General features: G+C 43.4%; 43 protein-coding genes (2 of these 43 cut by a window edge). 24 read left to right on the top strand and 19 right to left on the bottom strand.

Annotated features, from left to right (window positions below; genetic code table 11):
* Window positions 1-114: the 5' portion of an NADP-dependent malic enzyme gene (locus tag JMX13_RS05650; RefSeq protein WP_201610679.1), read on the bottom strand. 2,208 nt of this gene lie to the left of the window's left edge; the window shows 114 of its 2,322 coding nt (coding positions 1-114); the start codon lies at window positions 112-114; the stop codon falls past the left edge of the window.
* Between the two features lie 341 nt (window positions 115-455).
* Complete coding sequence (locus tag JMX13_RS05645; protein ID WP_201610677.1) at window positions 456-1,922, bottom strand: protein adenylyltransferase SelO; 1,467 nt, start codon at window positions 1,920-1,922, stop codon at window positions 456-458.
* A 252-nt stretch (window positions 1,923-2,174) separates the two neighbouring features.
* Here JMX13_RS05645 and JMX13_RS05640 point away from each other — a divergent pair, with 252 nt between their 5' ends.
* Entirely contained in the window at window positions 2,175-3,482 is a 1,308-nt protein-coding gene (locus JMX13_RS05640) for an RNA-guided endonuclease InsQ/TnpB family protein (RefSeq protein ID WP_201610669.1), read from the top strand.
* Window positions 3,483-3,718: 236 nt separating this feature from the next.
* Here JMX13_RS05640 and JMX13_RS05635 read toward each other — a convergent pair whose 3' ends face one another.
* Window positions 3,719-4,894: an acyl-CoA desaturase gene (locus tag JMX13_RS05635; RefSeq protein WP_406947528.1), complete on the bottom strand. Its 1,176-nt coding sequence runs from the start codon at window positions 4,892-4,894 to the stop codon at window positions 3,719-3,721.
* 529 nt (window positions 4,895-5,423) lie between these two features.
* The gene (locus JMX13_RS05630) at window positions 5,424-6,164 is read right to left on the bottom strand and encodes a glycerophosphodiester phosphodiesterase (RefSeq protein ID WP_201610667.1); all 741 of its coding nucleotides are present in this window, start codon (window positions 6,162-6,164) and stop codon (window positions 5,424-5,426) included.
* A 395-nt stretch (window positions 6,165-6,559) separates the two neighbouring features.
* On the opposite strand from JMX13_RS05630, the gene JMX13_RS05625 reads away from it, so the two are divergent.
* Window positions 6,560-7,537 (top strand): hypothetical protein, encoded by a 978-nt coding sequence (locus JMX13_RS05625; protein WP_201610665.1) that lies wholly within the window; start codon window positions 6,560-6,562, stop codon window positions 7,535-7,537.
* A 126-nt stretch (window positions 7,538-7,663) separates the two neighbouring features.
* Here the strand turns inward: JMX13_RS05625 and JMX13_RS05620 are convergent, their stop codons facing one another.
* A complete protein-coding gene (locus JMX13_RS05620; RefSeq protein WP_201610663.1) occupies window positions 7,664-8,263 on the bottom strand; it encodes a cob(I)yrinic acid a,c-diamide adenosyltransferase in 600 nt (199 codons plus the stop codon).
* 232 nt (window positions 8,264-8,495) lie between these two features.
* Here JMX13_RS05620 and cysS point away from each other — a divergent pair, with 232 nt between their 5' ends.
* The 5 genes from cysS (at window position 8,496) to pdxH (ending at window position 16,386) form a co-directional block, all read left to right on the top strand.
* Window positions 8,496-9,956 (top strand): cysteine--tRNA ligase, encoded by a 1,461-nt coding sequence (gene cysS / locus JMX13_RS05615; RefSeq protein ID WP_201610661.1) that lies wholly within the window; start codon window positions 8,496-8,498, stop codon window positions 9,954-9,956.
* A gap of 128 nt (window positions 9,957-10,084) precedes the next feature.
* A complete protein-coding gene (locus JMX13_RS05610) occupies window positions 10,085-12,115 on the top strand; it encodes a mechanosensitive ion channel family protein (RefSeq protein WP_227686226.1) in 2,031 nt (676 codons plus the stop codon).
* A gap of 469 nt (window positions 12,116-12,584) precedes the next feature.
* Window positions 12,585-14,057, top strand: coding sequence for an IMP dehydrogenase (gene guaB, locus JMX13_RS05605; protein WP_201565811.1), 1,473 nt, complete (start codon window positions 12,585-12,587; stop codon window positions 14,055-14,057).
* A 238-nt stretch (window positions 14,058-14,295) separates the two neighbouring features.
* Window positions 14,296-15,663: a phosphoglucosamine mutase gene (gene glmM / locus JMX13_RS05600; protein WP_201610659.1), complete on the top strand. Its 1,368-nt coding sequence runs from the start codon at window positions 14,296-14,298 to the stop codon at window positions 15,661-15,663.
* 63 nt (window positions 15,664-15,726) lie between these two features.
* Window positions 15,727-16,386: a pyridoxamine 5'-phosphate oxidase gene (pdxH, locus tag JMX13_RS05595; protein ID WP_201610852.1), complete on the top strand. Its 660-nt coding sequence runs from the start codon at window positions 15,727-15,729 to the stop codon at window positions 16,384-16,386.
* Window positions 16,387-16,515: 129 nt separating this feature from the next.
* Here the strand turns inward: pdxH and JMX13_RS05590 are convergent, their stop codons facing one another.
* Both JMX13_RS05590 and JMX13_RS05585 read right to left on the bottom strand, forming a co-directional pair.
* On the bottom strand, window positions 16,516-17,820 hold the full coding sequence (locus JMX13_RS05590) for an HlyD family secretion protein (protein ID WP_201610656.1): 1,305 nt from the start codon (window positions 17,818-17,820) through the stop codon (window positions 16,516-16,518).
* Window positions 17,821-17,919: 99 nt separating this feature from the next.
* Window positions 17,920-19,608, bottom strand: coding sequence for an MFS transporter (locus tag JMX13_RS05585; protein ID WP_201610654.1), 1,689 nt, complete (start codon window positions 19,606-19,608; stop codon window positions 17,920-17,922).
* A 466-nt stretch (window positions 19,609-20,074) separates the two neighbouring features.
* On the opposite strand from JMX13_RS05585, the gene JMX13_RS05580 reads away from it, so the two are divergent.
* Window positions 20,075-21,331, top strand: coding sequence for an alanine racemase (locus JMX13_RS05580; protein WP_201610652.1), 1,257 nt, complete (start codon window positions 20,075-20,077; stop codon window positions 21,329-21,331).
* Window positions 21,319-22,650 carry a D-arabinono-1,4-lactone oxidase gene (locus JMX13_RS05575; RefSeq protein WP_201610650.1) on the top strand — a complete coding sequence of 444 codons (1,332 nt, stop codon included), beginning with the start codon at window positions 21,319-21,321 and terminating at the stop codon, window positions 22,648-22,650. Before JMX13_RS05580 ends, JMX13_RS05575 begins: the two co-directional genes overlap by 13 nt.
* A 92-nt stretch (window positions 22,651-22,742) precedes the next feature.
* On the opposite strand, the gene JMX13_RS05570 is transcribed toward JMX13_RS05575, so the two are convergent.
* From JMX13_RS05570 to JMX13_RS05550, 5 genes are all read right to left on the bottom strand, one after another.
* The gene (locus JMX13_RS05570; protein ID WP_201610641.1) at window positions 22,743-23,378 is read right to left on the bottom strand and encodes a glutathione S-transferase family protein; all 636 of its coding nucleotides are present in this window, start codon (window positions 23,376-23,378) and stop codon (window positions 22,743-22,745) included.
* Between the two features lie 29 nt (window positions 23,379-23,407).
* On the bottom strand, window positions 23,408-24,085 hold the full coding sequence (locus JMX13_RS05565; RefSeq protein ID WP_201565821.1) for a type 1 glutamine amidotransferase domain-containing protein: 678 nt from the start codon (window positions 24,083-24,085) through the stop codon (window positions 23,408-23,410).
* A 263-nt stretch (window positions 24,086-24,348) separates the two neighbouring features.
* Window positions 24,349-25,410, bottom strand: a complete 1,062-nt coding sequence (locus JMX13_RS05560) for an NADP-dependent oxidoreductase (protein WP_201610639.1) — start codon at window positions 25,408-25,410, stop codon at window positions 24,349-24,351.
* Between the two features lie 123 nt (window positions 25,411-25,533).
* Complete coding sequence (locus JMX13_RS05555) at window positions 25,534-26,763, bottom strand: iron-containing alcohol dehydrogenase (protein ID WP_201610637.1); 1,230 nt, start codon at window positions 26,761-26,763, stop codon at window positions 25,534-25,536.
* A gap of 435 nt (window positions 26,764-27,198) precedes the next feature.
* The gene (locus JMX13_RS05550) at window positions 27,199-27,801 is read right to left on the bottom strand and encodes a TetR/AcrR family transcriptional regulator (RefSeq protein ID WP_201610635.1); all 603 of its coding nucleotides are present in this window, start codon (window positions 27,799-27,801) and stop codon (window positions 27,199-27,201) included.
* A 414-nt stretch (window positions 27,802-28,215) separates the two neighbouring features.
* Here JMX13_RS05550 and JMX13_RS05545 point away from each other — a divergent pair, with 414 nt between their 5' ends.
* Window positions 28,216-29,706, top strand: coding sequence for an aldehyde dehydrogenase family protein (locus tag JMX13_RS05545; protein WP_201610633.1), 1,491 nt, complete (start codon window positions 28,216-28,218; stop codon window positions 29,704-29,706).
* 143 nt (window positions 29,707-29,849) lie between these two features.
* On the opposite strand, the gene JMX13_RS05540 is transcribed toward JMX13_RS05545, so the two are convergent.
* Window positions 29,850-30,080 carry a hypothetical protein gene (locus JMX13_RS05540; protein ID WP_201565831.1) on the bottom strand — a complete coding sequence of 77 codons (231 nt, stop codon included), beginning with the start codon at window positions 30,078-30,080 and terminating at the stop codon, window positions 29,850-29,852.
* A gap of 409 nt (window positions 30,081-30,489) precedes the next feature.
* Here JMX13_RS05540 and JMX13_RS05535 point away from each other — a divergent pair, with 409 nt between their 5' ends.
* Entirely contained in the window at window positions 30,490-31,743 is a 1,254-nt protein-coding gene (locus tag JMX13_RS05535; protein WP_201610631.1) for an NnrS family protein, read from the top strand.
* 151 nt (window positions 31,744-31,894) lie between these two features.
* Window positions 31,895-32,482: an Rrf2 family transcriptional regulator gene (locus tag JMX13_RS05530; protein ID WP_201565238.1), complete on the top strand. Its 588-nt coding sequence runs from the start codon at window positions 31,895-31,897 to the stop codon at window positions 32,480-32,482.
* Between the two features lie 248 nt (window positions 32,483-32,730).
* Here the strand turns inward: JMX13_RS05530 and JMX13_RS05525 are convergent, their stop codons facing one another.
* Window positions 32,731-33,477, bottom strand: coding sequence for a hypothetical protein (locus JMX13_RS05525; protein WP_201610629.1), 747 nt, complete (start codon window positions 33,475-33,477; stop codon window positions 32,731-32,733).
* A 160-nt stretch (window positions 33,478-33,637) separates the two neighbouring features.
* Between JMX13_RS05525 and tnpB the strand changes: the two genes are divergently transcribed.
* Window positions 33,638-34,792, top strand: a complete 1,155-nt coding sequence (gene tnpB, locus JMX13_RS05520; protein ID WP_201610627.1) for an IS200/IS605 family element RNA-guided endonuclease TnpB — start codon at window positions 33,638-33,640, stop codon at window positions 34,790-34,792.
* 308 nt (window positions 34,793-35,100) lie between these two features.
* Here tnpB and JMX13_RS05515 read toward each other — a convergent pair whose 3' ends face one another.
* Window positions 35,101-36,105 carry a dienelactone hydrolase family protein gene (locus tag JMX13_RS05515; protein WP_201610620.1) on the bottom strand — a complete coding sequence of 335 codons (1,005 nt, stop codon included), beginning with the start codon at window positions 36,103-36,105 and terminating at the stop codon, window positions 35,101-35,103.
* A gap of 552 nt (window positions 36,106-36,657) precedes the next feature.
* On the opposite strand from JMX13_RS05515, the gene JMX13_RS05510 reads away from it, so the two are divergent.
* From JMX13_RS05510 to mmsB, 8 genes are all read left to right on the top strand, one after another.
* Window positions 36,658-37,863 (top strand): MFS transporter, encoded by a 1,206-nt coding sequence (locus tag JMX13_RS05510; RefSeq protein ID WP_265088397.1) that lies wholly within the window; start codon window positions 36,658-36,660, stop codon window positions 37,861-37,863.
* 414 nt (window positions 37,864-38,277) lie between these two features.
* Window positions 38,278-39,948 carry a fatty acid--CoA ligase gene (locus JMX13_RS05505; protein ID WP_201610618.1) on the top strand — a complete coding sequence of 557 codons (1,671 nt, stop codon included), beginning with the start codon at window positions 38,278-38,280 and terminating at the stop codon, window positions 39,946-39,948.
* A gap of 220 nt (window positions 39,949-40,168) precedes the next feature.
* The gene (locus JMX13_RS05500) at window positions 40,169-42,214 is read left to right on the top strand and encodes a propionate--CoA ligase (protein WP_201610616.1); all 2,046 of its coding nucleotides are present in this window, start codon (window positions 40,169-40,171) and stop codon (window positions 42,212-42,214) included.
* A 305-nt stretch (window positions 42,215-42,519) separates the two neighbouring features.
* A complete protein-coding gene (locus tag JMX13_RS05495; protein WP_201610608.1) occupies window positions 42,520-44,004 on the top strand; it encodes a CoA-acylating methylmalonate-semialdehyde dehydrogenase in 1,485 nt (494 codons plus the stop codon).
* Window positions 44,005-44,191: 187 nt separating this feature from the next.
* Window positions 44,192-45,352, top strand: coding sequence for an acyl-CoA dehydrogenase family protein (locus JMX13_RS05490; RefSeq protein ID WP_201610605.1), 1,161 nt, complete (start codon window positions 44,192-44,194; stop codon window positions 45,350-45,352).
* Window positions 45,353-45,457: 105 nt separating this feature from the next.
* Complete coding sequence (locus JMX13_RS05485) at window positions 45,458-46,240, top strand: enoyl-CoA hydratase (protein ID WP_201610603.1); 783 nt, start codon at window positions 45,458-45,460, stop codon at window positions 46,238-46,240.
* Between the two features lie 57 nt (window positions 46,241-46,297).
* Window positions 46,298-47,530 carry an enoyl-CoA hydratase/isomerase family protein gene (locus JMX13_RS05480; protein ID WP_201610601.1) on the top strand — a complete coding sequence of 411 codons (1,233 nt, stop codon included), beginning with the start codon at window positions 46,298-46,300 and terminating at the stop codon, window positions 47,528-47,530.
* A 122-nt stretch (window positions 47,531-47,652) separates the two neighbouring features.
* Window positions 47,653-48,591, top strand: coding sequence for a 3-hydroxyisobutyrate dehydrogenase (mmsB, locus tag JMX13_RS05475; RefSeq protein WP_201610599.1), 939 nt, complete (start codon window positions 47,653-47,655; stop codon window positions 48,589-48,591).
* Between the two features lie 140 nt (window positions 48,592-48,731).
* Here the strand turns inward: mmsB and JMX13_RS05470 are convergent, their stop codons facing one another.
* A complete protein-coding gene (locus JMX13_RS05470) occupies window positions 48,732-49,490 on the bottom strand; it encodes an IclR family transcriptional regulator (protein WP_201610591.1) in 759 nt (252 codons plus the stop codon).
* A gap of 629 nt (window positions 49,491-50,119) precedes the next feature.
* Here JMX13_RS05470 and JMX13_RS05465 point away from each other — a divergent pair.
* Window positions 50,120-50,992 carry a hypothetical protein gene (locus tag JMX13_RS05465; protein WP_201544126.1) on the top strand — a complete coding sequence of 291 codons (873 nt, stop codon included), beginning with the start codon at window positions 50,120-50,122 and terminating at the stop codon, window positions 50,990-50,992.
* Window positions 50,993-51,113: 121 nt separating this feature from the next.
* On the opposite strand, the gene JMX13_RS05460 is transcribed toward JMX13_RS05465, so the two are convergent.
* Entirely contained in the window at window positions 51,114-51,779 is a 666-nt protein-coding gene (locus JMX13_RS05460; RefSeq protein ID WP_227686225.1) for a 4'-phosphopantetheinyl transferase superfamily protein, read from the bottom strand.
* A gap of 253 nt (window positions 51,780-52,032) precedes the next feature.
* Window positions 52,033-52,551, bottom strand: a complete 519-nt coding sequence (gene pal / locus JMX13_RS05455; protein ID WP_201610589.1) for a peptidoglycan-associated lipoprotein Pal — start codon at window positions 52,549-52,551, stop codon at window positions 52,033-52,035.
* Window positions 52,552-52,993: 442 nt separating this feature from the next.
* Between pal and pepN the strand changes: the two genes are divergently transcribed.
* On the top strand, window positions 52,994-55,609 hold the full coding sequence (gene pepN, locus JMX13_RS05450; RefSeq protein WP_227686230.1) for an aminopeptidase N: 2,616 nt from the start codon (window positions 52,994-52,996) through the stop codon (window positions 55,607-55,609).
* 137 nt (window positions 55,610-55,746) lie between these two features.
* Here the strand turns inward: pepN and JMX13_RS05445 are convergent, their stop codons facing one another.
* Window positions 55,747-56,829 carry a 3-deoxy-7-phosphoheptulonate synthase gene (locus tag JMX13_RS05445; protein WP_201610579.1) on the bottom strand — a complete coding sequence of 361 codons (1,083 nt, stop codon included), beginning with the start codon at window positions 56,827-56,829 and terminating at the stop codon, window positions 55,747-55,749.
* Between the two features lie 508 nt (window positions 56,830-57,337).
* Between JMX13_RS05445 and lpxB the strand changes: the two genes are divergently transcribed.
* On the top strand, window positions 57,338-57,671 hold the start of the coding sequence (gene lpxB, locus JMX13_RS05440) for a lipid-A-disaccharide synthase (protein WP_265088396.1). It continues 917 nt past the right edge of the window; only the first 334 of its 1,251 coding nucleotides appear in the window; its start codon is at window positions 57,338-57,340; the stop codon falls past the right edge of the window.

Below are 57,671 nucleotides of genomic sequence, written 5' to 3'. Positions count from 1 at the left end.
TGTTACTGAGATTTTACCCGGGCGTGGGAACTCATGGTAATGTAGGGCAGCTTGTTCAAACTGCTCTTTTTCCGTGGTAGGAGCATCCGTATTCAAAGTGATATCGTCATTCATAATAATTGCCATGGTTGGGATAATTGGAATAAAGTAAATGGGATAAAAAACTAACGTCTAAACCTCAAAACCATGAAAGATGACAATGAGGGTGCTTTTATACTAAAAAGGTCATGATTGGCGACTAGACATCAGGGTAAAAACAACAATCGTACAAAAACAGCTATTCTAGCATTATTGGCATTTAACTGCCTAGTCAGCTCGACTGAATAGTGCAAGCAATATAATAAAATGATATTCATTATTTCGCTGGTTGATGATGACAAATAATAGGGCGAAATATCAACCATAATTGCATCATGTTTCAAAATATTACAGAATAGTCGCTTACTCGTATTTTATTAAGAAGAGCAACTAATCGGTATCTGCGGCGCATGCGGAGCAGGTGGTAAGGTATCAAGTTCGGTGGCGATGTCTTGTACGCTATAAGGAGTAGCAAGCAATTCAAAGACTCGACTTAACTCATCAAACTGTCCCTGTTCCGCCGCCGTGATAACGCGCTGCGCCATACTATTACGTAACACATAAACCGGATTATTGCTGCGCATCTCCTCAATAGATGCCTCGCTAGATAACGGCTGCAGCGCTGCCAAATACCGTGTTGACCAATCTTGCCAGACTTGCTGCGCCTCATTATTAAACTCAGCAGTCATTATTGTGAGCAGCTGCTGTTCATGAGGATGCTCGTTTGGTGCGACCAAACCCAATAGCGCGCGGAAACTATTGCTATAGTCGAGTAAGTTATCTTCTAGCAATGTCAGCCATTCAAAGGCAAGGGTCAAGCTCTCTTTGGCGTGTGGTAATCCCAGCTTACGGCACAGCCCTTGCTGATAATGCTGCATAAAAGTCGCTTCATACGGCGCTAGGCAATCAGCCAAGGTATCGCGTGTGACACCCTCTAGACGCATAAAGTGCGGTAGCCAAATATTTAAGTTCCAATGCCCAATGGCAGGTTGATTTTGATAAGCATAGCGTCCGGTATGGTCGGAGTGATTGTTAATCCAAGCAGGATTAAAACGCTCCATAAAACCAAATGGACCAAAGTCTAAGGTGCTGCCAGTAATCGATAAGTTATCGGTATTCATCACCCCATGGGCAAAGCCAATCAGCTGCCAGTCCGCAATCATACGCGCCGTACGCTCAACTACGGCTTGTAAAAATGCCAAGACCGGCGTTTCACTATCACGGCATTCTGGATAGTAAGTATCAATCATATAGTCGGTAAACTCGCCAAGCAGGTCAGGTGCAAAGCTGGCAATCCACTCAACATGACCGAAGCGAATGTGACTGTCAGCAACGCGCATCAAGGCTGCTCCAGCTTCCATACGCTCGCGGCGCACTTTGGTATCTGATACCACAAAGCCCAAGGCATTAGACGAGGGGATGCCAAGTTGGGTCAGCGCATGGCCACATAAATATTCGCGGATGGTACTACGCAGTACCGCGCGACCATCGCCCATCCGTGAATAAGGGGTTAGACCAGCGCCCTTTAGATGTAAGTCCTGCAATTGGCCGTTATTATCGAGTACTTGTGCCATGAGTAAACCACGGCCATCGCCCAATTGTCCCGCCCATTGTCCAAACTGATGACCAGCATAGGCCATCGATAGCGGCTGAAACTGAGCTGGCACGTATTGACCACCCAATATCTCGACCCAACGCGCCATCAGCTCATCGTCATCAAGCCAGCCCAATTGCTCGGCAACTTGGGTATTAAAATGACCGGCGCGAGGATTGTCGAGCGGTGTCGGTGGCTGCTCATGATAAAGGCGAGTGTCTAATTTGACGTAAGTATTTTGATAACGCATAGGTGCCGTTCCGATTTAAGGGTGAAGTAGTTGTAGAAGGAAAGTTCAAAAATAAAGATATAAAATCAAATGCTAAATACAATAACTCACTATCAAAACCGCGAAAGAGGACTCCACCCGACATTAGGGTAGAGGTGAATTTCGCCTAGTATTTATTATATTTTTATACAAACTATCCGTTGAAGTAAATTATTATAAACTTTAGAGTTGATATTATATCAAGAAAAACATAAAGCAAAATGAATGGGTGTTATGAAAATCAACAAAGCGTATCAATTTAGGCTTGAGCCTACTGTAGAGCAAGCCGTTGTTTTGAACAATCTTGTCGGCTCTGCACGCTTTGTTTGGAATCAAATTTTGGCCGCCTCGTTTGAGATGTTTGCTAAAAATGAGTATATTAATGCCACCAGTTTGGTCAATAAAATCATTGATCTAAAGAACAATCCTGATTTTTCTTTTTTGAAATCTCAATCAAATGCGGTGTCCTTGCAGCAAAAGATTCGTGACTTGGCATCGGCTTGGTCAAGATTTTTCGACCCTAAAGTCCATGCCCGATATAAAGAAAATAAGAAGAAACCTAAAAAGCCCAAATCCTTTAAGTTGCTTGATGGCACAGAGATTCAATTACGACCCCTGATGCCGCAGTGGAAACGTAAAATTGACCGCCGCGACTCCATGCGCTTGGTTCAGTTTGATAAATATTGCCGTGTTGAGGGTAATCGCGTCAAACTACCTAATGGCGTGGGATTTGTGAAATTTAGAAAATCACAAGACATCATCGGCACCATCAAAAACGTCACCATTAGCAAGAAATCAGGGCACTGGTACGTGTCTTTTGGGTGTGAGCGAGAACTGGATCAAAACCCAATTCACCCCTCTACAAGCGCCATAGGGATTGATTTGGGTGTCACTAAACTGATTACCACCTCAGAAGGTCAGTACATCCAACCCAAAAACAGCTTTAAAGCCAATCAAATTAAACTGGCCGCATTACAGCGCCAATTAAGTAGAAAAGTCTTATTCAGTCAAAACTGGAAACAGCAGAACCGTAAGATTCAAAAATTACACCATCACATCGCCAATATTCGCCATGATTACTTGCACAAAATCACCACCGCGATCAGCAAAAACCACGCCATGATTGCTTGTGAGGACTTAAAAGTAGCCAATATGTCGAAATCTGCAAGCGGTACGCTAGAAAACAAAGGGCGTAATGTCAAAGCCAAATCAGGATTAAACAAATCCATCTTAGATCAAGGCTGGGGCATGATGGTTGATATGCTTGAGTATAAGCAGCACTGGACAGGCGGATTACTTGTCAAAGTCAATCCGCAATACACCAGTCAGACCTGCTCCCAATGTCAGCATATTACCAAAGAGAATAGACAAACTCAGGCTAAATTTGAGTGCGTCAAATGCGGGCATAAAGCAAATGCTGATGTGAATGCAGCTAAAAATATTCTTGCGGCAGGACATGCCGTGTTGTCTGTGGAGGGAGGATGCGGTAAAGGTCGCCCTTTGAAACAGAAAACTTGTGACCTTCGTGAGAAAGTCGCCTAAGAGCGTTTGCTCTTAGAATCCCCTACTTGAGCTTGTCGAAAGTGGTGGGAGTATGTCAAAACATAGCCTTAATAATGCCGCGTTTCACTCTGTCCATCTCTTGTAATTAGTCCATAAGTAATTAGCACGCAAATCATTACCATAAAAAAACCCCCTATCTTTACAGATAGAGGGCAGGAGAGACTGACAATAAAGGCTGATAATAAAGGAGTTAAATCAGTAATCTTTATAAATACTTAAGCGGCTTTTGGGCTTTGACCGATAGAGCGAAACGCATTTTTTAGATTGCTGTTATGCGCCAGTATTTTTTGTTCAACCTTGGCATAATCCTGTTTTAGCGTTTCTTCAACTTCATGCAAGCGATCAGCAAATTCAGTCTTTTTCAGCTCAATGGTTTTGGCTTTTAGCGCTTGCCATTCTTCGACCGTCTGCGTAAAGGCATCGTATTCAAACTTAATACGATCTTGGAAACTCTTCATCGCATGAGGAATATCAAGTCCGTTTGCGGTGGCATTATCAATCTGCTGTTGGGCTTTTTTGAACTGCATTTGCACTTCAGCATGCTTGATAGTGGTGTCGTCAACCGTACGCAATTCACTAGTTAAACCAAGTTTAGATAGGCCAACAATCAACCATTTAGTTGGGTCATATTGCCACCATTTCACACCATTACGATAGTCGTATTGGAAGAAGTGATGATAGTTATGATAACCCTCACCCCACGTAAAGATAGCAAGGAAGAAGTTATCACGCGCACTATTGGTGTCGGTATAAGGACGCGTACCAAACATATGGCATAGCGAGTTAATAAAGAAGGTAAAGTGATGGGTCAGCACCAAGCGCAGTAAACCTGCCAAGATTAACGTACCCCAAACATCACCGATTAACCAACCAACCGCAGCGACCATCGCAACGTTGGTTGCCAATACCCATAAACCATAATATTTGTGCTGAATCTGCAGCACTTTATCTTTGGTTAAGTCAGGAATGTTTTTATAGTCAAAGCGCCCGCTAGGGTAATTACGTAGCATCCAGCCAATGTGGCTAAAGAAAAACCCACGCTGTGCCGAATAAGGGTCATCCATGCGATCATCAACATGACGGTGATGGGTACGGTGACCTGACACCCAGTCAAAGGCTGAGCCTTGAACCGCAAGGGTTGAGCCTAGCAATAGGAAGTTTTTTACCAAAGGATGGGCTTTATACGCACGGTGCGACAGTAGGCGGTGATAGCCTGCGGTAATACTAATACCTGTCCAGACCATAAAGGCACCAAACACACCCCAAACAGGCGCACTAACCTGATGGGTCAGTAAGTACCATGGCGTAATGACTGCCGCAGCAATAGGCGTTGTAATAAGGAAAATCGCTGGTACCAAGTTTATCGGCGATTTTTGGAATTCAAGCTCCAGAGGATTGATGCCTTCATCGTTGCTCGCTGCATTGGCATTTTTATAGCCGCTGGTGGTCGCAAACTGCGTATCGGCAGCGTCGTCAGTTTTGCTTTTGCTAGTATCAAGCCACGTCTTTACGCGTAGTGCTTGAGTGCCAGCGTGCTGTATAAGCGTATCACCCGACTTCATGGCCAAACGTAAGCCCTTAAGTGGTAAGCCTATTACTTTTTTAGCAATCATGTAATATTCCTAACGGTATTAATTTTAGACCCCATGTTACCTGAAAAGAAAGACAAAGTGAACAGTTATACACTAGAAAAATATTGCTAAATAACAATAACTTGTATGATTTATGGAATGTATTATCGTAAATAACCCAAGACTTATCAGCAATTTAGTAAAAGTGTAAGTACGACGGTAGATATGTAGGGTAGTAAACTATGGTAGTCATTAAAAGAGGCGTGGGTTATATATAGGTAGCAAAAGGTTGCATGAGCATAAATAACCCCTTCTATCTATGAATAGATAGGTGATGTGAGCAAATAGGTTATGTAAGTAAATAGGTTGGATAGTCAGTGATAATGACATCGACTTGCCACGCGATCAATTGTTCAATCGTGTTGCTATCATTGACCGTCCACGCACTGATAGGCAAGTTATAACGATGACAGCGGGCAATGACTGCTTGATTCAGCAGCGGATAGTGAATACCGAGTTGCACACAGCCAAGTTGCAGCGCAGTATTAGATGCCGTGATCAAGGTTTCAGGCGTCCGAATCAATAAACCACGCGGTATATGCTGCAACAGCTTATTGCGTTGCAGTCCGGCGTGCAGCTCGACATCAAAGCTGGTCAACACGATAGGCAAGCTGGCAAGCGGACTATCGATTAAATCCGTCATCAAAGCCTTAATTAGCTTGCGATAATCCGTGCGCTCATGAGTCTTAATCTCAAGCTCAATATAACTAAAGCCTTCTAATGCAGCTGCTATATGCGCTAATGGCGTAATCTTATGGCCAGATTGCTTATCATCCAATTGCGAGTAGCGCTCAATTTCAGCCAGGCTTAACTGATCGATACGTGATTGCTGCGCGCACATACGTTGTAAGTTGTCATCGTGAAAGACCATTAAGTGACCATCCGCAGTCAACTGCACATCGAATTCCACACCGGCCAAGCCCGATGTTTGCAGATTTTGCGCAAGCTTAAAACCTGCTACAGTATTTTCTACTGCTTCACCGCGCGCGCCGCGATGGCCTAATAAAAGCGTGTTTTTAAAATTTATCATTATCAATAACTATAAAGTATTTTACCGCCATCATATCGCCTCTAGAAAACTGGGTCTAATAAAATATTTGCCGGATAGCAGATTCATCGCTTATATTGAACGGGCCAATAACTTACGCCATTATTTCCCTAGGTATTTGTTGCGTTTTTGCAACCAAACCTCGATTTTAGCCCTAATGTTAGGCGTTATTTGTATATCGATAGGCTACACTGATGACCATTTAATTCAAACACCGTATAATAATGTGGTTTTCGAAACTTGCACGATGACTGTTAATTGTTACGATTGCTAATTGTTAGTTACGATTTTAGCGTGATGGTTGCAGTGTGAGTCTTTGAATGTTAAACAATGTCCATCATTGGCGGTACGAATCAGTAAATTGGAGCAAAGTAAAGATGAGCGTAGCAAATAAGAGTTTGAGCAAATGGTATAAGGTTGCTGGTATTGGCATCGCATGCAGTTTGGCGCTGGCTGGCTGTGACCGCTCAGAAAAAGAAGAAACGACGGAGACAGCAGAGCTAACCGAAGACACCACTGCTAGCGAAAACGCTGCTGCTACTGCGGTTAGCTGTGATGACCCGATGGTACAAGATCGCCTTAAATCCGCTTTAAAAAATACGCTCAATCAACAAGGACAAACGCTGGCTGCAAGCTACGCCAACGATGCTGAGATTGGTCTAAATGGTGGCGCTGTCACTGAGAAAACCAATGGTATCGTCATCGACGTCCAAAATGCCGCAGTTTTACAAGCAGCCAATGCCAATGGCATGACCACGTGTCAAGCGAGCGTCAGCATGACCTTGCCAAGTGAAGATTTATATCAAGCGAGCCAACTGCAAGCTGCCAACAATCAGCCAAGCTTGCAGTCTCGTTTAGCCAATGACAATATCCGTATCAATAACAATATGCTAGTTGATGATGCCTTTACTTATGTCGTTGGTACGCAAGGTGGTCAAGTACGTACGCGTATCGCAGGGCAGCCGGCGTTGATTACAGTCGTATCAGAAGTGGTGGCAGGCTCAGTCTTTCAGTCGGCGCTAGAAGAGCAGCGTGCCCAGCAAGCTGAACGTCGCCGTCAAACTGCGCAAAATAACAACGACAGCCAACCGCGTCAGCCAAGACAAGTCACGCCAGTAACTCCTGTGCGCCCAACTCAACCTGCTACGCCACCGACTGTGAAGCAAAGTAATCAAGATAGCAGCAGTCAAAGCTCTAGTAGTCAGAGTAGCAATAGTCAGAACAGTCAAAGCAGTAACCAAGCTGCCGCAACGCCTAGTACGTCAGCGCCTGTGACTCCAGACACACCTAAGTCAGTACCTAAAGATGAAAGTATCGACATGGTGATTATTGAAGATAAAAACGCCACTTATTAATAAAATGTCAGTAGTTACTGTTTAAGCCTAGAGTTTGAAATAAAAACGCCCGCAACCATCGTAAGTTGCGGGCGTTTTGCTTGCTAGATTAAGCCTTTGGCTAATAATGTAATGGTTAAACTTACGCTATTTATTATCAGCGAATTTTTGTAGTACTTGACTGTCCCATAATACTTCAGAAACTTGCTCAGGGTCCGTACAGAAGCGGGCGGCAACAAACAGCCAATCAGATAAGCGATTGATAAAGCTGACCGCTGTTGGACGAATCGCTTGTGGGCGCTGCTGTTGCAATAATACTGCTTGACGCTCAGCGCGGCGACAGACGGTACGTGCCACATGCAGTTGACTGACAAGCACTGAGCCTGTGGGTAAGATAAAATCTTTCAACGCTGGCAAGGTGCTATTCATCGCATCAATTTGCTGCTCTAACCAGTCGATATGGACGGCGCTCACGCCTTCATATTCTGGCATGGCAAGCTCGCCACCGATATTAAATAGCAAATGCTGAATAATCACTAATGCCTGCGCAAAATCGGCTTGTTTATTTACGTCAGTTGAAGTTTGCGTCAATTGCGCGCGGATTAAACCTATGTGTGAATTGAGCTCATCAACATCACCCATGACGCTAAATAGATTGTCTGCTTTACTCACGCGGCTGCCATCTGCCATGCCGGTGGTGCCGTCATCTCCGGTACGTGTATATATTTTGCTTAAACGATTGCCCATGTTTGCATCCTTAGCGGTCGGTGTTTTTTATCATTGCGAGTCTTAGTTGTGCGCTCATTGTAGTATTTTACGAGCATTTTCGCTAAGATAATGGGTTAAGTTTTATATTGCTGTGCTCCTTAGGGTAATAATCACGTTAAAATCTTTTATAGATAGACATTTTATGACCACGGAATGCAGTATGGATATGCTCGTTTATTTCTTATACTTTTAATCAAAAGGCTTTTCTACTATGACCACACCTCTTGCAGACGCTATGTCTCAGCTTGCCATCTACGACTCACTCACTGGGCGCAAGCAGTCATTCAAACCGCTTGTTGCGGGCAAAGTCGGCATGTATGTGTGCGGGATGACGGTCTATGATTATTGTCATATCGGTCATGCGCGGATGATGGTTGCCTTTGATATGGCGGTACGCTGGCTCAAACAATTGGGTTATGACGTTAATTATGTGCGTAATATCACCGATATTGATGACAAAATCATCACCCGTGCTGCCGAAAACGGCGAAGAGATTGGCGCATTAACCCAGCGTTTTATTGCAGCGATGCACGAAGACTTTGCGGCGCTTGGTTGCTTATCGCCTGATGCCGAGCCGCGCGCGACCGACCATATCGATGAGATGCAGCAGATGATTGGCAATTTGGTCAGTAATGATTACGCTTACGCTGGCGATAATGGCGATGTTTATTATGCGGTCGATAGCTTTCCTGATTATGGCAAATTATCCAAGCGCAATTTGGACGATATGCAAGCGGGCTCGCGTGTTGATGTCGAAAATGACAAGCGCAATCCGTTTGACTTTGTCCTATGGAAAGCGGCAAAACCTGGTGAGCCACAATGGGCATCGCCATGGGGTCAAGGACGTCCTGGCTGGCATATTGAGTGTTCAGCGATGTCGACCAAATGCCTTGGCAATACCTTTGATATTCATGGTGGCGGTCATGATTTACAGTTTCCACATCATGAAAATGAGATAGCACAATCGGAAGCGGCGACGGGCTGCGAGTACGCGCGTAATTGGATGCACGTTGGCTTTATCAATGTCGATGGCGAAAAAATGTCCAAATCTTTGGGTAACTTTGCGACCATTCGTGACGTCATCAAGCATTTCCATCCTGAAACGCTGCGTTTTTTCTTATTATCGAGCCATTACCGCAGCCAAGTAAACTTCTCCGATAGCGCTTTAAATGAAGCACATAATAGCCTAAGCAGGCTATATCAAGCGTTAAAAGCTGCTGAACAACAAAAAGGGCAAGCGCTTATTATCAATGATGCGCTGATAACAGCTGCTTATGACAGTGCGGCGGGCCAAGACTTTATTAAAGCCATGAACGATGATTTTAATAGCTCAACGGCTATTAGTGTATTGTTTGGGTTGGCACGTGATATCAATAAAGCACTTAAGGCGGAAGACGTAGAGGGTGCATGGCAATTGGCGCAGCAGCTTAAAGCCTTGGCGCAGACGCTAAATATATTGCAGCTGCCAGTACAGCAGTTTCTACAAGCGGTCATCGGTGAGGCGCAAGCTGACGGTTTAAGCGATGCGGCTATTGATGGATTAATCATCGAGCGCGCAGATGCCAAAACCAATAAAAACTTCGCCCGTGCTGACGAGATACGCGAGCAGTTAAAGAATGCTGGTATTGAGCTTGAAGACAGCCGCGCGGGTACGACTTGGCGCCGTGCTTAAATCATATTATCTATTAACCAATTGTATTGATTAACAGTTTGCCCATAAATTAAGTCAGCTTAGCGCTGGCTTTTTTTTGCCCAGTGCATTAGCTTAATCCTATACTTAATGCAGCAGAGCCTTATCGTATGAAACACTCTCATTGGTCTTTGATTGTTAAAAACCTCCAAATTCTAAATACTGGCAATATTCGTGATGCTGATATTGTTGGTTTTGATAATTGGGAAAAATTTGAGACTTTCAAAAAACTTGAGAGTGTGAATATTATTATGGCTAATGGAAAAAGATTTAATAAGCATTTAAGTATCCGTCACTTTATTCTCAGCATGGCCGTTATTATCCTAAGCATTGTTTATATGCCCGCTAATGCTGCCGATACTGATAATACTGCGCCAGAAAACATCGTTGATTATGCCGAGCAACAGCTTGATAAGCTAAAAAGAGAAGGCGTGAGCGCCTCTGCTATTGCCGAAGAGATGATTAGTCCGCTTGAGAAAAAAACCGTGCAGCAAGCGGGCGTGCTACAAGGCGATTCTGGTCTGACGGGCGATTATAACGAAGGCTATTATGCATTAAGTACTCTCAATGCAGGCTTGCCGCCCTTATCTGAGCCACCGAATTTATCGACACCACTGGCAACGTTAGAGTTTTTTCAATCAGCGGTTATAAAGCAGCAGTATGACTTGGCCGCTTATGCGCTCAATATGAACTTGATTGATGAAAAGCAACAAAGCAGCCAAGCAATGGATCTAGTCAAACAACTTGATTTTTTATTGGTAGAAAAAAAGCTTTATGTATTTGACAAGCTGCCAGATCGCCCAGATGGTTTGATAGAGCCGCCACTTGGTAGCACGAATAGTATTCAAGGCATTCCTAGGCGTTCGATTCAATTAGGCTATATCGACTATCGCGAGCGCCGCATACCGATACATCTCGAACGCGTTCGCCTCGATGATAGCGCGCCTTTTTGGGTATTTTCTGCGCAGACGGTGGCCAATATCGATAAGCTATACGAGCAATATCAGCCCGCAAAGTTTGAGCGTTATTTGCCCGACTGGACCAAGTTAAAAGTCTTTGGTATTGCCATTTGGGAATTTATAGCACTATTCATGTTCTTTTCTTTTACCATGGGCGCCGGTTGGCTGTTAAGTAAAGCGGCCGGTAAACTGCTGAATTGGTATGTTTTAGACAAAGAAGGCAACCGACTTGGTACTGTTCATCACAACGGGGTGGAAGATTTAGTCAATAAACTGACCGTGCCTTTGACTTTTACCATCAGTTTTTCGTCTGTTTATACCTTGGTATCAGGCGGCTTTCCTTATTTGGATGCCTTAGCCTCATCGACACGACCCATTATTTGGATTGGCTTGGTATTTAGTGCCATGTGGCTTGGCATTCGGGCCATTAATTTCTTTGCCAATCGTTATAAAGATTTGCAAATCGAAAATTTAAGCGAAGAGCAGTTTGATAAAGGCCGCAGCCGTCGCACTTATGTGTCTATCTTTCGCCGCGTCTTTATCTTTGTGATGATTTTAGGCGGCATTTGGATAGGGCTGAGTGAATTTACCAATATCGATGGTTTGGGTAAGACCTTACTCACTTCAGCGGGGATTGCCGGCGCGGTGATAGGTATTGCCGCCCAGCCCATTTTAGGCAATATCATCGCAGGGATGCAGGTCGCCATTACCCAGCCTGTGCGTATCGGCGATACGGTGATGATGGAGGGTGAATGGTGCACGATTGAGGATTTAGGCTACACCTATGCGGTACTAAAAACGTGGGATGAGCGCCGCTTGATAGTACCTATGCGGCATTTTATCACTGAGATTGTCGAAAACTGGTCGCATACCGAATCGCATCAAACCTCAGTGATTTATTTGTATGTCGATTATGGCGCTGATATTGACGCCATTCGACAAAAATACATCGAGCTGGTAAAAGACAATGCGCTATGGGACGGTGAAACTGAGCCTGAGCTGTTTACCGTCTCGGTATCAGAAACCACTATTAAGCTACGCTGTAGCCAAGCGGCTAATAGCCCTATTGATGCATGGACACTCGAGTGTGAAGTACGTGAGCAAATGCTAGGCTATTTATATAACGAACAAAAAGAGTATTTACCGGCTGAGCGTTTGATTGTCAAAACAGGTGATGAATGAGTTTTTTGTTAAAGATTTAAATCTAATATTTTGGTCTATAACAATGCTATTCGATTGTATTTTAAGCTTCTTAAAGAGTGGTTCTATAAATAAGCAGGGAGGATTAATTAGGATTGCGGTTATAGCAAAATAAGCTGACAAATATGTTATGCGAAGGCTTGCCTTATTTGTTATAATATGGCGTTATTTTTAAGGGATAATTCAGTTATTAAGCATCGTTAATCAGACTTTAGGATGTTTAGAGGCGCTGTATTGGCAAATCTACTTACCCAATCGTTTTATTAGCGCTGATAAATAGATAACGTGCCGAGCGAATGTTGGTATTTAGTGTTTGTTCCTCATGGTTTTATCACAATCCGATGGCTTTATCTTCATTTGCATTTTAGCCGGCTGGTTTTGACAAAACATTCGTTTATCGACTTGATACTGCATTGCCCACCCATCAAAATAACCACCACTAGGGGTCTGTATGTTGCGAATTGTCGATGAAGCCTTAACCTTTGATGACGTTTTATTATTGCCAGCTTATTCTGAAATCCTACCAAAAGCTGCTGATTTAACGACCCGCCTAACCAAAAATATTACGCTAAACTTACCAATGATTTCTGCTGCGATGGATACCGTTACTGAGTCTGATATGGCCATTACCATGGCACAGCTTGGTGGACTGGGTATCTTGCATAAGAGCATGGATATCGATAAGCAGGCCATGCAAGTACGCCGTGTCAAAAAATTCGAAGCAGGTACGGTGGTTGACCCTATCACGGTTCATCCAGAGATGACGATTGGTGAGCTACTAAGATTGACCCAAGATAACAATATCTCAGGTGTGCCTGTGGTTGAGAAAGGCACTGATAAAGTAATCGGTATCGTCACCCACCGCGACTGGCGTTTTGAGACCAATTTGTCATTGCCAGTCAGTCATATCATGACGCCAAAAGATCAGCTGGTCACCGTCAAAGAAGGTGAAAGCAATGAGAATATCAAAAAACTCCTTCATGAGCACCGTATCGAAAAAGTCATTGTGATTAACGATGATTTTCGTTTGCGTGGTCTGATTACGGTCAATGATTTTACCAAAGCAGAAAACAATCCCAATGCTTGTAAAGATGAGCACGGTCGTCTGCGCGTTGGTGCGGCTGTTGGTACGGGTGCTGATACCCAAGCACGTGTTGAAGCCTTGATTGCAGCTGACGTCGATATCATCGTTGTTGATACGGCGCATGGTCATTCAAAAGGCGTGATTGATAAAGTTTCTTGGATTAAAAAGAACTTTCCAAACGTTCAAGTTATCGGCGGTAATATTGCCACTGGTGATGCCGCTTTGGCGTTACGTGATGCTGGTGCGGATGCGGTAAAAGTAGGTATCGGTCCAGGATCCATCTGTACCACGCGTATCATCGCTGGTGTTGGTATGCCACAAATCTCTGCGATTGATAGCGTAGCAAACGCGCTACAAGACAGTATTCCACTGATTGCTGATGGTGGTATTCGCTATTCAGGCGATATGGCAAAAGCCATTGCTGCTGGCGCGTCATGCATCATGGTTGGTTCATTGATGGCGGGCACCGAAGAAGCGCCGGGTGAAGTTGAGCTGTTCCAAGGTCGCTATTATAAAGCCTATCGCGGTATGGGTAGCTTGGGTGCGATGTCAGGTCAAAACGGCTCGTCAGATCGCTATTTCCAAGATGCCAAAGATGGTGTGGAAAAATTGGTACCAGAAGGTATTGAAGGCCGTGTCCCTTATAAAGGTCCAGTTTCTGGCATTGTCAATCAGATGATGGGTGGTCTGCGTTCATCAATGGGTTATACCGGTTGTGCAACCATCGAAGAGATGCGTACTAAGCCACAGTTTGTCAAAGTCACTTCAGCGGGTATGAAAGAATCACACGTCCATGATGTGCAGATTACCAAAGAAGCACCTAACTACCGTGTCAACTAATAGCATTTTTAACGCTGCCTAAGTGCAAATTTCTGGCTTAGTAGCGTTGTCGTGACGTCGAGATACAAACAGCCAACAATGCCTTGTTATTGTTGGCTGTTTTTTTTGTAAAATACAAGATTGGATTAAGCGTATCTGTATCTGTATCTGTATCTGTATCTGTATCTGTATCTACGGCTATGGGCTATGCCTGTGCGCACGTCTGATTTTTAATTTTTAACATTGAGGAATAATAATAATGAGCTACTTTGGCACTGATGGTATTCGCGGAAAATTTGGTGAGTTACCCATTACCCCTGATTTTATTTTAAAGTTAGGCTATGTCACGGGGTTGGTGCTGATAGAAAATAATAATAATCCTGCTCGTAAACCCAGTGTGGTTATTGGTAAAGACACGCGTCTATCAGGTTATGTGATTGAAGGGGCGCTGCAAGCGGGTTTTAATGCCGCCGGTGTCGACGTCCATATGCTAGGGCCGCTACCAACGCCTGCTATTGCGCATCTGACGCGCAGCTTTAATGCTGATGCTGGTGTAGTGATTTCAGCCTCGCACAATCCTTATTTTGATAACGGTATTAAATTCTTTTCAGGTGATGGCAAAAAACTCACCGATGAGCTGCAAAATGCCATCAACGATAAATTGACCGCTATCATGGCTGCCTCGGGCAATAACGATGCTCTGATGCCTATTTTAGATCCAGCAAAATTGGGTAAAAATAATCGCATTAATGATGCTAAAGGGCGCTATATTGAGTTTTGCAAAGGCAGCTTTCCTTATCAATACGACTTGGACCATTTAACCGTTGTCGTCGACTGTGCTAATGGCGCAGGTTACAGTGTCGCCCCGCGTGTCATGCGTGAGCTTGGCGCCAATGTCATTGCGATTAACAACAAACCCGATGGCATTAATATCAATGCAAAGTGCGGCTCAACGCATCCTGAAAGTTTGCAAAAAGCCGTACTCGAGCATGAAGCCGATGTCGGTATTGCCTTAGATGGCGATGGTGATCGTATCGTGATGGTCGATGAAGCCGGCGAGTTGGTCGATGGCGATGGCATTTTGTATGTGCTTGCTACCCAAGGTCAAACCAAAGCCAAAGGCGTCGTTGGGACATTGATGAGTAACATGGGCTTAGAATTGGCATTAAAAGACGCTGATATTGAGTTTACCCGTGCAAAAGTGGGTGACCGTTACGTAATGCAAGACCTTGAAGCCAATGGTTGGATATTGGGCGGTGAGCCATCTGGTCATATCTTATGCTTGGATAAAAGCCGTACCGGCGATGCCATTATTGCAGGATTACAAATACTCGCAGTCATGCAAGCACGTGGTAAAGCGCTTAGTGATTTGACCGAAGGTTTTGAAGTATTACCGCAAAAACTGGTCAATGTGCGCTTATCGCAAATGCAAGATCCGTTTGAACATGAAGAATTGGTCAACGCTTTTGATAGAGCCCGCGCTACTTTAGAAGGTCGTGGTCGCCTACTTATCCGTCAGTCAGGTACAGAGCCGATGATTCGGGTCATGGTTGAGTCAGACGATGAGATAGAATGCGATGTGATGGCCAATGATTTGGCCGATAAAATCAAAACGGTTTTAGGCTAAACGTCTTAGTTAAATAGACTTATATTAATAATATTTGAAAGTTAGCGAGAAACAATCATGAGTATGGATTTTACCGATCAGCGCCTATCGTATGAGAAAGGGCAACTCGACCAACAGTCAGTACCAGATTCACCATTTGAGCTGCTACACGCGTGGATGAATGAAGCGATAGCAGCAGAAGTGCAAGAACCTTATGCGATGAGTTTAGCGACGTGCGGCGCAGACAATAAGCCCAGCGTGCGTATCGTTTTGCTGCGCGAAATTACTGAAAAAGGCATCGTGTTTTATACCAATTACGAAAGCGCCAAGGGCCAAGATATCGCCGAAAATCCCAATGCCGAAGCGCTGTTTTTTTGGCATAAGCTTGAGCGTCAAATCCGTATCAGCGGCAGTATTGCTAAAATAGACGCTACTAAATCAGCGGCTTATTTCCAAAAACGTCCGCATGATAATCAAGTGGGCGCGTGGGTTAGCCAGCCGCAAAGTGGTGAGGTTGCCAATCGCGAGGTCATGGAGCAAACGTTTGAGCAGTTGCAAAATGATTATCCAGCAGACAGTCAAGTACCAACCCCTGAGTTTTGGGGTGGCTATGAGATTACGATTGAGAGCATCGAGTTTTGGCAAGGCCGTGCCAATCGTATGCATGACCGCATTGTTTATACGCAAGATAAGAGTGGCACGGGCGACGCGGCAAAATGGACAACCAAACGCTTGTTACCATAAAATTAGCTCATTTAAGCTAAAATCTACTGAAAATAAGATATTGCAAAAATCAAAAAGCCTCTTTAAACCTAACACGTTAGGCATTTAAAGAGGCTTTTCTTGCGCTGATTTTTAGCCTAATTTCTTGCATTAACTTCTTGCTTTGGTATCGACATTCACTGATACTGACATACCTGGACGTAACCGCGCAAGGTTAGGCTGGTTTTGGTTTAAATCAATTCTAACAGGAACGCGCTGGGCAATTTTGATATAGTTACCCGTCGCAGGGTTGGCCGCGCCCGCGCTAAATTCGCTGCCCGTTGCAGGCGAGATATTACTGACATGACCGCGAAATTTGGCACCGCTAAGGGCATCAACATGAATGGTGGCGGGCTCACCGATACGCATATTGGCTACTTGCGTTTCTTTAAAGTTGGCAATAATCCATACGCCTTTTGGTACGATATACATCAGCTGCGTACCTGCGCTCACGTATTGTCCTTCTTTGACACTGATTTGACTCAGCTGCCCAGATTCCGGTGCCTTAATAACGGTATTATCTAAATTAATCTGAGCTTGCTTGGCACCGGCATCTGCACTCTTAATATTGGCATCTAAAGATGAGCGGCTACCGCTGGTCTTCTCGCTTGCCTCACGAGCCACTTGTAAATTCGCTTCTGCTTGTTGCACGTTGGCCTGCGCTTTTGCAAGTTGCGCTTTGATATGCGCCACTTCTGCCTTTGATACCGCGCCGATAGCGTCTAAACCTTGATAGCGTTTGACATCTTCACGCGCACTGTCGACGCTGACTTTAGCACTATATAAGTCCGCCTCGCGTGCTTCGATTTGCGCTTGGCTGGTTCCTGTATCCTGCGCATTACTAGCGCGATTGGTCACAGCGATTTCAATGTTTGCCTGCGCTTGCTCAAGCTGCTGTCTAAAAGTACGATCGTCTATTTTGATTAATAAATCACCTTCTTTAACATTGGCAAAATCCTCAACCGCCACCTCAGTCACGTAGCCAGATACTTGCGGACTAATAATAGTGGTTTGTCCTTTAATAAAGGCATTATTGGTCTGCTGGACCGTCGGAGTAAAGGGCGGCAGCTTCCAAGCATACAAAATTAATGCCACGCCAATCACAATCAAGGCGATTAGTATGCCTAAATTTAAATAAGATTTCTTCTTTGGCGACCAGCCGTCGCTGCTAGGAATAGGCTCCTTTGGCGGCATAGGCGGCATGGACGACTCATCACTGTCAGTAAGACTCTCATTAACAGTACTCTCGTCATTAACAATACTCTCATCATTTACGAGCCTGTCGTTAGCTGATTTATCTATATTGACCGCAGCACTTGGATGATTTGTTGCATCAGGAGCATGAGTGTCGTTGGTTAGCGCGTCAGAGGCAGGCTTAGGGTTTTGGTTAAGCTCATCAGATTTTTCTTGACTCATGCTGCGCTCCTAAAGTTTGAATAGTTATCATAAGTTTTTTGCATTAATTAATATGTTAAGTGGCATTTTTAAATGAAGAAAATGCTTTAATTATTCGGGCTATTTTGCTTCGCGCATTTTTGCAATCGCTGCCAATTCTTTAGCCAATGGATTACGTTTATGGTAGCGATTATACAAGTAATTTAGTAATAAAATCAGCGTTGTGATGGAGGCGATAGTTGCCATAAGAAAAAATAAATCAGCATAGGCGGCGACAGTCGCTTGGCGCTGAATACCTTGCAATACTTGTCCCATCGCTGCGACATTTGCTTGATTGGCATCCGTGATTTGGGTAGATAATATACGTCCTGCGCCTGCAACTTGTGCCATTAAGGCCGGGTCGCCCAAATTAAGCGAGCTGACCATATCAGCGTAGTGTATCTGTGTACGTATGGTGGTAAACGCTTGAATCGCTGCCGCGCCTGCAAGTCCGCCAATGGTCTGCGAGATGCTAAAAATAACCGAAAAACTAATAATGTAAGCGGGGCCGTTAGCGATAGCGCGAAACATCCCTTCAAAAACCATGGGACCCATAAAGTAAACGGCAGCAAAGGCAATCATAAATTGACTGACATAAAACATATAAGGGGCAGAATTTAGCGAAATATCTGTATCTAGCCATGCGCCAACCGCAATCAGGGCGACAGCGAAAATGACTGGACGGCGTAAATCCATCGCATTGGTCCTAAAAATACTGATGACCAAGGCCAGAACGCTGGCGGCAAGTATCACCGCATAAAAGGTAATCAACTGATCATTTCCGTAGCCCAAATTGGCCAGTAAGCCTGCTGCACCGACATTTTGCTCGGATAATAAAATACGCATCACCGCGCCGGTTATCGTAAAAGCGATGATATTGCGGCTACGCATCCAGCGCACTTGTAACATTGGGTTTTTACGGTGCGTTTCAATCCATAAAGCGATGCTAATCGTCACCACCGCAATGATGAGCGGATAGCTCAGCCAAGGCGTCGTCCACCACTGGATACGCCCTTGAACCAAAAAGACTGCTAACGCTGCAAGTCCGCTGGCAAAAAACGCGAAGCTTAAAAAATCCAGTTTTTCGAATACTTTTTCGGTATTGCCGGGTGGTAGCTCTAAGATATTAATCAGGGCAAAGCAAATCAGGGTTAAGCCCAATTCAAACAAAAATAGCGTTTCAAGCTGGCCATCGACCGCAAGATATGGCGAGATAATCCTTGAGAGAGGAATGCCAAATTGTACTAAGCCAAACCCCAAAATCAGACCGCTAATGCGTTTGGCGGTTGGCATACCTTGCAGGCAATAAAAAATAGCCAATACCGTCATGGCACTAGCAACCATACCGCTTAAGCCGCGGGCGATGATTTCTAGATAATAAGGCTCAATGATAATAGCGCTGGTGTCTAAGAGATGGCTACTGACCAACCATTGTAAACTGGTGGCCGCCAACAGTGAGAACAGGGTGATTTTGCTAAAGAGCGCCATACCAAATTGCTGACGGATTTTGTATAGCAGCACGGTGATACAAGCATTGGTCATATTATAGGCGACCGATATCCAGCCACCTTCGACTGGCGTCAAGCCCATTTCACCTTGGATTTGGGTCAGATTTGCCACCAATAAACCATTTTGAAAGCTGGCGGTGATGCCAATAAAAATACCAATCAATAGATAAAATACTTTGCGGCGCGTAGGATGGTCGGGTGTGGCGGGAGAACCCACCATAAAGGGTTGTTCGTGCGGTTTGAATTGGTATTCATTGCTCATTGTCTATCGCCACCTGCTAAAAGTAGAAAGATAAAGTGACATCGTAGGATTCCTAGACGAGCTATTATCAAATTGAGCCATAAGTGCTTCATTTAGTAGCTATAAATAGTAGCTATAAAAAATAAAAAACAGTCAAAGGACTGTTTGCATCATTTTATCATGATTTCAATTTGAGACTATTTAGTGATTGTACTTTTTTAGTTTAAAAAGGTGAGAGCGTCATAGTTATTTTTATGTTTAAAGATATAAATAATTCCACTTTTATTTAGAGTTTTTGCTCGAAGATCTTCTTAGCTAAACTTAATTTTACAAGTAACAAATGTCGATTTTTTATAAATATGGCGCTTGACTGAGCTAAGCTCTGGGTACAAACTATGATGCTGATATATCCTCTTTTTTAGAGGCATAATAACAGTATTATAAGAAATACAAGGTCGTATTTAATGGTCGTTACAAGGAAAGTAAAATGGATTTTGCCCACATTATTCCGCCGAAAGCTCCGAGTGCGTGGCTTGATATGGACGCGCTCGATCATAATATAACACTGGTCAACCAAAAAACTAAGTCTGTTCAACTACGCTTGGCGACCAAATCTATTCGCTCTATCGACGTTCTGCATTACATCAAAGACAAATCTCCTAACTTTATCGGCCTAATGTCTTATGCGGCCGACGAATCAGTATATCTGTTAGAAAATGGCTTTGATAATATTCTCTGCGCTTATCCAACTCTTGATATGGCGAGCGTCGCGGCAACGTTTGACTATACCAAACAGGGCGCGACCATGATTTGGATGGTTGATCGCCCTGAGCATGTTGATGTACTTAATGAAGTCGGCAAAATTCATGATGTTGTTATTGATGTTTGTCTCGATATCAATATGTCGATGCCGCTGCCAAAGCTCTATTTCGGTACCAAGCGCTCGGCATTGATGAGCATAAAAGACGTTAAAAAACTCCTAAAGCATATCAAAAAATGCCGCCATATTAATGTCAGTGCGGCAATGGGTTATGAGGCACAAATCGCTGGTTTGCCTGAGCATTTACCGGGTAAAGCCTTGTTGTCGCCAGCCATCCGCTTATTAAAAAGCCGCTCACAAAGACAAGTTAGTAAACGTCGCCGCTCCATCGTTGAATATCTCAATAAACAAGGTTATACCTTGAAGCTCGTCAACGGTGGCGGTAGCGGCAGTATGGATTTTACTTCAAGCCAGCCTGAAGTGAGCGAGATAACCGTGGGTTCTGCGTATTATAAACCGGCTTATTTCGATTATATGGATAGCATGCATGAGTTTCAGCCAGCTGCTGGATTTGTGCTGTCCGTGACGCGTCAGCCTGAAAAAGGTGTGATTACTTGTCATAGCGGTGGATTTATCGCCTCAGGTGCGACAGGCGCGGACAAAGCGCCAGTGATACATTATCCCGAATATCTATCCTTATTAAACGATGAAGGCTTTGGCGAAGTACAAACGCCGATGTCCATCTCTAAAGCTAAAAAAGATGGCAACACACCTCGTCTTAGTATCGGTGATGTGGTTTGGTGCCGCCATGCAAAGGCAGGCGAGCTGTGTGAGCATTTTAATGAGCTTATTTGTTATCGACAGTCTGCTCAATCTATAACAGATGGTTTTGCAAGAAGCGAAGGAACGCGTCCAATAATAAATACAAAAACTAAAAATCAGGTAATGACAACCTACCGAGGAGAGGGCAAATGTTTTCATTAAGACTGTGGCAAGGAAGCAATGAATGGCAAAATTGGGTCGGTTATGAACGTGCTACACCTGAGCAAAAACTTACTCCCTCATCGGTTGCAGAGCTACAAGATATCGTTAAAAATGCCCGGGCAAATAAAAAGCGCGTTAGAGTCACGGGCGCCGCGCATTCGTTTAGTGGTTGTGCGAAACCTGAAGAAATTGCCGTCAGTCTGCATAATATGCGCGGTCTTATCTCGGTGGATAAAGAAGCGAAGCTTGCTACTTTACATGCTGGCACCTATTTATATGAAATTGGCGGAGCCCTTAAAGAACATGGTTTGGCGTTAGAAAATATGGGCGATGTGCAAGCGCAAACTATCGCTGGTGCTGCCAGTACGGCGACCCATGGCACAGGGATTACTCTAGGCTCCATTGCCAATCAAGTGGTAACCTGGGAATGGGTCGATGGTAAAGGAGAAGTACATACCCATCATCGCGGCGATCCAAAAACCGATGAGTTGGGTAATGCCTTGCATGCAAGCCTTGGTATGCTTGGTATTTTTACCAAATTAACCCTTAAAGTAGTCGACCTATACGGGCTTAAAGAAGCCAATGAGGTATTAGGTTTCGAAGAAGGATTGGCGCGCTTTCATGAAACGGCGCATAGCCATCGTCATTTAGAATGGTTTTTATTTCCTGGTACCAATAAAATTCAGCAAAAGACGCTGTCGGTGATAGCGCCCAAAGCCATGACGGGCACACAAAAGCTTAAAGACCATTTTGATAGCATTGTTACCCTTAACGGCGCTTTTTATGTGCTGTGCGAGCTGGCTCGTATGAAGCCGTCGCTGACCCAAAAGGTGAGTGAAATCTCCGCAAACTCTATCCCTAATACCAAGCGTGAAGGCTATAGCTATGAGGTGTTTCCGACACCGCGCGGCGTCAAGTTTAATGAGTCTGAGTACTTTATTAAGCTATCTGATTTTGATGAATGTATCTCGGAGGTCAATCATATTTTATTAAAAGACAATAAAGGCTCGCACTTTCCCATCGAAGTGCGCACGCATAAAGGCGAGACTGGGATGCTCAGTCCCACACAGGGAGAGGATTGCGCGGTATTGTCATTCCATGTCTATAAAGGCATGGACTGTGAGCCGTTATTTAAATGGCTGTACGAGTATATGAAAAAATGGCAGGGTCGACCGCATTGGGGTAAAGTAAATAAATTGAACCATGTGGAGCTACAAAATCTGTATCCAAAGCTCAATCGCTTCTTAGAGATTCGCCGAGAGTTTGACCCTGATAATGTCTTTATGAATAGCTGGCTTGAGCAAAAATTTTGTATTTAAAGTATTCATAAATGGCTTAAGTTTCAATCAGGCATAAAAAGGCAGCTCTTAAAGAGCTGCTTTTTTATATTAAACAATAAAAATTATTTGGCTTAACGCTTAATAGAATCATCGTAATTGGCTTCCAAACGCATCGCACGCTGATAGCTATCTATACTCGCCAGTTGTAGCGCATATTGCTTGATATACATATAGTCTTGTAACGCCCCACGATGCGCGAGCATGATTAAGTCAAATGCCAGCATAAAGTCAGCACCGCTTAATTTATTGCCGATGATAAATGCTTTGTCTTTGACTTCATCATTTAAGTAGCTCAGTACTTTATGCTTTTCTGCGCTGATATAACCCGCCAAGAATTCATTATCGCCAACGCCTGCTTTAGTGGTAAACAGCTCAAGCAGTAGCGGCAACATAAGCGAGCTTTCAGCAAAGTGAATCCACTGCAAGTAATGACCATACTCTGCACTATCGGTAGCAGGGCGCAGGCGCTCGGGGGCAAAACGCTCAATCAACATCTCGATAATCGCCCCTGATTCGGCATAAAGCTCGCCATCCATCTCAATAACCGGAGACTTACCGAGGGGATGAATTGCTTTTAGACTGTCTGGTGCTAGATGCGTTTTGGTATCACGCTGATGACTAATCAGCTCATAAGGTTGCCCAAATTCTTCTAATAGCCATAGCGTACGCAGTGAGCGCGATTGATTAAGATGATGTAAGCGAATCATGATATTAGCCTTTTTACGATGTTTTTATATTATGCTTGCAGCTTAGCAAGTAAACGTTTAGCGGCTTCTTCTGATGACGCTGGGTTTTGACCGGTAATCAATAGGCCGTCTTCAACGACATACGATTCCCAATCCGCGCCTTTCTCGTAGTGACCGCCATTGGCTTTTAATACGTCTTCCAATAAGAAAGGTACGACGTCAGTTAGGCCAACACCTTCTTCTTCAGTATTGGTAAAGCCAGTGACCTTTTTACCTTTGACCAAATACTCGCCATCGATTTTGACGTTTTTAAGCGCGGCAGGAGAGTGGCAAACAAAGGCAACAGGCTTGTCTTGCTTAACAAAGGTTTCAATTAACTCGATAGAGTTTTTATCAACTGCCAAATCCCACAATGGACCATGACCACCTGGATAAAAGACGGAGTCAAAGTCTTCAGCTTTTACTTCAGCAAGCTTTTTGGTATTGGCAAGACGCTCTTGAGCTTCACTGTCTTCTTTAAAGCGTTTGGTATCTTTGGTTTGTGCATCTGGTGTATCACTACTAGGGTCAAGAGGTGGTTGACCGCCAGCAGGAGAGGCTAGAGTAACATTGACGCCAGCATCCAAAAAGGCATAGTAAGGGGCGGCAAATTCTTCTAGCCAAAAGCCAGTTTTTTTGCCTGTATCACCCAATTTATCGTGTGAGGTTAGTACCATTAAAATATTCATAATTGTCCTTATTTATTATTTGTATTGTTTGCTAGGTTTTAATGCTAATTTAATACCAAGTTCAGATATGTCGCAGCCAGCTTTGCTAAAGCTATGCAAAGACCATGATAAAGCTATCTTTGCTAAAAACTGGCTGCTAACAGTATTAATGTTTTAAGCATTATTTTCAGTAGCTGTCTTAACGTATTATGTTGTTAAGTGGTTATCTGAAAGTTATTTAAAGCTGGCTACTTTATACCTTTATATAAGTCGCTTGATATGAACTACTGAACGTCAGCAACTTTAACCACGGTTTTACCGAAGTTTTTACCCTCTAGCATATCAAAGAAAGCTTGTGGTGCTTGTGCTAAGCCATCCACGATATGCTCTTTGGTTTTGACTTTACCTGATTCAACCCATTCGCCCATAGTTTTTAAGAATTCTGGGAAATGGTCGCCGTATTCTTCAAAGATGATAAAGCCTTTGATGGTCAGGCGCTGACTGAGAATATGACCCATCAACATACCTAGGCGGTCTTTGCCATCAGGAAGCTCGGTAGCGTTATATTGAGACACCAAGCCGCATACTGGAATACGTGCATGGGCATTTAATAGCGGTAATACGCCATCGAATACCTTGCCACCGACGTTTTCATAATAGATATCGATACCATCTGGGCAAGCGTTTTTAAGCTGTTCGGCAAAGTCGTCCGCTTTATGGTCGATACAAACATCAAAGCCCAACTCTTCGACCGCATAGGAGCATTTTTCCGCACCGCCTGCGACACCGACCGTACGTAAGCCTAAATGATTACCGACTTGTCCAACCGTTGCGCCTACAGGACCAGTTGCGGCTGCGACGACTAAGGTTTCACCTTTTTTTGGTTTACCGATATCGGTTAGACCCATATAACCGGTGAAACCAGGCATACCGAGGACACCAAGACCATAAGAAGGATTGGACATATTTTTATCAAGTTTTAGCACGCCTTCGCCATCACTGACACTATAATCCTGCCAACCTGAGTTTGATACGACCAAATCACCGACGGTGAATTTATCGATATTAGATTCGACAACTTGTGCAACCGTGCCGCCTAGCATGACATCGCCGACTTCTAATGGGTCAGCATAGCTTTTAGAAGCACTCATACGCCCGCGCATATACGGGTCAAGTGACATATATACCGTACGCAGTAGCATTTGCTTGTCGTTAGGAGTAGGGATGTCGCTAGTAATTAGCTCGAAATTATCGCTGGTTGGCGCGCCATTGGGACGGCTGGCAAGTTTGATTTGACGGTTTTGTTTTTGGTTTTGTTGGGCATTAAAATTATTATCAAAGCTCATGTTAAAGCTCCTTATTCTAGTTATTGGTTGTAGTTATTCATTTTCGTTTTAAAGTCAGTAGCCACGCCAAAGTGCATGGCTACCGATTGTTGTGACAATAAAAAGTTATAAGTTTTTTGACGATTAAGCTTTACTGGTAACGGCGCGTTCTAAGATGCGGCGTGATACGTCTAAATCATTTTTACCGTGTTCGCCCAATTTCACCATTTTGTGTGCTTCAAGTTGCTTGATAATAGGGTCAATGGCTGACTCGGTTAATTCTGCATCTTCTAAGCTAACTGGTAGTCCAAGCTCGCGGAAGAAGTTCTCAGTATGAACAATAGCAGTTTCGATGATGGTGTCATCGTCTAGTTGTGTACCGGTATCGTTATTATTGATACCCCAAACGTTACGCGCATACTGAAGCAGTTTGTCTTTTTTGCTGTCTTTAAGCTCACGCAATACTGATGGCAATACAATCGTTAGCGTACGGGCATGGTCAATCGCATGCAGTGAGGTCAGTTCATGACCAATCATATGCGTCGTCCAATCTTGCGGCACACCAGTACCAATCAGACCATTCAACGCCATGGTTGCTGTCCACATGATGTTTTTACGCGTTTCTAAATTCTCTGGATCTGCTTTGACTGCTGCGCCTTCTTCAATCAGAATTTTAAGCAAGCTCTCAGAAAAGGCATCTTGAACTTTCGCATTAACTGGATAGGTGAGGTACTGCTCCATCACATGGACAAAAGCATCCGCAACACCGTTCATTACTTGGCGCTCAGGTAAGGTTAAGGTTTTCGCAGGGTCTAAAATTGAGAATTTAGGGAAGGCAAGTGGGTTACCAAATGGTAGTTTTGCTTGGCGTTCGCTATAGTTAATCACGCCGCCTGAGTTCATCTCAGAACCGGTCGCTGGAATGGTCAGTACCGCGCCCAAATCAATCGCTGAATCGATATTTTTGCAATAACTGGTCAGCGCCTCCCATGCTTTTTCACGAGAAACCGTGCCATCGGTGTTGCCATCTTCAGTTAATGAAGAGATAAGCGCGACAAATTTACTGCCATCAATGACTGAACCGCCACCAACTGCTAGTAAGAAATCAATATTATGCTCATTCACCATATCAGCGGCTTTTAGCAAGGTGGTGAATTCTGGGTTGGCTTCAATACCACCAAACTCAAATACTTCACGTTTGCCATTTGCAGCTAGCGCATTCTTTACTTCATCTAACGTACCAGTACGCTGCGCTGAACCGCCACCATAAGTGATTAGCACGCGTGCCTCTGTTGGCACGAGCTCTGATAGTTGTTTGATTTGACCTTCGCCAAAGACGATACGGACGGGATTGTAATATTGAAAGTTATTCATAATATTCCTAGTTTCTAATGATAAAGAGATAAGTTGTGATGTAAGTGCTAATGAATGACGTCTTTTATATCGGATATGCGTCATAGCAATTATTGCCATCTGTGCGCATTGTACATGAATTAGACCGGTCGTCTAGTTATTTTTTTATTAATTTTACAAAACTATCGTATAACTGAAAGTTCTTAGTATTTTATTAATAATTGCTTATTGGCGATTGAAAACCCTCAATCAGCGTTATACGTTAGTGCTAACGGTTGGGTATTAACGAGAAGGTATTAACGGCTAGGTTGCTATGGTTAAGGGAGTAGCTAATAAACTAAGGCGGTAGCTACTAGCTGAGCATTAACAACCTAGATAGATAGTCGCGATATCAAGTTTATTGACATCGGTTTTAGGGTACTGATTTTATTAGCATTAATTTTATTTACACAGCGTTTAGCGACCAAGCTGCGAGGTGGTCATCAGCCAAACTTCTGCTAATGGCGTATCGGTTTGACTGATTTTAGCGACTAAGCTGGCACCCAACCAAGCAAAGTACCAACGCTTGGCCATACTTTCGGCGGCGATATTGTCAGGGTGAGGTATAGAACCATCTGCCCAGCCTGCTTTTATTTGCACAGCAATCCAGTTGATGGTTTGTTGATAACCGGCATACAGAGCCTTACGCATGGTTTCTGAGATATCAGCCACTTCTGCACTGAGTTTTACTACCAAGCATTTCTCATGGTCACAGCCCTTTTGCTGGGTGTCATACCAGTTTTGAAAATAGTTATAAATCTTTTGTTGTGCGCTGATTTTTTCAGCAGTAATCGCCTCGAGGCGATTTTTATAGTTGTCAAAATAGTGTTCGATGATGGCTTCACCAAAGGCTTCTTTTGATGCAAAGTAATGATAAAAGGAGCCTTTTGGCACACCAGCGGTATCAAGTATTTGTTTGATACCGACTGCGGTAAAACCTTTTTGCGCAATGAGTTGATAGCCGATGGCTAACAGATGCGCTCTGGTATCTGATGGAGCAGTGGTTATAATAGCGGACATGAAGAGGATGTTCTCCTTAGATCTTTATTTGGTGATGTCATTAAATGGTGATGTCGTTAAATTAAGTGACATAAAGCAGGGCTTTAAAGGTACTTTTTTAATCGAAAGAAAAATAATAATTTTGAGTGTTACGTTTTTTCAACAATACTTAGTAATAAATGATTCTTATTTTTATGCTGACTATGTTAGCATTAGACCAGTCGTCTAGCAAGTTACGTTTGTTATCGATGGTTAACGGCAAATGGTTATTTTACACGATCGTTTCATAAAACCATCATTTCCCAACGTAACCATTACACATAACTGTTTTGCAGTCTCCCTATTCCAAATGTAGCAGCTCGATGCTTTAATTGATTAAGCGTTTTAATGAACCAAACGTTTTAAACAACAAACATAAAATAAATAAGGATTATTATGTCAACCGATACTAAGAATACTCAGCAGAGCGTATATAGCGACTTTCATTTGCAGTATATTGCAGGTGAGTGGCAGAGCGGAAAAGATGACAGTATCAATACTAATGTTAATCCATATAATGGCGACACGCTGGTCGAGATTAAACAGGCTACCAGTAAGCAGCTTGATGAAGCCTATCAAGCGGCAAATGCGGCACAAAAAGAATGGGCGCAAAATACGCCAGCCGAACGCGCCGGTTTAATGTATAACGTCGTCAATGTCTTAGATCAGCGTCAAGACGAGATTGTCGATTGGCTCATTAAGGAGTCGGGCAGTACGCGTATCAAAGCAATGGTAGAGTTCGGTAGTGCGCGTGCAATTACCCTTGAAGCGGCCAGTTTCCCTAATCGTGTCCATGGTGAAATTCGCGCCTCAAACACCCCCGGTAAAGAAAACTTCGTCTACCGTGAGCCAATCGGTGTCGTAGCCGTTATTAGCCCATGGAACTTTCCGCTACATCTTACCCAGCGTTCTATCGCGCCTGCGTTAGCCCTTGGTAACGCGGTCGTGCTTAAGCCTGCAAGTGACACACCTATTACGGGTGGTTTACTGTTAGCAAAAGTATTCGAAGAAGCAGGTTTACCAAAAGGACTGCTTAACGTCGTTGTTGGGGCGGGTAGTGAGATAGGGGACGCCATCGTCACTCATGATATTCCAAGCTTTGTCTCATTTACCGGTTCAACTTCAGTCGGCAAACATATTGGCGAGCTGGCCAATGGTGGCGACTACATCAAGCAAGTTGCGCTTGAGCTCGGCGGTAATAGCCCATTTGTGGTATTAAAGGACGCGGATATTGAGCAAGCGGTAAAAGCCGCCGCCTTTGGTAAATTCCTGCATCAAGGTCAAATCTGTCTCGCTATCAACCGTATTATCGTTGAAGACGAGATTTATGATGATTTTGTTGAGCGCTTCTTAGCTCACGTTAAAACCTTAAACGTCGGTGATCCAAACAAGCAAGATACGGCAGTCGGTCCAATTATTAATGAAAAACAAGTCAAGTCACTGCAAGAAAAAATTGCTAAAGCACAGCAAGAAGGTGCCAAAATGATTTTGAGTGGTGAGATTAAAGGTCAGGTAGTACCGCCGCATATCTTTACTGAAGTCACGCGTGAGATGGATTTGTCACGTAATGAGGTGTTTGGGCCATTGGTCGGGATTATTCGTGCCAAAGATGAAGATGATGCGTTATCGATAGCCAATGACTCCATGTATGGTTTATCGAGTGCGGTATTTACAGCAGATATGCAAAAAGGTTTGCGCTTTGCGCGCGGTATCAGAGCAGGCATGACCCATATTAATGATATCTCAGTCAATGATGAGAGCAACATGCCATTTGGCGGTGAGAAAAACTCAGGTATTGGTCGCTTTAATGGTGAGTGGATACTGGAAGAATTTACCAGAACGCATTGGATATCAATGCAAAACGAACCGCGTCAATATCCGTTTTAATCAGTGCATTCTAATCAACGCATTATGGATAAACGTACTTAGATGTAGTTAGATAAATATTTCGATATAAAAAAAGACCGCCTGAATGGTGGTCTTTTTTTCTTATTTACACGCAATGATTCTAAAGTTTTATAGTTCTAATGTTATTTAGAATGAAAGCCTAGTAATGCTTCAATCTCTTCGATAGTCATATGTCGAACCAATGCTTGCTCTTCTACTGTCAGACGGTTGGTATGTTCTTTTATCATTGTATGGATGCTACGAGAGATCTCAGATGTCGTTGCATAATACATTTGCGGCTGTTCTTTGGTCAGTAGGGTCAAAAACCTATTAACGATTTTACGTTTTTCAATCGGTGCATGCGCTTCTGTCATGACAATCTCCTAAAAGTAAACCATTGACGCAGTCAAATTAACTGTGCTCATTACCTATGATGGTAATGGTGAGGGCAAATATCAAGCTATGTGTGACTTTAGAGTTTTATGCCGCTGTAAATTATAGAAGGTAAGTTATCTAATATCACTTATCGAACATCTGTTATCGAGTATAAGCTATCTAATATCAGTTATTAAATACAGATTGGGCTAAAATAACACTATCCAGTCTAGCGCTTTATATCAATTATAGCTGTATATGATAACTGCTTTAATGAGTCACTACTTGAATGAATCACTACTTGAATAAACCATAGCAGTCCTATAGTTTAGGTGGCATTATAATTAACATTCATATAAAATGAATCTTTAAGACATACCTTCTAACTTTCATTATAAGAAGTCTGCTATGCAATCAATTAATCTACCTAGCAAGCCACCAAGCTCGCCGCATCCCATACTCAACTTGAGCTTTCGGATATTTTTTAGCGCAGGCGCACTATTTGCCATTATAACCATGGCGTTGTGGGCATTTGTGTTTACTGGACATACAGATATCGATGCGCAAACGTTGAATCCGCTGTATTGGCATGGTCATGAAATGATTTACGGCTATGCGCTGGCCATCGTGGCGGGATTTTTATTGACTGCAGTTAAGACTTGGACGGGCGTTATGATGCCGCATGGCTACAAGCTGCTCGGTATTTTTGTCTGTTGGTTGCTGGCGCGTTTGGGCTGGGTAGGATTTGGCTTAGGTATCACGGTTGCTGGTAGCAGCGTGGCGTTACTATATGCGGCGGCGGTATTCGATTTATTGTTCATCGGCACGATGGCTTTTGTGATTTTCCGTGCAGTATTGCAAGTTAAGCAATATAAGCAAATGGGGATTTTAGCCAAGCTTGCATTATTAACAGTGGGCAATGCTTTGTGCTATTGGGGCATTATCAGCGCCAATATGAATCTGACCAAAGTTGGTGTTTATTTAGGTTTTTATTTGATTATCGGCTTGGTATTGACCATCGGTCGCCGCGTGGTGCCGTTCTTTATTGAGCGTGGTCTAAGTGTGCCAAATGCTCAAGGTGAAACCGAAGCAGTGACGGTACGTAATAATAAAGCGCAGGATATCGCAAGCTTATTGTTCTTCTTTGCTTTTTTTATCACTGATATGTTTTATCCCAATAAATACTTGCTGACCATCAGTGCACTTGGGGTGGCGGTGGTCAACATCGTACGCTTAGTTGGCTGGTATCATCGTGGTATTTGGCAAAAACCGTTACTATGGTCGTTATATATCGCCTTTTTAGGGATGTGTGTGAGCTTTGTATTGTACGCACTGCAGCCATGGTTAGGCTATAATCACAGCATTGCGGTACATGGATTATCGATTTCCGGTATTGGCATGATGACGGTGGCGATGATGGCGCGGGTGTCGCTCGGTCATACGGGGCGCAGTATTCATCAGCCACCCAAAATCGTCAATGCGATGTTCGCGCTTATGGCAGTGGCGTTTGTCAGTCGGGTATTTTTGCCATTAATCGATATGAGTCATTACTTATTATGGATCATGCTGGCACAAAGCGCTTGGATAGCTTGTTTTGCCTTGTTTTGTATCAGTTATTTGCCGATACTGGCACGCCCGCGACCAGATGGTTTATTTGGCTAATAAGGTATTGAAACGGTTAAAGTGCAACTGATTTAAGTAGTTAAATAGTTTAAAAGCTAAAGCTAAAGCGACTTAAAACATAGCATTTTAAAACATAGCATTATTTCAAATTATAAAGTTAATAGTTATAACAAACATTGGAGTGCAAAAAATGCGACTGACCAACTATAGTGATTATGCGCTGCGCTCATTAATATATTTGGCGACCAAGCCTGAGCCGCACCTATTGGCAAATATCAGTGATATTGCCAACAGTTATCACATTTCTAGAAGTCATTTGACCAAGATTATTCATCAGCTCGGGCAACTTGGCTATATAGATAGCGTGCGCGGTAAAAACGGTGGGATTCGCTTGGCGTGTGCGCCAAAAGACATCAATTTGGGGGTGTTAATCAAACAGATTGAGCCTGATTTTAATCTGGTTGAATGTTTTTCGACCGATTTATTGATTAATCCTAAGCCTGACAATGCTAATTCTGACAGCTCTTTTAATGGTACTGATGATAATGCGGTTGCCAAAGATTTATCTTTGACGCTGATTGATGAGGAAGCAAGTGCGGGGGTCAAGTCAGGTTGTATTATTAGTCCTGTCTGTCAGCTAAAACAGGTATTCTTTGAAGCATTGACGGCTTTTATCAACGTCCTTGAGCGTTATACATTGGCAGATATTATCAGTAATGAGGCAGAGCTTGCGGAGTTATTGTTTTATAGAAATGGCCTAAATAGTTTTGTAGAATAGAGGTTTTATATAGTCAGTTCAAAATAAAAGCGCTACGTTATAGCTATGTGCGACTGGTATAAATTTTCCTTGCTTGCTGTGCGCCTTGCACTCCAGAGGCTACGAAAAATTTGTCCCAGTCCCACTGTATCAATTTTAAAGTAATTCTACGATATATAAAATCGCCACAAAAAAAGGCTGCCCCGCTAGTAATAGTATGGGCAGCCTTTTTTATTATCAATTTTTAAAGCAGCTAAGCATCTAAGCGTTTAAGCGTTTTCAAGCTTAGGACGGGCTTTATCAATGGCTTTTAATAAGGCTTTTTCAAACTCACCCTCTTTAAACTTCACTAAATAAGAATGCGCGGCACAGAAGTTACGTACCTCGCGCCATTCATGCGCCAGATTAGTCGCCCAGTCGCAATACTGCTTGCCAGCATTGGGCTCATCTTTTAGTGCTTTTTTGGTGGTTGGGTGCAATAACAGTTCCGGTAACACCGCTTCTAGTAATTTGGTTGGTGGACTCATAAAAGTATCATCGACGTGCAAGCTTTTACTGGCAGGATGGAATACCAACAGCGAGCCTGCATGAATCATCTCATTGGGCGAGATATAATGAATACCTTTTGACATAGAAAACTTCAGCTCAGGGTAGCGCTTGGCGACCGCATTGCTTTCGACCAAATCGTCTGCCCATTGAATTTCGGGGATTTTTTTATGATGACGGCTACTGCCATAAAAAGTTGCTTGCGGGAAGTCCTTTGCCATTTGTGCGCAGTGGACAGTATGAAAGGGGTGGACATTGAGGACCGCTTCGACATCTTGCCCATTGTTGGTTAACGCCATTACCTCAGCGCGTACGTCGCCGGTGAGCTCGTAGCTGTCTAAAAATATAAAGCGCCCTGAGGCTAATTTTACAAGCGAGCACTGAGTGCCTATATTTAGCACCCCGCCTAAGCGAAACGTGCCACGAATATTCCAAAATCCTGCACCCACATCATGTATTTTATCGGTCATTGATACTTTTCCTTAATGGTTATTTTATGAGTTTTTTAACATCTTAGCGCAGAATTCTCCCACCTCCAAGGTGGTGAGATGAATGCGTTGTTGGTGATAATAACCTCTACCTGTAGTATAATTAATAATAAATATAACACCAACTAACAATAAGTATTTCATGCCAAAGCAAATCCTAAAAGCCCATAAAGTCAGGCTGTACCCTAATGAAGAACAGCAAATATTTTTTGCTAAGTCGTTCGGTTGTGCTCGTTTTATTTGGAATAGGATGCTTGGCGATAAAATAGACCACTATGAGACCACAAAGACCACCTTAAACAACACCCCTGCTCAGTATAAAAAAGAGTTTGAATGGCTAAAAGAAGTCGATAGCTTAGCATTGGCGAATGTGCAGCAAAACCTAAGAGCGGCTTATAATGCCTTCTTTAAGAACGGCACAGGCTTCCCTACGTTCAAGAAAAAGGGCATTAAAGACAGTTACACCACCAACAATCAAAAGGGTACAGTGACGATCACAGATAGCACCGTCAAGCTGCCTAAGGTTGGTCATATCAACGCCAAGTTCCCCGATAAAATAAACGGCTTAATAAAGAGCGCCACCATCAGCCGCATCCCATCAGGTAAGTATTACGTCAGCTTACTGGTTGAAACCATCGTTGATGAATTACCAAAAACCCACTCTAACATCGGCATTGATTTAGGATTGACAGACTTTATCGTCTTATCGGACAGCACGAAAGTTGCCAATCCTAAGTTTCTATCGAAGCTGCAAGCCAAGCTTGCGCGTGAACAGAACATACTAGCCAAACGCAGAGCCGTTGCCAAAGCGGATCAACGCAAGTTGTCAGAGAGCCGCAACTATCAAAAGCAAAAAACAAAAGTCGCCAAGGTCTATGAGAAAATAACCAATACTCGCAAAGATTTCTTGCATAAACTCTCATTCAATCTCATCAAAAACCACGATGTTATTGCGATAGAGGACTTGAACGTCAAGGGTATGGTTAAGAATCACAAACTTGCAAAAGCAATCAGTGATAGCTCATGGTCAGCATTCACCACCATGCTTGCCTATAAAGCAGACTGGTACGGCAAAACGCTTGTCAAAATAGACCGATGGTTTCCATCGTCTAAGACTTGCTCAAACTGCAACCATCTACTGACTAAAGCTGAATTACCGCTGTCGGTTAGAATGTGGAATTGTCCAAGTTGCTTGCAGCAAAATGACCGCGATATCAATGCCAGTATCAATATCTTACATCAAGGATTAATACTGGCTAAACAATCAAAAACTGTCGGTGCGACAGGGTTAGCTTAGTTGATTCGCTTAACCGCTGATACAGAATATCGTGTCAAGTAAGAGCGTTACCTAAGAAATCTCTACCTCTAAGGTAGGGGGTAGTTCATGTGCGTAAAGTCTGTAAGGAAATAGATATCAGCCATATAGATGTGTAAATATTAAAAATTGGTTAGAGGACTGCCTTGACTGTAATGTAATTCAAAATAGCGTTCTGCTGAGATAACTTCTTCTTTCTTCCTTCTGTCTTTGCTTGCTGTGTGCTTTACACTCCAGAGGCTGGGAAAAATTTATCCCAGCCGCCCTGTATTGTTTTTAGCTTAAATTGACTATACACAATTCTTATAATCGTAAGTCGATATACGGGGGCTGTTGCCATAATTTTCATTGTTGCATAAGAATTTATCGAAGCGAGTATCACCATTTATGTAGCGATGCATCCAAGCAATACCTGGTTTGCTGAGTAATATCTCGTTAAAGCGATAGCTTGGACAAAAGTGGCTGCCATTTTTTATCTCAATCTTCATTTTTGCGCCAGCAGCATTATTATAAAACGGACTGCTGTACTTTTTATTAGAGGCAATGCGGTCATTTTGACAGGTAATAAATAAAGCAGGCGTGTCCATGTTGCCGTAGTCTTTATCATGATAGGGCGTTTGCGGAATAATGGCCCGAACGTCACTGCGCTTGGTCGCTAACTGCAGCGCGCCACCACCGCCCATTGACCAGCCGATAGCCCCTAAACGTGTGCTATCTATTTGCGCACCCACCGTACTATCGCTAAGAATATGATCGAGCGCGGCGCTCAACTGCGTCGCACGGCTATCGGGGTCATCATAAATAGAGTTGGTATCGATAGTAATAACCACAAATCCCCAAGATGCCAGACGCGGCCCCCACCATTTGATAGAGGCTTCGTAAGACACATAACCGGGAATCACTGCGATACCGCCTAACAGACCGCAGTCTCCAGCATTGGTAGGATAATGAATGGTGCCGCCGCCGAAGCCATTGGCTAGTTGCCGAGGAACAGATTTACTTGCCACCGTAAAAGGACCATTATCGCGCGTAGCTGACAGCTCAGCCGCGGTAATGACACTGTCAGGAATACAGTTTGAGGTAGGCGATGCTGATGTTGTCGTGGTTAAAGGTATTTTAGTTGCGGGCACTTTGGTTGCTAAGGTGGCGGTTGACAGCTCATTAATTGAAAGCTTTTCAATTGCTGGCTGTTTAATTGGGGTTACTTGTTCTGATGTGACCGCTGCCACATGCATAGAAACAATCAGTGCGCCTGTCGCGGCAATTAATCTTGGATAAATAGCGTTGTTTAACATGATAAAGGGTCTATTATTTGAGGTCTTTTTGTATGTAAGGTTTATTCTGTGCGTTACTTTATTCTATGCATTACTTTGTCAGGCTAGTGCTAAAGTGGCGATATCTACCATAAATAGCAGGGCAAAATAATAGTAGACAGTAATCTATTAGCTGTCAAAAATATTAATCACCTCTACAGTGTTAAAATCAGCCTAGCGTTTTAGGGTTGGAAAATTTGTCATTAAAAGCACTTGAATAAAAATCCTTTATTATAAATAACATTCATAAATAGCATCGCGAATAACACACCGAAACCTGAGTCTGGTATTTGCTGTGATAAACTCACAAACCATGCATCGTTTTATAGTCAGTCATGAGTTTTATTATTATCACGATTTCATGCTATCGCTTTATTTCTCTCACTTATGCCGTCTAGCTTCCAGCTAAAAAAGGCGTCCAATATAGTCAGTCATACTTTGAATAATAATATAAATAACAGTATAAATAGCGACATCAATGTCAATGCTGATGGTAGTGGCAAAGATAGCAGCGCTATCCGCCGCCATATTCAAATGCCCACTCAGCCACCCAATCAACCGCTGCCATTTGATGCACCTTCATGGCTATTGAAGCTGACGATTGGCTTGATTGGGATGTTTGCTTTTTTGCAGGTCTATTCTATTCAGGCTATTTTGCCAGTATTGATGGTAGATATGTCCGCAACTGAGGTGCAGGCAGGCATGATTGTCGGCGCTACCATATTGGCGATTGCTATCATGTCGCCATTTTTGGGCATGCTTTCTGATGCCGTTGGTCGTAAGTCATTTATCGTTGGGGCGCTCTTGTTTTTAGCGATACCTACTGCGTTAATTGCCCAAAGTCCCAATATCGGTTGGATGGGCATGTGGCGGTTTATGCAGGGATTGTCTGTACCCGGTATTACGGTGGTGACGATTGCTTATATCGGTGAAGAGTTTGAGGGGCGCGCGGTCACTGAGCTGATGTCGTTTTATGTCTCAGGCTCGGTGCTTGGCGGCTTTATGGGGCGTTTTTTACTTGGGCACTTGCATGAGCTCATTGGTTGGCGCGCCGGCTACTATGTGATGGCAGGTATGACGCTTGTCGGTGCACTATGGGTGGGTAAAATGCTGCCATCGTCACGGCACTTTGTTGCCAATCCCAATTTTCGCTCAGCCATGCAAACCCTTGGTGAGCATTTAGTAAATCGCTATGTCGTCACGTCCTGCTTGCTTGGTGCTTGCGTGTTGTTTTCTTTGGTAGGCTGTTTTACCTTTATTAATTTGCATTTGGCCGATACACCTTATGAATTAAGCACAGGTGCGCTTGCCAATATTTTTGCCGTGTATTTAATAGGCGTTATCATCACCCCATTATCAACGACGTTGCTACGCCGATTTGGCTCAGCGCGTACGGTTCGAGTAGCGATGGTTATCTCGATGCTTGGCGTGCTGCTAACATTACTAACACCGCTTTGGGGAGTCGTGATAGGGCTTGCTGTTATGTCCACTGGCGTCTTTATTACGCAAGCTGCTACCATCAGTTATATCGCGGTCAATGTTAAAAAAGGACGTTCATTGGCGTCGGGCTTATATTATATGGGTTATTACGCAGGCGGCACGATGGGCGCATGGCTCTGCGGCATCGCTTATGCGCGTGGCCAATGGTCGCTGACAGTTTGGTTGTTATTGTTTGTACAAGTGCTGGCGTTATTGGTTGCTAGCATTGGGATGGTCAAAACAAATCCTCGCGCGAATTAAGAGGATTTTTCGATAGCTTTTTTTGAGCGCCTATTATTAAGAAAATGATTCTTTTAATAAACTGGCTTTTAGTACACTGCATATTAATTCAACACTTTTTAGCACTATATCTTTTCACTTAATATGGCCTTGTCATAACATAATAACCCAAGTGTTTAAATGCCAATCAACGTACTGGCCATCGTATGCTACTTACGCAAGCACGCTTTACATAGCCTAGGTTTTTTCTTACTATCAATAGAGCTTATCAAGAATGACGATAAGCATCACAATCATCTATAACCGCGTTTATACCACTCATAATGGTAAAAAAGACAATAAAAATGCTAAGTTTTTATATGTTTCCTGACCTATTAAAATAGCTATCAAAAGTGCTTTAAAATAATTAAAACCACCCACAAGGAAGTCAGATTTATGTCAAATATTTATCATAGTGCGCCGTCAGCCTACGATTATCCGCTAATCGTCAAGCAACTGTTAAATCGTGCCAAAACGGTGTCGCTAGAGCAAGAAATCGTTTATGCCGATAAAAAGCGCTTCACTTATAAAGAGTTGTTTGGGCGTATCAATCGCTTAGCCAATGTCTTGGCAAGTTTGAATCTTGATGCCGGTGATGTGATTGCGGTCATGGATTGGGACAGTCATCGCTACTTAGAATCGTATTTTGCCATACCGATGTCAGAATATATCCTGCAAACCGTTAATATCCGTCTGTCGCCCGAAAAAATCCTCTATACCATCAATCATGCTAAGCCTAAAGTGCTACTACTCAATTCTGAATTTGCGCCATTGGTGAAAGATTATCAGTTTGAAAACTCCAGCATTGAGCATATTATTTGGCTCGATGACAATGGGGTATCTTACGAAGGCGTCTTCGGTGGTAACCAAAACCGCGTTACAGGTGAGTATGAGGCATTGTTAGAGGCGGCCAATAGCGAATTTGATTTCCCGGATTTTGATGAAAACACCATTGCCACAACTTTTTATACTTCAGGCACGACCGGCGATCCAAAAGGTGTGTTCTTTAGCCATCGCCAACTGGTATTACATACCCTCACAGAGGCGGCGACATTGGGTATGCTGCCCAACAAGCAAGGCGTCAGTTACGGCGATGTTTATATGCCAATGACGCCGATGTTCCACGTCCATGCGTGGGGTTTCCCGTTTACCGCGACGATGGTTGGTCTAAAACAAGTCTATCCAGGTCGCTATGCACCTGATGTATTGATGGATTTAATTATCAATGAAAAGGTCAGTATCACCCATTGCGTACCAACGATTTTGCAAATGGTACTCAAAGAAGCGCAAGATCGCGAGGCCAGTTTTAAGGGTCTAAAAATGATTATCGGTGGCTCTAAACTGACTGAAGGGCTAGCAAAATCAGCGTTGGCGCAAGGTATTGAAGTTTATACTGGCTATGGTATGTCAGAGACGGCACCCCTTATTAGCTTGACAGAATTTAGCCTCAATGAGCCTGAGATGTCTGAGGACGAAGATATCGCTCGCCGCTGTATGACGGGCAAGCCGGTACTCATGGTGGACGCCCAAGTATGGAATACTGACAATCAGCCTGTTGGTACGGGTAAAGACAATACGGGCGAGTTGGTACTGCGTGCCCCTTGGCTAACGCAGAGCTATCTGAAAAATGACGATGCCGGTAAAGAGCTGTGGGAAAATGGCTATATGCACACCCAAGATATCGCCTACATCCAACCTGATGGTTATATTAAAATCACCGATCGTTTAAAGGATGTGATCAAATCAGGCGGTGAGTGGATATCGTCATTAGAGATTGAGACGATTTTATCGCTACATCCAGCGGTGGCTGATGTGTCAGTGATTGGTGTACGTGATAAGCAATGGGGCGAGCGTCCTTTAGCCTTGATTGTACTCAAACCTGCCTGCCAAGATACCAGTGCCGATGATATCAAAGCCATTGCTGAGCAAGCCGTTGAGCGCGGAATTATTCCCAAATATGGCGTGCCAAGTCAGTTTAAGTTTGTCGATGAGTTACCAAAAACCTCGGTCGGTAAACATGATAAAAAGGTCATGCGCGAGATGTATGGTAATCAGACTGAGGTGTAATGTTTTAGGGAGTGGTCGGCTTTTAAACATACTTACGCCTAGCAAAATATCGAATGGCTTACGTGCTTAATAGTTGACCTTTATCGTTCGCTCTGCTACATTTTAAACCGATACATAACGTATCGGTTTTTTAGTTCTGGCCGGGATAGCCAGTCTTATATTATGATATTATCGGATACATATATCGCATCACCCATCATTTATGCTAAGGACAGCTATTATGAGCGAGCAAACCGCCACTGCAGTGACCAACCAAACTTCAACCCAAACCTCTCAAGCGCCAACTAACAATCAAACCTTTGCTGATATTTATCGATCCTCTATTGAAAATAAAGCGCAGTTTTGGGCAGAGCAAGCTAAGCGTATTTATTGGCATAAAGAACCTGAGCAAATCCTTGATGACAGCAATTTGCCGTTTGCCAAATGGTACGTCGGCGGTGAAACCAATCTCTGCTATAACTGTGTCGATCGTCACCTTGAAGAACGCGCAGAGCAGGATGCTTTTATCTGGCTCTCATCTGAGATTAACCAAGAGTTAATAGAAACCTTCCCCGCTGTGGTTGATGCGTTTAAAGATTTGGGCAATAACGTTGAGTTTTATACTGACTATACCAAGCGTCGCCTGACTTACAACGATCTTTATAAAGAAGTCAATTATTTCGCAGATGTGCTACAGCGTCACGGTATTAAGCAAGGCGATCGTGTCATTATCTATATGCCGATGATACTAGAAGCCGCTTACGCGATGTTAGCCTGTGCTCGTATTGGTGCGGTACATTCAGTAGTGTTTGGTGGATTTGCCGCGCACAATCTGGCTATTCGTATGGATGATGCCGAAGCAAAAATGGTGATTACCGTTGATGCCGGCCTACGTGGCGGTAAGGTCGTTAACTATAAGAGCCTTGTGAATCAGGGTATCGAGCAAGCAACGGTCAAGCCAGAGCATGTATTAGTCGTTAATCGCGGTGTACTACCATTTGAGCCGCAAGCTATTGATGTGGATTATGCAACCCAGCGCCGCATCAGCTGTGAAGCCAATGCCATTGTTGAGCCAGTTTGGCTAGAATCTAACACGCCCTCTTATTTGCTTTATACCTCAGGTACCACTGGTACGCCAAAAGGCGTGCAACGCGATACGGGCGGTCATGCAGTGGCACTGACGACGTCGATGGATTATATCTACGATGGCAAGGCGGGCGAGACGTTTTGGGCAATATCAGATATCGGCTGGGCAGTTGGGCATTCTTATACCATTTATGCGCCATTACTTGCTGGCATGACCAGTGTGATGTATGAGGGCTTGCCGCATCGTCCAAACCCAGGTATTTGGTGGCGGATTGTTGAAGCAAATAAAGTGAATATTCTATTTACCGCACCGACGGGTGTGCGTATGCTGAAAAAACAAGATGAAACGTGGATGACGCGATATGATGTCTCTAGCCTTAAGTCCTTCTTTTTGGCAGGTGAACCGCTGGATGAGTCAACGGCCAATTGGCTTACGAAGCATTTAGGGGTGCCAATTTTAGATCATTATTGGCAGACAGAATCTGGCTGGCCGATTCTAAGTAATACGCCTAAGTTTAATCATAAACCGCACAAGCAGGGCTCACCGGGATATCCCATGTATGGCTATGATGCGCACGTCATCAATGAAGAAACTGGCGAGCCTTGTGCTGCAGGTGAAAAAGGTCTGCTAGCGATTCGCGCACCTTTACCGCCGGGCTGTTTAACCACAGTATGGCGTAATGACGAGCGCTTTATTAGCAGTTATTTTGGTTTATTTGACGGCAAGCAATACTCGACCTCAGACTATGCCGTGACTGACAAAGACGGTTATTTTTATATATTAGGACGTACCGATGATGTGATTAACGTTGCCGGTCATCGTATTGGGACGCAAGAGATTGAAGAAGCGATCAGCACCCATCCAGAAATGGCGGAGTGTGCGGTCGTCGGTATTCAGGACGAATTAAAAGGCGAATTGCCCATCGCCTTCTGTGTGCTCAAAGATCATGAGCAAGTGGCAACGACAGAAAACCGCTTCCGCATTGAGCAGCAGGTCATTGGCGCGGTGGTCAAATCGCTTGGTGGTATTGCAAGGCCAGCGGCGATTTATTTCCCGCAAGCATTACCAAAGACACGCTCTGGTAAAATCTTACGCCGTGCTATTCGCGCTTTAGCAGAGGGTAATGAGACAGGTGATATGTCTACACTGGATAATCCAACAGCGATTGAGGCCATTAAACAATCTATGAAAGATTACTAAGCACATTTTTAGGTATATTTTAAAATAGCCTTTATCTAAAAAAGCTCATGAATGGTCATGGGCTTTTTTATTGTCGCCAATAACTTATCGGTAATGATAAAGAAATCGGACATTAACATTAACTTTGCTAAAAGCAACATAAAGAGCTTGACCCTAAAATTGTTTTATTGTTATAGTCAATAACGATACGAAACAAATCATTTTAAAATTATATTTGATTGCTAAAAACTTATTATTTTTAACACCTTTTACGCACACGAAGACACCGTCACACGGCAGTCCGGTAAACAAGATAAGGAAATCTTATGCACCACGTTCAGCAGCTCATCAATGGTCAATTTGTTGATTCTAATACTAGCGAATGGATTGATATTACCGATCCTGCCACGCAGGAAGTCATCGCTAAAGTTCCGCAAACCACCGATGATGAGATTAACCAAGCAGTCGCGGCCGCTCAAACGGCTTTTCAAACTTGGCGAAAAACGCCAATCACCACCCGCGCCCGTATCTTCTTAAGGTATCAAGCATTGATACGTGAACATATGGACGAGCTGGCAGAAATCTTAACGGCCGAGCAAGGCAAAACGATTGCTGATGCGCGCGGTGATGTATTTCGTGGCTTAGAAGTGGTTGAGCATGCCGCTGGTATTGCTAACTTGCAGATTGGTGATTTCGTTGAAAACGTCGCCTCAGGCGTTGATACTTACAGCATTTGGCAGCCACTTGGCGTCTGCGCAGGCATTACACCGTTTAACTTTCCAGCGATGATTCCGTTATGGATGTTCCCAATGGCGATTGCCACGGGCAACACCTTTATCCTTAAGCCTTCTGAACAAGATCCTATGGTCACTATGCGTTTGGTTGAGCTAGCCGTTGAAGCGGGTGTGCCTGAAGGCGTACTAAACGTGGTTCATGGTGGCAAGGCGACGGTTGATGCTATTTGTGATCACCCAGACATCAAAGCGGTTTCATTTGTTGGCTCTACCAATGTCGGTAAACACGTTTATGAGCGTGCTAGTAAATCGGGCAAACGCGCTCAGTGTATGATGGGCGCAAAAAATCACGGTGTTATCCTGCCAGATGCCAATAAAGAGCAAACGCTTAATCAGCTAGCGGGTGCGGCATTTGGTGCTGCTGGCCAACGTTGTATGGCGCTGTCAGTCGTGGTACTAGTCGGTGCAGCAGGTGAGTGGATTGATGATATCAAAGCCAAAGCTGAAGGCTTGGTTGTATCAGCGGGTAAGCATGATAAAGACTTAGGTCCGCTGATTTCTCCTGCTGCAAAAGCCCGTGTTGAGCATTTGATTGGTACTGGTGTAGAAGAAGGGGCGAGCTTGATTCTTGATGGTCGCGGTATTACGGTTGAAGGGTATGAGAAAGGCAACTTTGTAGGACCTACTATCTTTGATAACGTCACTGCAGATATGCAAATCTACAAAGAAGAAATCTTTGGACCTGTACTGTGTATCATGCGTGCTAACAGCTTAGATGAAGCGATAGAGATGCTGAATGCTAATCCGCATGGCAATGGTACTGCTATATTCACTCAGTCAGGCGCAGCGGCGCATAAGTTCCAACAAGATATTCAGGTGGGTCAAATCGGTATCAACTTGCCGATTCCTGTGCCACTACCAATGTTCTCATTCTCAGGCTCGCGTGCCAGTAAACTTGGTGATCTCGGTCCTTATGGTAAGCAGGCTGTGCAATTCTATACTCAAACCAAGACCGTCACGGCGCGCTGGTTTGATGATGAGGCGAGCCGCGGGGTTAATACCACTATTTCAATTTAATCATTAATTCACTATATTAGCGGTGTAACGTCCATCTTGCTTACTATGTTTTTTAGACACTGATGCATGATTTTGTGATTGTCGTTATGCCGCTGCTATTATAAGTGGCATTATAGAAGTGACGTTAAATTGACAATTTAATAAATTCTCTCCACCATATTTGCTTTTTAAGCACAAGGATGACCCTATGGATTTTTCACTGACCGAAGATCAAATGGCCTTTCGCCAAACTGCCAGACAGTTTTCCCAAAAAGAGCTAAGGCCCAATGCGGCTGAATGGGATCGCACCTCGCATTTCCCAGTCGATGTGATTAAAAAATCAGGCGAACTTGGCTTTTTAGGGCTATATACCAATCCAGAATATGATGGTTTGGGATTGCCACGCTTAGACTCTGCCATGGTTTTTGAGGAACTGGCATGGGGTGATACGGCGGTTGCTGCCTATATGAGTATTCATAATATGGCTAGCTGGATGATCGGTGAGTATGGCAGCGATACTTTGTGTAAGAAGTATTTGCCAAATATGGTCAGCGGTGAGTGGCTTGGCAGTTACTGCTTAACTGAGCCGAACGCCGGTTCTGATGCTGCATCGTTACGTACCAAAGCTGATAAGCAAGGCAACCATTACGTACTCAATGGGGAAAAAACCTTTATCTCAGGTGCAGGCTCGACCAATGTGTTAGTGGTTATGGCACGTACAGGCGGTGTAGGGCCAAAAGGCATTTCAGCTTTTGTAGTAGACGCTGATAGCGCCGGTATCGAGTATGGGAAAAATGAGCATAAAATGGGCTGGAAAGCGCAGCCAACACGCACCATCAGCTTTAAAGATGTCAAAGTGCCATTAAAAAATCTGATAGGTGAGGAAGGCCAAGGTTTTCGTATCGCTATGAAAGGTTTAGATGGCGGTCGTATTAATATCGGTATCTGTGCAGTGGGTACCGCGCAGTCTGCACTAGAAACAGCAACCAATTACGTGCAAGAACGCAGCCAATTTGGTAGCGCGATTGCCAGCTTACAATCAGTACAGTTTAAACTGGCCGATATGCTCACTCAAACCATTACTGCAAGGCAAATGCTGTATTTAGCAGCTAATAAAGTCGATAACAATGATGGGCAAGCATCCACCTACTGTGCTATGGCCAAGCGTCTTTCTACAGATCTTTGTTTTGATGTCGCTAATGAAGCTCTGCAACTACATGGTGGCTATGGCTATCTAAATGAGTATCCACTTGAGCGCCATGTGCGAGATTTGCGTGTTCATCAAATTTTAGAAGGCACCAATGAAATCATGCGCGTGATTGTCTCGCGTCAGCTGCTACAAGATGAGGCATTGAGTCAATTGCGTTGATTTTATAATGCTACTGTTTATATTTCGCTATGGTTTTCTATGGCTGTTTAATAACTTTGCTTTTTAAGAAGCCGTATCAAACTCAAATAAAATAAAGGATTATTTATGACGGATTATACCAATCTTCAATTATCGATTGACGGTCATACTGCTACCGTGATATTGAACAACCCACCAGCTCATACATGGACGATGGAAAGTCTACCAGCGCTCAAGCAGCTGGTTTCTGACCTCAATGCGAATGATGATGTTTATGCCTTAATTATTCATGGCGATGGCGAGAAGTTCTTTTCAGCTGGTGCAGATTTAAATAATTTTGCAGATGGTGATAAAGGTCGTGCCATCAGTATGGCTATCGCTTTTGGTGAAGCGTTTGAAGCGCTATCAGCTTATCGCGGTGTGAGTATCGCTGTCATCAACGGCTATGCGATGGGTGGTGGACTTGAGTGTGCGCTTGCCTGTGATATCCGTATTGCAGAAGCGCATGCGCAGATGGCCTTACCAGAGACTGGCGTAGGCTTGTTGCCATGTGCAGGCGGTACGCAGAATCTGCCTTTACTGGTTGGTGAAGGCTGGGCAAAGCGCATGATATTATGCGGTGAGCGTGTCGATGCTGATACCGCATTACGCATTGGTTTAGTCGAAGAAGTCACGGCAAAAGGTGGTGGTTTATTAGCGGCGCAAGCATTGGCGCAAAAAGTCGCTAAGCAGTCTCCTGTTGCCGTCACTTATTCTAAACAGCTTATCCAAGCGGCGAGAAACACCCCACCTGCCCAAAACCTTATCCATGAGCGCGAAGCTTTTGTTAAGTTATTCGACACCAAAGATCAGCGCGAAGGCGTGCAAGCATTCTTAGAAAAGCGCAAACCCACTTGGCAAAATAAATAGCCCGTAGGCATGTCTTAATATTTACTTTACTCATTTTAATTTTGGTAGGTCTCTTTTATGACAGCAGTAACAGAAAACAAAGAACAAGAAGCACCGGTATTGTTTAATACTGAGCCGACAGATTGTGGTCATTTAATTGGGATAATGACGTTAAACACGCCCAAATCTCTAAATGCACTCAGCGTTGAGATGTGTCAGTTATTAGCCGAGCAGCTAGAGCAGTGGCAACGTGACGATCAGATAGTGGCATTGGTATTAAAAGGGGCGGGCGATAAGGCGTTTTGTGCTGGCGGTGATATCCGTAAGCTCTATGACAGTATGTCAGAGACAGCACCACTGCCAAACCCTTATGCGACAGAGTTCTTTGGTAGTGAGTACAACCTTTATCGACAGATGCACTTTTACCCTAAGCCGCTTATCCTGTGGGGTGATGGCATTATTATGGGTGGCGGTATGGGCTTGATGGCAGGTTGTAGTCATCGTTTGGTTACTGAGCGTACCCGCTTTGCGATGCCAGAAGTAACTATTGGACTATTCCCTGATGCCTCTGGCAGTTGGTTCCTACAGCGTATGCCGGCTAAAACAGGTTTGTTCTTGGGACTAACAGGTGCCATGTGTAATGGCAATGACGCTTTATTGGCCAATCTTGCAGAGTATGCAGTCGCCAGTAGTGATTATGATATCGTCATACAACTTTTAAAACAGAGTAATTGGCAAGCCACAGCTGGTAGCACAGATCAATGTCATAACAATAGCGCCCATAGTATCGTGAGCCGCGCACTGGCAGCGCCACCAGTTGCTAAATTGCCTGTTAGTAAGCTTGCACAGCATTGGAGTGCTATCCAGCATCTGATGAACGGCGGTGGCTTGGGTGATATTGATGCGCTATTACAAAGCGACGAAGCGCTTACACAACTTGATGCAGATTTTGCTGCCGACAGTTGGACGCAGCGAGCCGTAGCAACCTATCGACATGGCTGCCCAGTGACTGCAGCGCTGACCTATGCGCTTTATCATAAAGTCACTGACTTATCGCTAGAGCAAGTTCTGTATTTAGAAACCAACGTGGCGGTACATTGTGCAGCCAATCCGGATTTCAAAGAAGGCGTACGTGCGCTACTGATTGATAAAGACCGTAATCCACAATGGTCACGTTCATTAACAGACTGCCTCAGTACTGAAGGGCAAGCATACATTCATCAGCATTTTGTGAATCCTTATGCTAAAGGTGAGCATCCCTTAGATAATTGGTTGGGTGACGAAGCCTTAGGCAGTCAGTTGGTGCGTTAAGCGTCTTTAAGTATCTATAAAACAATACAAAATATAGAGCAATACAAACAATTTCAATTAAATAAATCATGCAAGAACTTATGTAGCAATACCTACATAAGCGATCATCAAGGAGCGATGAGATGGGTACAAAAGATTCAGGTTCAAACAATACTGCCAAGCCAAATATAGCCTTTATTGGGCTTGGCAATATGGGCGCACCGATGGCAGAGAACTTGTTAAAGGCAGGTTATGCGCTATCGGTTTATGACTTGTCTGCGGATGCGACCCAGCGCTTGCAGCAAGCAGGTGCCAGTGTGGCTGATAGTCCTAAAGATGCTGCGAGCAATGCACAGGTCATTATCAGCATGTTGCCTGCGGGCAAGCACGTCCATTCTGTTTATTTAGGCGATGATAGAGATAACGGTTTATTAGCAGAACTGCCAAAAGGTACATTAGTCATCGATAGCAGTACCATCGCAGCAGCTGATGCTAGATTGGTTGCAGAGTCGGCAAGTAAGCTTGGTATCGACTTCTTAGATGCACCAGTCTCTGGCGGTACAGGCGGTGCTATCGCTGGTACGTTAACCTTTATCGTTGGTGGAGAGGATAAAGCCTTTTCTAAAGCCGAGCCGATACTGGCTGTCATGGGGAAAAATATTTTTCATGCAGGCGACCATGGTGCCGGACAAGTGGCGAAAATCTGCAACAACATGCTATTAGGTATTCTAATGGCGGGAACGGCAGAGGCAATTAATTTAGGCGTCAAAAACGGCCTTGACCCTAAAGTACTATCAGATATTATGCTACAAAGCTCAGGCCGTAATTGGACATTAGAGGTCTATAACCCTTATCCGCAAGTGATGGAAAATGTACCCTCTAGTAATGGCTATCAAGGCGGCTTTATGAGTAAGCTGATGCAAAAGGATCTTAATCTTGCGATGCAAACGGCTAAGGATACTAATGTTGAGACGCCAATGGGAGCCAAAGCGACAGAGCTTTACGAAGCACATACGCTAGAAAATGGCGATAAAGACTTTTCTAGTATTATGGCGCGTCATGACAGTTCGGTCTTGTCTTAGTTTTCTTAAGGAGCTTTCTAAATTAGAACGTTTATCTATATTTAGTCTTAATACCTTTTCATATAGATAGTATGAGCAAGAAAAAAGGTCTGCGCTAGTTTTATAGCGCAGACCTTTTTTTATTTAGCAATATACAGATTTTAGTTTTGTAGCTCATACACCAACGCCTGAATATCCTGCGCTGCTGTCTGCAAACGCGGCACGTGTGTCATTAGCTCGTCTAATGACACACGGATGGTTGGGGCATGAATATATAAGGATGCCAAATAGCGTGATTTTTTATCCAGTACCGGTACCGACACCGCTACCATCTCTGAGATAAACTCTTCGTTATCGATACCGATACCCGTTTCTGCGATACGATCAAGCTCAGCATTTAACGCATCAATATCCGTAATCGTATTTTTGGTGAATTTATCTAGCGGTAGGCCTTGCAGTATTTTAGCGCGGCTGGTCGCAGATAATTGGCTTAGATACAACTTACCCGTGGCCGTACACCACATCGGTGATTTTGCGCCTACAGGAAGATAAATCTGCAAGGGTAACGAGGTGTTAGCACGATTGGTATACATCATATCCATTTGATAAGGAATGGCAATACCACAGGTCTCTTTAATCTCATCAACCAATTTGTGCAGAATTATCTGACGCTCATTAAAGAACTGACGCTGTTGCCAAAGCTCGACGCTCAAATTACGTACCCGCTTGCCAGGAATAATACCACCACCAATATCGACGGTAACAAACCCTTCATCAACCAAATTTTGAATCAATCGATGCATAGTAGGTTTTGGGATATCAAGCTCTTGCGACAGCTCAAGTGGTGAGAGGGGTTTAGAAGCGTAAGAGACCGCTTCGATAATCTCTAACACACGGGTAATCGACGATACTTTAGGCATATAAATGGCTCAATAAGAATGATAAGAGTAAAGCAAAGAACAAAATAACGTTTTAAGTAAGGTAATAGAAGTCAATAAATTCGAAGACTAAAAACAAATCTATTGTTAAGTATAATTTAGCACAATATAGCGCTTAGACAAGCTTATATCTCATTATATATAAACACATTTATGTACCATACCGATTTCCTACATGGTCGTACTTTTGGCCTATCTGTTTTTTAGGTAATCTGTGGTTTAGGTAATGTTAGATACGTTAACTCACAAACGAAAACAAACTGTAGTAATAAACTCTATAACTGTAATTGAGTTAATGTGTGAGGTAGGTCATTATACTGACATGTTTTGTAATACCTTTACATGAGCGTTAAGCAATTCAATATTCATGTTTGTACTATTCGGTTGCTTTGAGAGTGTTGTGTAACAGGAACGCGAAGTTTTACCGGTTGGTGTAGCAATTATTACAATATCTATGCAATCTTTACATAACGGCAAATAAAAAGCGCATCCATGGGGGTGACTTTTGGAGCCAAAATTGTTTTAATCAGCTCAACAAAAATGGTCGTTTAAAAAGAAGCTAAATTATCATTTTTTATGGGCGAGTTATTTCACACTTTAGGAGAGTATTTATGAAACTTATTAAATTGACAGCTATCTCTGCTGCTGTTTTAGCATCAAGTGCTGCATTAGCAGCTGAGCCAGTTATCGTTGTAGACGGTAATGACGCAGTTGTATACGAAGCTGAGCCAGTAGCTGTTGCTTATGAAGTACAACCTGCTTATGCATACAATGCTGATGCTGGTGTTGTACGTAATACTACTGGTGCTGTTGTTGGTGGTACTAAAACTTTCTTCCAAACTGTTACTCATCCAGCTGCTATCAGCGCTGAAGTTGGTACACTAGGTTATGGTGCTAACATCGGTTGGGCGCTTAACGACAAAACTGAACTACAAGCTGGTTGGGCAGGCGGCGATGTTGCTGACCTATTCGGCGGTGATTTTGACGCTGGTGATGTAAACTATGACGTTGATGCAGATTTTAGCAACCCGTACTTAGGCGTACAATTACGTCCTATGGCGAACTGGTTCACAATGGGTGCTGGTATCATCGTACCTGATAACGACCTTGATGTAACTGCAAATGCTGATGGTGGTTTCTTTAAAATTGATGGTCAGCAATATAATTCTGCTGATGTAGGTACCCTTCAAGGCACTATGGAACACCGTAACAAGTTAGCACCTTACGCTACTATCGGTTTCCGTCCTAATATCACTAACAACTTTGGTTTGTTTGGTGAAATCGGCGCAGCGTACATGGGTCAAACTGATGCAACCGTTCGTGCACAGGATCCTAATAGTGTAGTTAACTATGTAGATGCAAACGGCAATAAGCTTACTACTACTGCTGGCCAAGTTGCTTCTAAAGCAGAAAAAGAGCTAGAAGATAAAGATTGGTTAGAGTGGATGCCAATTGTTAAAGTTGGTGCAACTTACCGCTTCTAAGCTAATCACAGTTTAACGACTGTTATTAGAAGATAAGTAGTAATAAAAAAACGATCCTTTCGAGGATCGTTTTTTTTGGTCTAAAATCACTTAGCACAACTTTGATTGAATTAAAAAATCGTTAATGAACAATCACGGTTTGCTGATAGAGTGACAGAGTAATATAGTAATTGCTTTTGTTATCGCTAAATACCAGTAAAGGTGAATTGCTTGTAACGCCACGTATTAAATCAGCAATGAGATAGGAGTAATCTATTCCTAAACCTTGCGCCAGCTTATATTGATAAATCTTGATAAAACTCTCTTTTATTTGCCATAGTAACTTAGCGATAATATCTCGTTGAACAGTTGGTAGAGTTTGCAAGATGACTATTTCATTAGCATGATAAAATCGCTGCACCACTTGCCATTTAACATTATTAACTTCTATATCGATGCCTGCAGGGCAATAAGGACTAATGACAACAGCGACTTTATTGTCTAAACCTTCAAATGCTTTTTCATTCTTATGTTTATGATTAGCGGGTTTATTACTTGCCCCAGTATGGCTAAAACACACATAATATTGACTGTCAACAAGTCGATAGGGAAAGCTTGTATCGTCCAAACTGTCAATAATATTTAGCTTATCAAGTAGTGACTGTAATAAAAGGCGCACGCCAGCGCGTTGTTGCATGCGCTGATGATAGGCGGTTTCGCGTGCAGATGGAACTGGCGAATTACTCAATAAATACACGCGATTTTGAGAGAAAGGTGCAGTTACTTCAGCTGTCGCGCACCATGTCATGGGGTTAAGCTGAGTATATTGAATATTATGTAAGTTTAAGATTTGTATCATTTATTTATAGTAAAGGCTGATAGCTTATAGTGGTTAAGAGATTTAGCTTTAAAATTTGTTATGATTAAAAACTCTTAGAATCTAAAGTCTTTTATACACTCATCTTAGCGTAATAGAATAAAAAAAGCCCAACAATATGATTGCTAGGCTTCTTAGTGCTAAAGAATGAATACTAATAAATTCTTATTGAATGGCTATTATATTAGTAAGACAACTCAGCACGGCGGTTTTGTGCATAGGCATCTTCATTCGTACCAGCAGCAGCAGGACGCTCTTCACCGTAGCTAATAACACGGATATTATTTGCCGCAACGCCTTGGGCAGCTAGGTAATCACGTGCGGCTTGGGCACGGCGCTCACCTAGAGCGATATTATATTCACGGCTACCGCGCTCATCGGTGTGACCAGCGATAACAACACCGGCGTTTGGATTTGAGCTTAGTAGGCTTGCATGTTGATTTAATACGCTAGCGGCTTGTGAAGTGATTTCACTGCTATCAAAAGCAAAGTAAACCACTGCTTGTATATTTTCGGCACCAGTAATAACAGCATTTGAGTTGCCAACGATAACTGCGCCGTTATAACCCGCTTGACCACCTGGGATACCTAGTGGGGCAACCACAACTTCTGAAGTCGCGCGTTTGTTAGCACAACCTGATGCTAGTACTACAGCGCTTGATAATACTGCTAGGGCAGCGATTTTTGAAAAACTTGTTGACATAATGAGCTCCTAAAATTTTAATGATATTTGTTGTTGTAAACTGCTTTAGTAAAACTTAGGCAATTGCTATCTATCATATACTAAATGTTACTTTATGTAAGTACTATTACTGTAAATAATTCGAGAACTTAAATAGAGATATGTAGATTTTAATTAAAGTTTTGTCCTTAATCTTAGTGTTGATGTAATAATCAATATTACGATGAGCGAAGAGTAGAGCATGAGTATTTAAATCGATTTTATTGATCATCGTACTTGAAATTTGGTGCTTTAGGTCAATGTAGCTAGGTGTCACTAAAAGTTTAACTATAATGTAATTTGCACTGATGACTCGCTCGAACGTAACTGACCATACATTTTTATCACAAGCTTTTTATCATAAATAATAATAGGAATATCTATGTCCGCCACTGAAACCGCTGCTCAAATTATTAACCCTGACATGCCAGATGTGCCGCCACATGCTCCAAGTAAAATTCATTTAAAAGATTATAGACCACCAAGCTTTGATGTCGAAACCGTTGATTTGGATATTAAGCTCTTTGATGATCATGCCGTTGTAGATAGCACCTTGATGATGCAGCGTCAGACTGAAGGTGACTTGGTGCTGTATGGCGAAGCGCTTGAGCTGATGTCTATTAAGCTTAATGATGAGCCGCTTGCTAGTGATCGTTATACACAAGCTGAGGGCAAATTAACCATTACCGATGCTCCAGAAAATACAAGATTACAGCTACAAGTACGCATCCATCCGCATACCAATACGGCGCTCGAAGGCTTATATATCGCTGGTAGTGGTGATGATACGATGTTTGTCAGCCAGTGTGAGCCAGAGGGCTTTCGCAAGATTACCTTTTATCCAGACCGTCCTGATGTGCTAGCGATATTTACCACACGCTTGGAAGCCGATAAGCGTTTTCCAACGCTATTGAGTAATGGTAATTTGCTCGAAGCGGGTGAAGTTGTAGATGCGCCTGAGCGTCATTATGCTATTTGGCAAGACCCAACCAATAAGCCAAGCTATCTGTTTGCTTGCGTCATCGCTGATTTGGATGTATTGACTGACAGCTATACGACCAGTGAAGGGCGTGAGGTGATGCTTGAGCTATATGCTAAGTCTGAAGATATCGATAAATGTGCTGTCGGTATGCAGGCTTTGAAAGACTCGATGCAATGGGATGAGGTTAATTATGGCCGCGCTTATGATTTAGACCGTTATATGATTGTGGCCGTTAGTCAGTTTAATATGGGCGCGATGGAAAATAAAGGTCTGAATATTTTCAATACCGCTTGTGTCTTATCTAGCCCTGAGACAACCACAGATTCTCGTAGCTTTAGTGTCAAATCCATCATTGCCCATGAGTATTTTCATAACTGGACGGGTAATCGCATCACGTGCCGCGATTGGTTTCAGCTGTGTTTAAAAGAAGGCTTTACGGTTTATCGTGACCAATCGTTCTCAGCCGACCAGCAATCCAGTGCCGTCCAGCGTATCGATGATGTGGCGACCTTGCGTGCTCATCAGTTTGCTGAGGACGCGGGACCACTGGCGCACCCTGTACGCCCTGAGAGCTTCGTGGAGATTAATAACTTTTATACCACTACTGTTTATGAAAAGGGCGCTGAAATCGTCCGTATGATTGCCAATACCTTGGGGCCAGATAACTTCCGTAAAGGTACGGATGAGTATTTCCGTCGTTATGATGGCCAAGCGGTCACGGTTGAAGACTTTTTGTCAGCGCTTAGTATTACCGATAGCAAGATTGAAGACTTTATCGATTGGTATAGCCAACCCGGTACACCAGTGGTGTCTGGTCATCAGGATTATGATAGCGCTACGCAAACGTTAACGATTACTTTGAGTCAGCAAACCCGCCATGTCAGTGGCTTTGATGCGCCAAAACCACTGCCGATTCCAGTAGCGACAGCGTTATTTGATAAAGATTCTGGCGCTATCGTCGCTGAGCGTATGCTGCTGCTCGATCAATCAAGCCAAACCTTTACCTTCGAGAATGTAGCGAGTGAGCCCGTGGTATCTTTGCTACGTGATTTTAGTGCGCCAGTACAGCTCAATTATGATTATCAAGATGAAGATTTGGCATTTTTACTAAAATATGAGGATAATGGTTTTAATCGCTGGCAAGTGACACAAATGCTGGTCAATCGTATTTTACTCCAAGGACACGGCGCGAAAAGCTGTCCGGACGTGTATTTGCAAGCAGTAGCGCAAACTTTACCTGAATTGGCTGCTACTGATGCGATGTTGGCGGCGCGTTTGCTGGATATTCCGTCAGCGCCAGAGTTGGCATCTGCCATTCATAAAGATTACGATCCAGAGTTGGTGAAAGCGCAGCGCGAAAGCTTATATCAGCAGCTGGCAGAGGCACTAAAAGATCAATGGTCTGAGCTTTATACACAGCTACCTATGCAGGCTTATGAAGATAGTGCTGCTGCTCGTGGTACGCGTGCCTTACGTAATGTGGTGTTAGATATGGCACTGACCGCCGATATTGCCGATGCAGCTGAATGGGCGCAGCAGCAATATGATAATGCCAGTTGTATGACAGAACGTTTTGGTGCGTTAAAAGCGATGGTCAATCATCAACTAGCAAATGCTGATGCCTATTTGGCGGACTTTTATAAGCGCTTCCAAAATAATGATTTGGTCATCGATTTATGGTTTAGCGTGCAAGCGTCTGCTGATACGGTCACGCCTGATACTATTAAATCCTTGCTTGCTCATAAAGACTTTGATTGGAATACGCCCAACCGTGTACGTTCGGTCATTAGTGCCTTTACCTCGCAGCCAACGGTCTTATGGACAGATGAAGGCTTAGATATTTATATTGCTGTGATTAAAAAGCTAGATGATACCAACCCTGTGTTAGCCTCACGCTTATTACAAGTGCTGGCACGTTGGAATACCTTGGCTGAACCACGTCGTCAAATGGCGCATGAGCAGTTGATTGGACTGCAAAAGCAAGCGACTTCTAAGCATGTAATTGAAAGCTTAAACAGTGTTTTAGGTGCGGCAACTGAAGGTTCTGCAAGTGCGTAAAGAGCAGTACTTTATAAGTTAATGCTTATAAAGGAAGATTAATAAGTTAGAAAGTACAAAAAAGCCCGTCTGATATCTAATATCAAACGGGCTTTTTTATTGAGTGGTCAATAAGGATTCATTATGACCAATCGTTATTAACGATTCGGCAATACGTCTTTAACCATGTCACGTAGATTGCGCATGGCAGTGACCGTGCTATCCCAATCTAAGCAACCATCGGTGATAGACTTGCCATACTCAAGCTGGCTCAAATCAGCGGTTAGTTTTTGATTGCCGCCTTTTAGATGGCTCTCAATCATCAGACCGATGATAGATTTATTACCGTTTTTAATCTGCTCGGCAACGTTTTGGATGACCATTGGTTGCAGATACGGATCTTTACCCGAGTTGGCATGGCTTGAGTCAATCATAATCTTACTATTGGTCTTGCCTTTAGCCAGCTCGTTTTCTACTTGCGCTACAGCTGTTTCATCATAGTTAGGCTTGCCATCACCACCGCGTAATACTACGTGTGCATAAGGGTTGCCTTTAGATTTGATGATAGAGACTTTGCCATCTGCTGATAAACCAAGGAAGCTGTGACCTTCTTTGACTGCTTGCATAGCATTCACAGCAACCGTCATGCCGCCATCGGTACCGTTTTTAAAGCCAACTGGGCATGATAAGCCTGAGCTCATTTCACGATGCGTTTGGCTTTCGGTCGTACGCGCGCCAATCGCTGACCAGCTAATCAAATCCTGCATGTATTGCGGCGTATTCGGGTCTAACGCTTCAGTGGCGCACGGCAGACCTTTCTCATTCAAATCAAGCAGTAGCTTACGGGCAGTACGCAGACCTTTTTCGATATCAAAGCTATCGTTCATATCAGGGTCGTTAATCATGCCTTTCCAGCCAACTGTGGTACGCGGCTTCTCAAAATAGACACGCATCACAACGAAGATGCTGTCTTCAATCTCTTTTGCCAATACGGCTAAGCGATCGGCATATTCGTGCGCGGCTTTAATATCGTGAATAGAGCAGGGACCAATAACCACAAATAGACGCTTGTCTTTACCATCTAAGATATCTTGGATGGTATTGCGACCTTTTAAGACCGTGTTATAGGCGTCTTTCGACAAAGGTAGCTCAGACTTTAGCTCAGCGGGAGTGATTAAAGGAATGAATTTTTCAATATTCACGTCGTCAATATCTGCATTATGGGTAACTGGTGTTGTCATGATTATATATCGTCTAGCTGATTTATAGGGAGTTTCATTATGCGGACAAAAGCGCCGGTTGACAAGGGCAGTCGTGCAGTTAATTGACTGCTAACTGGAATGCTGAGAGTAAAACTTCGTTATCATTGCCAAGTCTGAGCGATGTGCTAAGCCTAATATGCGTTAAAGTGAGCGCTGATTTTGTCTGTGCAAATATTGGCTAATTTGGCTATTTGTAGCGCTGTCACGTATGATGAACTTGTCAACAGCCAAATGTAAGACTTATATTTAAAGCTTATAAATTGAGATTAAGCCTTATAAATGCTACTAAGATAGCTTTTGATGGGCATCTTATAAGCGATTTCATATACTATATTTTATAATATATATTGTATTCTTTGTCCTATTTTAACTGTGCTACTTTAGCGGCACTAATTTATATTGAGAGCTTGTCATGACAGATTCTGCTATGCCTCACCAACCTTCTGATTTGACGTCAGCGCTTGACGCCTATAATGCTTATGATGAAATGCCTGACGTAACTGCTGCGCCATTGGTCATCGGTATCGTCGCTGGTGAAGTGTCAGGTGATAGTTTGGGCGCAGATTTTATGCAGCAGATGAATAACCTACGTGATGATATAATTTGGGTCGGTGTAGGCGGCGCAAAGATGCAAGCGCAAGGGCTGCAAAGTATTTTCCCGTTATCACGTTTGGCGGTGATGGGTTTGGTGGAAGTTATGGCGCAATTGCCCGATTTGCTTAAAGCTCGGCGTGAGTTATTAAGTGCCTTTAAAGCCGCTGATATTGATTGGTTTATCGGTATCGATGCCCCTGATTTCAATTTAAGAGTGGCTAAAAAAT

The organism is Psychrobacter immobilis (assembly GCF_904846285.1).
GTDB lineage: Bacteria > Pseudomonadota > Gammaproteobacteria > Pseudomonadales > Moraxellaceae > Psychrobacter > Psychrobacter immobilis_D.
This window is presented reverse-complemented; position numbering and strand designations above follow the sequence as displayed.

Bases quoted from the DNA above. Each gene is read 5' to 3' on its own strand.
- JMX13_RS05645 (WP_201610677.1), bottom strand. From the start codon at position 1,922: ATGCGTTATCAAAATACTTACGTCAAATTAGACACTCGCCTTTATCAT.
- JMX13_RS05640 (WP_201610669.1), top strand. From the start codon at position 2,175: ATGAAAATCAACAAAGCGTATCAATTTAGGCTTGAGCCTACTGTAGAG.
- JMX13_RS05630 (WP_201610667.1), bottom strand. From the start codon at position 6,164: ATGATAAATTTTAAAAACACGCTTTTATTAGGCCATCGCGGCGCGCGC.
- JMX13_RS05625 (WP_201610665.1), top strand. From the start codon at position 6,560: ATGAGCGTAGCAAATAAGAGTTTGAGCAAATGGTATAAGGTTGCTGGT.
- JMX13_RS05620 (WP_201610663.1), bottom strand. From the start codon at position 8,263: ATGGGCAATCGTTTAAGCAAAATATATACACGTACCGGAGATGACGGC.
- cysS (WP_201610661.1), top strand. From the start codon at position 8,496: ATGACCACACCTCTTGCAGACGCTATGTCTCAGCTTGCCATCTACGAC.
- JMX13_RS05610 (WP_227686226.1), top strand. From the start codon at position 10,085: ATGAAACACTCTCATTGGTCTTTGATTGTTAAAAACCTCCAAATTCTA.
- guaB (WP_201565811.1), top strand. From the start codon at position 12,585: ATGTTGCGAATTGTCGATGAAGCCTTAACCTTTGATGACGTTTTATTA.
- glmM (WP_201610659.1), top strand. From the start codon at position 14,296: ATGAGCTACTTTGGCACTGATGGTATTCGCGGAAAATTTGGTGAGTTA.
- pdxH (WP_201610852.1), top strand. From the start codon at position 15,727: ATGGATTTTACCGATCAGCGCCTATCGTATGAGAAAGGGCAACTCGAC.
- JMX13_RS05590 (WP_201610656.1), bottom strand. From the start codon at position 17,820: ATGAGTCAAGAAAAATCTGATGAGCTTAACCAAAACCCTAAGCCTGCC.
- JMX13_RS05585 (WP_201610654.1), bottom strand. From the start codon at position 19,608: ATGAGCAATGAATACCAATTCAAACCGCACGAACAACCCTTTATGGTG.
- JMX13_RS05580 (WP_201610652.1), top strand. From the start codon at position 20,075: ATGGATTTTGCCCACATTATTCCGCCGAAAGCTCCGAGTGCGTGGCTT.
- JMX13_RS05575 (WP_201610650.1), top strand. From the start codon at position 21,319: ATGTTTTCATTAAGACTGTGGCAAGGAAGCAATGAATGGCAAAATTGG.
- JMX13_RS05570 (WP_201610641.1), bottom strand. From the start codon at position 23,378: ATGATTCGCTTACATCATCTTAATCAATCGCGCTCACTGCGTACGCTA.
- JMX13_RS05565 (WP_201565821.1), bottom strand. From the start codon at position 24,085: ATGAATATTTTAATGGTACTAACCTCACACGATAAATTGGGTGATACA.
- JMX13_RS05560 (WP_201610639.1), bottom strand. From the start codon at position 25,410: ATGAGCTTTGATAATAATTTTAATGCCCAACAAAACCAAAAACAAAAC.
- JMX13_RS05555 (WP_201610637.1), bottom strand. From the start codon at position 26,763: ATGAATAACTTTCAATATTACAATCCCGTCCGTATCGTCTTTGGCGAA.
- JMX13_RS05550 (WP_201610635.1), bottom strand. From the start codon at position 27,801: ATGTCCGCTATTATAACCACTGCTCCATCAGATACCAGAGCGCATCTG.
- JMX13_RS05545 (WP_201610633.1), top strand. From the start codon at position 28,216: ATGTCAACCGATACTAAGAATACTCAGCAGAGCGTATATAGCGACTTT.
- JMX13_RS05540 (WP_201565831.1), bottom strand. From the start codon at position 30,080: ATGACAGAAGCGCATGCACCGATTGAAAAACGTAAAATCGTTAATAGG.
- JMX13_RS05535 (WP_201610631.1), top strand. From the start codon at position 30,490: ATGCAATCAATTAATCTACCTAGCAAGCCACCAAGCTCGCCGCATCCC.
- JMX13_RS05530 (WP_201565238.1), top strand. From the start codon at position 31,895: ATGCGACTGACCAACTATAGTGATTATGCGCTGCGCTCATTAATATAT.
- JMX13_RS05525 (WP_201610629.1), bottom strand. From the start codon at position 33,477: ATGACCGATAAAATACATGATGTGGGTGCAGGATTTTGGAATATTCGT.
- tnpB (WP_201610627.1), top strand. From the start codon at position 33,638: ATGCCAAAGCAAATCCTAAAAGCCCATAAAGTCAGGCTGTACCCTAAT.
- JMX13_RS05515 (WP_201610620.1), bottom strand. From the start codon at position 36,105: ATGTTAAACAACGCTATTTATCCAAGATTAATTGCCGCGACAGGCGCA.
- JMX13_RS05510 (WP_265088397.1), top strand. From the start codon at position 36,658: ATGCCCACTCAGCCACCCAATCAACCGCTGCCATTTGATGCACCTTCA.
- JMX13_RS05505 (WP_201610618.1), top strand. From the start codon at position 38,278: ATGTCAAATATTTATCATAGTGCGCCGTCAGCCTACGATTATCCGCTA.
- JMX13_RS05500 (WP_201610616.1), top strand. From the start codon at position 40,169: ATGAGCGAGCAAACCGCCACTGCAGTGACCAACCAAACTTCAACCCAA.
- JMX13_RS05495 (WP_201610608.1), top strand. From the start codon at position 42,520: ATGCACCACGTTCAGCAGCTCATCAATGGTCAATTTGTTGATTCTAAT.
- JMX13_RS05490 (WP_201610605.1), top strand. From the start codon at position 44,192: ATGGATTTTTCACTGACCGAAGATCAAATGGCCTTTCGCCAAACTGCC.
- JMX13_RS05485 (WP_201610603.1), top strand. From the start codon at position 45,458: ATGACGGATTATACCAATCTTCAATTATCGATTGACGGTCATACTGCT.
- JMX13_RS05480 (WP_201610601.1), top strand. From the start codon at position 46,298: ATGACAGCAGTAACAGAAAACAAAGAACAAGAAGCACCGGTATTGTTT.
- mmsB (WP_201610599.1), top strand. From the start codon at position 47,653: ATGGGTACAAAAGATTCAGGTTCAAACAATACTGCCAAGCCAAATATA.
- JMX13_RS05470 (WP_201610591.1), bottom strand. From the start codon at position 49,490: ATGCCTAAAGTATCGTCGATTACCCGTGTGTTAGAGATTATCGAAGCG.
- JMX13_RS05465 (WP_201544126.1), top strand. From the start codon at position 50,120: ATGAAACTTATTAAATTGACAGCTATCTCTGCTGCTGTTTTAGCATCA.
- JMX13_RS05460 (WP_227686225.1), bottom strand. From the start codon at position 51,779: ATGACATGGTGCGCGACAGCTGAAGTAACTGCACCTTTCTCTCAAAAT.
- pal (WP_201610589.1), bottom strand. From the start codon at position 52,551: ATGTCAACAAGTTTTTCAAAAATCGCTGCCCTAGCAGTATTATCAAGC.
- pepN (WP_227686230.1), top strand. From the start codon at position 52,994: ATGCCAGATGTGCCGCCACATGCTCCAAGTAAAATTCATTTAAAAGAT.
- JMX13_RS05445 (WP_201610579.1), bottom strand. From the start codon at position 56,829: ATGACAACACCAGTTACCCATAATGCAGATATTGACGACGTGAATATT.